Raw genomic sequence first — 57,113 nt, forward strand, 5'->3', positions numbered from 1 at the left:
TCCGCGCGCGCGAGTGGAAGGGCGATCTGGTCCTGCTTCACGAACTGGCCAAAGGACCGGCCGACCGCAGCTATGGTCTGGCGGTGGCCAAGCTGGCGGGTATCCCCAAACCGGTTCTCGCGCGGGCCAAGGCGGTGCTTGACAAGCTGGAGGCGGGCAAGGCGGAAACCGGAGGGCTGGCTGCCGGACTTGGTGATCTGCCGCTTTTTGCGGCAAGCCTTGCAGAAGTCGCAGAAAAATCCGATAGCTTGCGTGAGGCATTGGGCGCGCTTGACGTGGATGCACTGTCCCCGCGCGAGGCGCTGGACCAGCTCTACGCGCTGAAGGCGCAACTCGAACAGGAATGACGATATGAAAAAATGGATTTTGATATTGCTGGCTGTCGCGGTCATCGGTGGCGGTGCCTTGGTCTATTATGCTCGCAGCGCCAATGCGGAACCTCTCGAAATTGGAGCAACTGCGCCGGATTTTACCACCACCGGGGCGTTGGCCGGAGAAGAGTTCGAATTCTCGCTGGCCGATAAATTGAAAGACGGACCGGTCGTACTCTATTTCTTTCCCAAGGTATTCACCGAGGGCTGCACGATTGAGGCCAATATGTTCGCCGAGGCGACAGCCGAGTTTAATGCAGCGGGGGCTACCGTGATCGGTATGTCGGGTGACGATATTGACGGGCTTAAGAAATTTTCCGTATCCGAATGCCGCGACAAGTTCGCAGTGGCCCGGGCGGATGATCAGATCATCGCCGATTATCAGGTCCGCATGGCCCCCGGTCTCGCGATGACCAACCGGACCAGCTATGTCATCAGTCAGGATGGCAAGATCGTTTTCGTTCACAGTGCGATGAAGCCGCAGGGCCATGTCACGGGTACGCTCGAAAAAGTGAAAGAGCTGTCCAAAAGCTGATTAAACACTTGCTTTTGTCGTCCGTCTCGACAGAAAGACGTCCATGACCGATCACGCACCCGATCCCGCCATGCTTGCAAAAGCGGAAACGCTCACCGATGCCTTGCCTTATTTGCAGCGCTATGCGGGCAAGACCTTTGTCGTCAAATATGGCGGCCACGCCATGGGCGATGCCACGCTGGCGCGCAATTTTGCGCAGGATATCGTGCTGCTCAAGGCCGTCGGGATCAATCCGGTGGTCGTGCACGGCGGCGGGCCGCAAATCGGTGCAATGCTGGCACGGGTCGGGGTAGAGAGCGAATTTGTCGACGGCCTGCGGGTCACCACGAAGGAAACTGCGGAAATCGCCGAAATGGTGCTTTCCGGCGCGATCAACAAGGAACTGGTCAGCTGGATCGGACAGGCCGGCGGCAGCGCCATCGGCATTTCCGGCAAGGATGGCGGGTTCGTCAAAGCGTCGAAACTGCGGCGCACCGAGCGCGACCCGGACAGCAATATCGAACGGATTATCGATCTCGGCTATGTCGGCGAACCCAGAAAAGTGGATCGCAGCGTGGTCGACAGGATTTCCGCTGCCGGGATGATCCCGGTCATCGCGCCCATCGGCGTGGGTGACGATGGTGCAACCTATAATATCAACGCCGACACCATGGCCGGAGCAGTGGCCTCGGCCTTGCGCGCGGCGCGCCTGTTCCTGCTGACCGATGTCCCGGGCGTGTTGGATAAACAGGGCGAGCTGCTGACCGATCTCGACCCGACCAAGATCCAGGCCCTGGTCGACGAAGGCACTATTTCTGGCGGGATGATTCCAAAGCTTGAGACCTGTGTGCGGGCGGTACAGGAAGGCGTTGATGCAGCGGTTGTCCTTGATGGCCGAATTCCGCATGCGATGCTGCTCGAAATCTTCACCAGCAAGGGCGCGGGTACGCTGGTCAAGGATGATTTTCAGACGGTTGCATAATTGCTCTGCTGTCTTATATTGATGGTACAGTAAATTTCTGGCGCTATTGGCGACAAACCTCTAGCCGCTATCCCAGAATATCGATAAAGGGTCCGTCCATGGCATTCGCAATTCTTCAGATTATCGCAATCCTGCTCAACGTGGCTATCACCGTCATCATTGTGCAGGCCATCATGAGCTGGCTACTCGCTTTCAACGTGATCAACCTGCAAAATGATATTGTCCGCGCCATCTGGACCACGCTTGATGCCCTCACTGCACCAATTTATCGGCCGATCCGCAAGATCATGCCGGATTTCGGTCAGATTGACTTGACCCCGATGGTCGTCATCATCGGTATCATCATCCTGCAAGACGCTATTTTGCCACCTCTCGCGCAGGCCCTCCTGAGTTGACAACAGCGCAGATTATCGACGGCAAGGCGTTTGCCGCTAGCCTGCGTGAACGGATCAAGGCTGCGGTACCTGCCTTTCAAAAGCAAACCGGCCGCGCGCCCGGTCTGGCCGTGGTTCTGGTCGGCGAAGATCCTGCCAGCCAGGTCTATGTCGCCTCCAAGCACAAGGCGACCATTGCCGCCGGCATGGAAAGTTTCGAACACCGGCTACCCGCCGATGTCGCGCAGGAAGACCTGATAGCGCTGGTCGAGCAGCTGAACGCCGATGAGACCGTCGACGGAATATTGGTGCAATTGCCTCTGCCAGAAGGTCTCGACGAAAAAGCTGTGGTCATGGCGATCGATCCGGACAAGGATGTTGACGGTCTGCACGTTATCAACGCCGGCCGGCTGGCCAATGGCGAAGAAGCGCTGATCCCTTGCACCCCGCTCGGCAGCCTGATGCTGCTGAAAGATACGTTGGGCGATCTGAGCGGTCTTGATGCTGTCGTGGTCGGCCGCTCGATATTGGTCGGCAAGCCGATGGCGCAGCTGCTGCTCGGTGAAAATTGCACCGTTACCATGGCGCATAGCCGCACGCGCAACCTGCCCGATGTGGTCCGCCGCGCCGATATTGTTGTCGCCGCCGTTGGCCGCGCCGAGATGGTCAAGGGGGACTGGCTGAAAGACGGTGCCGTCGTGATCGATGTCGGTATCAACCGGCTCGCCCCGGAACCGGGCAAGGACAAGGGCCGTCTGGTCGGCGATGTCGCCACTGCCGAAGCGCTCGACCATGTCCGGGCGATTACCCCGGTCCCGGGAGGGGTTGGCCCGATGACCATTGCGGTGCTATTGCGCAATACGCTGGTCGCCGCATCCGCGCGCGCCGGACTGGAGAAACCGGAGGGTCTGTAATGCGCCTGTTTGCCGCTATCGGAATCGCGCTGATGCTTTCGAGCTGTGCCGGCGGTGGGGGACGCCCAAGCGATCGCGATCATTTTAATCGCGCTCGCGGCAAGCCGGTCGCCAATCCCAGCGCCATCGTCAAAGCAGAATTATCCTTTGCCCGTCTGGCACAGGAAAAGGGCCAGTGGTCCGCCTTTCGCGAAACGGCGGCTGATGATGCGATCATGTTCACGCCTGATCTGGTCAATGCGCAACAATGGCTGAAAGGCAAGGCCGATCCTTCACAAGCGGTCGATTGGCAGCCTCATAAAATATTCATGTCCTGCGACGGCAGCATGGGTGTTTCGACCGGCGCCTGGCAAAGTGCCAGCGGCGGAACCGGTCATTTCACCACCATCTGGCAGCAGCAGGATTTTGGCACACGCCGGCCCGATAAGGAGGTCGAGTGGAAATGGATATTCGATGATGGCCAGCCGCTGGCCACGCCGCTTGCAGAACCCGATTTTATCGAGACGGAAGTTGCCTCTTGCAAAGCTGGGATTCCGGATCGCTCTGCGCCAACGGGACAGACGGAGAAGGGCAAGACTGCGGCCTCGACTGACGGCAGCCTGATCTGGAGCGCGGCTTTTGCGGCAGATGGCGCACGCATTGTCTCTGTCGATCTGGCGGAAGATGACGGCGGTTTCCGGCGGGTTCATGAATATCGGGTTGCCGCGCCAACGAAATGATCGAACTTTTCATCTCTGCCTTCATCACCTTTTTTGTCGTGATTGATCCGCCCGGTTGCGCGCCCATCTATGCCAGCCTGACCAGCAGCGCGCCGCCGCGCGATCGCCGGGTGATGGCTATTCGCGCGATCATGGTCGCCGCGATCATTTTGCTGGTCTTTGCGCTGTTCGGCGAACAGATGCTTGGTGCGCTGGGAATCAGCCTCGACAGTTTCCGGATCGCCGGCGGCATCATGCTTTTCCTGATCGCTCTGGAAATGGTGTTCGAGAAACGCACCGAACGGCGCGAGGACCGGGCACAGGAAATTATCGAGCATCCCGAGATCGAGGATGTGTCGATCTTTCCCATGGCTATGCCAATGATCGCCGGACCGGGTTCAATTGCTGCGGTGATGCTGTTGACGTCCCAGCATGATGGCATTGACAACGCGCTTGTCATTCTCGCTGCGCTGGGCTCGGTACTGTTGTTGACATTGATCGGATTGCTTGCCGCAGGGCCGCTGATGCGAGTCCTCGGCAACAAGGTGGAAGCCGTCATTACCAGGGTACTCGGTGTGCTTCTGGGCGCGCTGGCGGTGCAATTTGTGGTCGACGGGCTGAACGCGAGTTTCTGAGCTATTTGCGGGCTTGTTCGTCGCTGATTACACCAGTTTGCGAAAGCAGCACGAAAACACGATCGGCCAGATCGGGATTGATGATCAGACGATTGAGCAATTGCTCGGCGCTTTCATCATTTTCCTTCCCATATAGTTCGACGAGCCGGTCCCATGATGTTTGAGATTCTTCGTTCCGGCTGTTGCTCGCATAAACCGCGGCCATCGCAATGTCATAATATGGACCGACACCGGTGCTCGACGGGACGATTTTTTCGGCAAATTCCAGAGCTTCCCTGTTCTTGCCTTCTTCCAGCAAACTCAGCACGAGCGCTGTTTCTGCAACGATGGAGCCACGGGGGTCCAACGCGATAGCGCGTCTCAGATATTTGGTCGCATCGGGATCGTTACAGCCAAACAGATAAGCGCCGGTCTGGGCCTGGACGGTTGCTTCATATGGGGCCAGTTCGACTGCTTTTTCTGCGAATTCCTTCCCGCGCGCGCAATTGCCGTTGAAGAAGCTGGACCTGGCGAGAGCGAAATTGGCTGATGCATCCTCTCTGCCAAGAACCATCGCGCGGCGTGCGAATTGAAACCCTGCCTTGGGATCGGGTTTTCTGCCGGTCGCCTCTTCCCGCAAATAAGCCATGAACGAGGCGGCGGCAAGAATCCGGCTGTCCAGAGGGTCGGCCGCCAGCGATTTTTCAATGCAGGATTCAACTACTGACAGCAAGTCGGGTTCGCGATGGGACCGATAATTCTCAAATCGAAGGAGACAGGCATAGCCGATCATTGCATCATCGGGCAGATGTTTGCGCTGGTCGGTAGAAATTACCCCGTAAATACTCGCTATACGTCCGGCAAGGGGGCCAAGCTTCTCGGGATAGTCATCGGGCGAATCTGGCAGGGTGACTATCGATGACCATATGTTCTCGTCCTGCATCAGTGACGTTAAAGAAAATTTGACTCTCGGTCCCGTCTGGCCCGCGACCAATTCGCTTTTGAACAAATAGGCATTCTCTCCGTCTGTTTCTTCGAACGCACCCCCTGGTCTGTCCGCGACCGCTAACCGCACCTGCGACGAACTGGCAAAGGCGTCTTCGAAAAAAAGCTCGAGTTCGTTGGTTTTCTCTTTGTCTGGTCCCATTTGTGCCCGTTGGGGGCGCTCGATATAAATTTTGGGAGGCAAAATATAGTCAGAGGCATTTGCTGTGCTGAAAATATCCTGTCTGTCGCTATTGAGAAACCAAAGCAGACCGACTGCACCGAGAAAGACCAAAGCGGCCAGTCCGTAGGTCGCGGGTCGATGGCTCAACCACCGTTTCAGGCCCTTTTCCGCTGGTAGCGAGAGAAAAAGGCCGTCGTCAATTGGTGTAGCGCTGCCCGTTTTTCCTTCCGCCGTGATACCACCCGTCTGCAACTCGACCGCATAATGACCGATGGGAATACGCAACCTTTCGGCAGTGCCGCGTGCGGCATAATAGGCGGCCAGCATCTTGCGCAGCCGGCCCACCTGAACACGAGGATAGCTGTCGGTCTGGACGTCAAAATCATCGGTACGTCCGAGCCCATCCACTGCGACCTGATAGGCTTTCGGTGGATTGTTCGGATTGGAAATTGCTTCTTCGACCAGATAGCGCAAGAGCTGCGACATGACGGGAGAGCGGATAAAATCTGGTGATTGCAGGAGAGTTTCGGTTTCCGCGCGGAGCATTTTTGCCCGCTGCTCCATGTCGTCTGATGTTTCCATTATCTTATCCTCTCAGACACTGAGGCGCGACCGATGTGAAGTGGACGCAAATCAGGTGTAAAAGTCGTTCAACATATGACCGTTTTTGATGGCCGACCCAGCCCTGGCGATCGCCGATGATCGGTATTTGGGCGGCCAGCAGTTGCCCCATGATCTTGCCGATCATTACCCGCTGTTCTGGTCGTACCGATCGCAGCCTTTCGCCGTTCATATCGGGTGCTGTTCCGATTTCGCCGACAACAGGTTTCCTGTTATGGTTCTGCGAACATAGGGGAAGGGCTGCTTCTCCATTTTTGTTCAGATTGTCGGAAGCCATTCTGGTCATCAAAAGGGCATAAGTCAGGGATGTCGATTTGGCAAAAAAGATCGACTCGATAAACTGTACCCGGGCGCAAGTTTCACTTGTAAAATCCATATTTTGGCGTGCTATCCTGGGGTTAAATCGAATGTTACCGCTACAAAAAGTTAATGAAAATATCCAATATTTCCCTTGGAATGGTAGGTTTTTGGCTCTTCAAAGAGGGGTAATATTAACTTGTTACCCCATTCTCGCCGGTTGACACGGGTTGAAACTCGAGACCGCCAGCCGCTTGGTTCATAACAGTCGTCGTTCGGCAGGAAGGCCTTGACAATGGTTGATTCGGAACAGTGGTACGACGGTTCTGGTCCCCCTGAATTCAAGTCCGCTTCTTTGAACAATCATTGGTGAAGTGAACGGGGTATTCTGGTCAATACTCAATTTGCCACAATGGTTTTTCTGGCCGATCCTAGAGAAGCGATCGAATGCGATCTGCTTCTTTAGACAGTCATTTTCGGGTCGATCCTCTTCTCCCGTAATTGGATTGACCCGAAAATGAAGGCGGCGTCCGAGACAAGTTTTCTAAAATTTGTCTCGTTGTGTCTGGTACGCCCGATGGTTCCGATACACCGTGTTTGGGTGATCGTGGAAGAGGATCGCGGGCGCATTGAGTAATGTAGTAAAGTAGTAAAGTAGTAAAGTAGAGTTTGAAAAAGTCATGTCGACACCGGAAAAGAAAAACCTGAGCCAGCGGGATAAAGAGTTGCTTCTGGGTAATCTTGTGACCTGGGGTTCCATCGGTACCGCATTTGTCTTGGCGATTTTGCTGGCTCCCGGCAGTATGGTCGAGGTTAACAGTGCTGGAGCCGGTCCGCTCGGGGAGGTTGTCGCACAAGCTGACCAGCAGGATTCTGGCACGGAAATGTTCAACTGATAGCAGCGCTATCTATGTCGTAGCCATTACGCCAAGCTATAATCTGCGCGCTTCTTCGATCAACATGACGGGAATGCCGTCCCGTATCGGATAGGCGAGGCCTGCAGCCTCGCTGATCAGCTCTTGGGCTTCGGGATCATGGACAAGGGCGGTCCGCGTCATCGGGCATATCAATATTTTCAGCAGTTCCGGATCAATGGACGCTTTTTCGTCCCTCATTGCCTCGCTCATTGCAGGGTAATCCGGTCATCGTCGCCATCTTGCCGGCCAAAAAACTGCAGCAGCTGGATGATCAGTTCCGCGCGATTGGCAAGGCCGTCCACTTCCAGCAAAGCCTGTTTCGATGCTGCATCAAATGGCGCAATTTGTGCGATACCATTGACGAAGGCCATATCGTCGAGCCGACCGATACTGTCCCAGTCAACCTGATAGCCCTGCAGCTCGGCAAATTTTCGCGACTCTATTTCGAGCGCAGCGCGCTCGGCGCTGGCCAGCACTTCGTCGATTTCCTGTTCGCCTTCTATCTCGGCCCGCACTTGTCGAAATGCGGTGGACGCGTCGATTTCCTCGATGATGCGGAAACGGGCCACGCCTTCCAGGACAACGTTGAAGCGGCCGTCGTCGAGCGCCTCGATATCGATGATCTTGCCGAGGCAGCCGATATCGAACAGAGCTGGGTGATTGCCCGCTTCCTTGGGTTGGATCATCCCGATCTGCCGGTCGCGTGCCATCGCATCGTTGATCAATGCGCGATAGCGATCCTCGAATATATGGAGCGGCAGATGCATGCCGGGAAAAAGCAACGCACCGGCCAACGGGAAAATTGAGAGTCTCTTGGTTTCGCTCATCCGAACAGCAACGCGCTAAGCTTGCGGCGGGTGGCGGCGACCCATTCGTCCTCGAGGCCAACCATTTCGAATAAAGACAGCAATTTTTGACGTGCCGCGCCGTCGTTCCACTCCTTGTCCGCCGCGATGATGGTCAGCAAATGCTCGGCGGCAGCGTCATGGTCGCCCATGGCGATAAGCGCGCTGGCAAGATCGAATCGCGCCTGATGGTCTTTGGCATCGGCGGCTACGGCGGCTTCGAGCGCTGCCAATGCGCCGGCATCAGGCTTGTCTTTGGCGAGTTGCAAAGTTGTCTGCGCCCGCTCGATTGCGGGGTCGTTACGCAACTCTTCCGGCAATCCGGCAAGTGCCGCTTCCGCCTGCTCTATATGGTCAGCCGCAACCAGCGCGCGAATCAGTCCGCCCACCGCCTCGACATTATCCGGTGCCATGTCGGCAATCTGCGCGAAAATCCCGGCAGCTCGCTCGGCATCGCCTTCACCCAGTACTTCCTCGCCCATCGCGAGCAAAGGCGCGATATCCTGTTCCGGCGCTGCTCCGCCGCCAACCGGCAGCTTTTCGAGCAACTGGTCCAGCGCTCCGGTCAGCTGACTTTCGGAACGGGCGCTGGTGAGATCGGCAACCGGCTTGCCCTGAAAAATCGCATAGACCGTCGGGATTGACTGAACCTGAAATTGCGCCGCGATAAATTTATTTTCGTCGACATTGATCTTTGCCAGAACAACGCCCCTGTCGGCATATTGTGCCGCGACCTTTTCCAGCAGCGGCGTCAGTGCCTTGCATGGGCCGCACCATTCTGCCCAGAAATCGAGAATGACGAGCTTGTCCATGCTCGGTGCCACCACCGTTTGCTGAAAAGCTTCCACCGCTTTTTGTTCTTCGACTGTCAGTCCTGCTGTTGCCACATCATGCTCCTGTTACGGCGCGGGCCAAAGGCCCGTAATCGCGCTCAAATCGTTCATCTTGTGCGCTTTATGTGGGGAGCAGCCCACCAATGCCAAGCATATTTTTGCATTTGTAGTGAACTAGGGGTTGATTGGGGCTTGCGGGGTATAAAAACCCATGCTAACCGCGCGCCTCAATCTGCTGATGACGATACCCATGTCACAGCCGCCGAGCGGGCGTAGCTCAGGGGTAGAGCACAACCTTGCCAAGGTTGGGGTCGAGAGTTCGAATCTCTTCGCCCGCTCCAGTTTTTCTGGACATTGATAAATTCGCAAACCGGTGCGAAAGGTCAAGCCCCGGGTTTCCCGTCGAGAGCGACCGAGAATGGTTTGGATTTTGGTTGCGACCGAAATGTTGACGGGTCTGCCGGCCTTGCTTTTTCTCTGCTCCAGAATCCCGATCACCAGTGCAAGGTCGCTCGGCTTGTCGACGTCAATCGCCGCTTCTGCGATCGGCAGTTCAACAGCGTGGGCGCGCAGGGACAGGCGATGGCAGGGCAATCCCAATTATGAACCTTGGACATTTGGCCCCGTGCTCGATGATATCGCAGATCTCGGGACGACATTGGCCGAAGTCGCGCCGCTACCGGTTTCATATCGACAGGCCCAGACCAGACCCGGGCCTTCGCTTATTCGTTCGATAGGAATGACCGCAAATCTCCAGCGCAGCGGGCGGCTGCTGACGCGATAGCCGAATTTCTGGACCTTCCGCAGCGGTCGAAACGGAAAATCACCAGTCTGGCGTTTCGATCGTCAGAAAATCCCTGATCTCCACGGAATTTGGTCCCAGAGTGATCGGATTTTTGACGCCCGGCAGGACACAGATGTCGAACAATTCAGTAATCGCACCATCGAAGCGCAGCCAATGGGCGGGCTCGCCATTGGACAGGGCCGCAATCTGGATGCCACACCAGGCTTCGCTCTCTTTTTCTTTTTCTTTCAGCCGGTCATCCAGCGCCAGTCCCTCGAAATGCCCCTGCCGGGGTTTCGACAGAGTTACAAAGGCATGATCATTGTGAAAGGCCAGTCCACGCAAGAAGCCGGGGAAGAAGGCCAGCGGCACAAAGTCACCGCCACCGGAATCGACCCAGCCCAGTTCGCCGGTTCCCGAGTTCAATATCCAGACCCGGCCATCATGAAAGCGTGGACTATGCGGCATCGACAGGCCCTCGGCGATGATCGCGTTATTTTCTACATCGATGATCACACCGCCGTCCTGCCGGTGATTGCGCCAGCCATTGGCGACGTTTGAGCGGGATATGGCGCTGACATATTTCGGCTGCCCATCTACCATCGCCAGACCATTGAGATGACAGCGGTCTTCCGCCACGATTTCACTGATAAAGGCCGGTTTCCAGACCGGTTTGAAACTATGCGTCAGACTGGGCTCGCACAGGCAATTGTGACGGGTATTGACGAAGACGATCCTGCCATTGGCCCGGATACCCAGTTCGTGAATATCGACATTGCCGGTGGTCTGCAGGTTGCGCGGCACATAGACTCTGTCATGTACCTGATTGGCCGTCTGGCCTGGACCGAGTACATTTTCCATTCGCACGATCTGGGTGAGCGTGCCCAGATAGACACGACTGGCGTCGCCGGCTACGCCCATTGCCTGCGGATAGACTGCTTCGTGCAGTGCGAGTTTGCTGTTCGGGCCGTGGCCGATCAGATAGAGCCGACCGGTCTGGTAAGAGGTGAAACCGATCGCGATATCCTGTGCGGCCAGAAACTCAGCCAGTCCTGATGAGAAACTTATATCAATTTGTCCCGCTTCGGCAGCAGCGGTCGGTGCGGCGGCCGTCGGTGTATTGCGGTTTTCCGGCGCTACGGTTTCTCTGTCAGGCGTGCCCCGCTTGTCGTCGTTCATATAATCGCTCCGGCTCGGCATGATGCCTTGCTCGGGGATATTTTCTTGGCACGGTCCCGGAGCATCAGAAATCCACCGCGATACCCTTATGCTCCCAGTCGCCATAGCGGGTCGGCCCGTTCTGCTCCGCAATCTCTTCCGCTTTTTCCAGCGGATCTGGTTGCGGTACCGGCTTGTTCCGGGAAAGATGCGCGGGCGGCTTGATATGTGCGGGCCGTTCACCGGGTTTTCTGTTATTTTCGGTCATGTTTTGCTCATCCGCCAAATTGAATCCTGATGTTTCAGTGCCTATATTGAAGATAGTAGGATCTTAATCAAGCGAGCGCGAGCGATGAACTTTATGAAAACAACCATGCTGCTGGCGGCGCTGACGGCGCTGTTCATGGTCCTGGGCTATTCGCTCGGGGGCAGTGGCGGTGCGATTTTTGCGCTTGTGATCGCCGCGGGCATGAACCTGTTCACCTACTGGAATGCCGACAAGATCGTCCTGAAAATGCACAAGGCGGTGGAGGTGGACGCGTCCAGCCATCCCGAATTTTACAATATGGTCAGAAACCTGGCACAGCGCGCGCAGCTGCCGATGCCAAAGGTCTATATTGTCGACCAGCCCCAGCCCAACGCCTTTGCCACCGGCCGCGATCCCGAGCACTCGGCGGTGGCCGCAACGACGGGTCTGCTCGAAATGCTCAGCCATGACGAGATCGAGGGCGTGATGGCCCATGAACTCGGCCATGTGAAAAACCGTGATACATTGATCATGACGATGGTCGCGACCATCGCCGGTGCCGTCTCGATGCTCGCCAATTTCGGCATGTTTTTTCGCGACCGCAACGCCGGGATTGCTGGCATCATGGCGGTGCTGATTGCACCCTTTGCCGCGATGATCGTGCAGATGGCGATCAGCCGCACCCGCGAATTTGGCGCCGATGCCGCCGCCGCGCAGATCAGTGGCAAGCCCCTGTCGCTGGCCTCCGCACTCGCCAAGATTTCCGGCCAGGCGCAGCGCATCCCCAACCCCGTGGCCGAGCGCAACCCGGCGGCGGCGCAGCTCTATATCGTGCCGGGCGGAGTCCGCCAGATGTTCTCCACCCACCCCGCCACCGAAGACCGGATCGCCGCGCTGGAGGCCATCGCGCACGGCGGCGGTTCCGGCGGCTGGTCCGACCGGCCCGACGAGGTCGGCGACATGAGCGGCCTGCGCAAACGGAGTGCGCTGGATCCGACAAGGTAGGGTTACTTCAAATGTGCTTCGGCTGGAGTCACTGCTTGTGGTGATCAGCCGAATTTTACGCGGATTATTGGACTGCGCTGAAGAAGGCGGACGTTCAAAATTTGTGCCCTGAAATTCATGCCCACTTTATCCCGAAAGCTAAATTTAGCTTTAGCTATTTTTGGTGACGCCAACTAGGTGGATAGCGGACATTGACTATACTGCACTTATTGATGATATAAACTGGATGCACCCGTTTCCAGAGGCCTCCGACCTCCAGTTCCTCGTCGGAACAGAACTCAACCAGATTTGCCTCGGAAAGTGGCAGATCCAATTGAATTTCGAATCAGCTCACATCGCCGTTGAGGGGAACCTTGAGCATATAGACAAGACGGGGACGGTTCGGAGGCACAACACCGATGAGAGTCGTCTCGATCCCATATTTTTGCACCATTTGATCGGTCAGAAAGTCCTGATGCTGGAAGTCGAACCATTTCGTCTTATACTTGCCTTCGATGGCGGCGACATCCTCCGCATTTTTAGCGATGAAGGGCCATACGAATGCGGCCAAATTTCCGATGAAAATGGACTGCAGACCATATTCTAATGCGCGAGTTCGGGGCGTAGCTGACCAGCAACTCCTGCATCCGGAATATTTGCTTTTCATCCCAACCCCATTCCATCCAAAAGCTTGATCAAAACGCCGGAAGGTCTATGCGGTCCAACAGAGCGAACCATCCGGGTTCTCCAAGCCAAATCATCGCGGAATAAAAATGAACCAGCCCAACAAAGCCATCCCCGGACTCGCGACGCGCCAGTCCGCCTTGCGCCTGCTCGACGCGGTCTGCCGGCGCGGCGAGACGCTGGATCAGGCGATGCCGGCCGCAACCGGAAAGCTGTCCAATCCGTCGGACAAGTCGCTGGCCCATAATATTGCCGCCAATGTGCTGCGCTGGATGGGCGCGCTCGATGCGATGATCGACAGCGCGACCCGCAACCGGCTGGCCGATGATGCCAAGGCGCGGATGGCGCTGCGCATCGCGCTGGCGCAGGTGCTGATCCTCGACACGCCGCAGCATGCCGCGATTTCTACCGCTCTGCCGCTGGTTCACGGTGGCCCGCGCCGGCTGGTGCACGGTGTCTTCTCGACCGTGATGCGCGGCGTCGAATCGGGTGAATTGAAATTGCCCGAATATCCCGAAATTCCGGGCGAAACGCTCGATCGCTGGACCAGTAACTGGGGCGAGGACGTCGCCAATGCCGCGAGTCAGGCATGGGCCAGGCCCGCGCCGCTCGACCTCAGTTTCAAGGCTGACAATGTCGGAACGCTGGATGGGACCCGGCTCGCCCCGAAACATCTCAGGATGCTTCCAAATCTTCCAGTTACCGGGTTGGACGGCTTTGATGAAGGCCAGTTCTGGGTACAGGATCTGGCCGCCTCGATTCCCGCACGGCTGCTCGGTGAGGGCGACGGGCGCACCGTCCTCGACCTTTGCGCAGCCCCCGGTGGCAAGACCATGCAGCTGGCCAGCGCCGGCTGGAAAACCGTCTCCGTCGATAACAGCGCCAAAAGAATGGAGCGGTTTCAGGACAATCTCGAACGCACCAAATTGCAGGCCGAAGAAGTGATTGCCGACCTGATGCAGTGGCAGCCTGAAGAACCCGCCGATGCTGTCCTGCTCGACGCGCCGTGCAGCGCCACCGGCATCTACCGCCGTCACCCCGATGTGCTGCACTGTATCGGCTCTCGCCAGATCGAGGATCGCGCGGAAGTGCAGCGCGCGCTGCTCGACCGCACCGCGGCCTGGGTGAAGCCCGGCGGGACCCTGGTCTATGCGGTCTGTTCGCTCGAGCCGGAAGAAGGCGAGGAGCAGATCGATGCCTTTCTTGAGCGCCACGAGGAATTTGCGATTGATCCGGTTCGTGCTGATGAATTGCCCACCGGCATAGCGCCGACCGACTCCGGCTGCGTCCGGACCTTGCCGGATATGCTTGCCGAACAGGGCCATGTCGACGGATTTTTCATCGCGCGATTGCGCCGGAAAAGCTGATTTCCCATATCTTGTGAACCTGTCCCCAAACTGTCCACAAGGGACTGTGGCAACAGCAGAATAGCGCCTTGCTTGCGCCGTTCAAAAATCCTACAGCCGGGCGCAGTTTCAAGGAATTGCCATGTCCGACAGCATCCGTATCGCCCCCTCCATCCTTTCCGCCGATTTTGCCCGCTTGGGCGAAGAGGTTCAGGCCATAGACAAGGCCGGTTGCGACTGGGTCCATGTCGACGTGATGGATGGCCATTTCGTCCCCAATATCACGATCGGGCCAGCGGTGGTCAAGGCGCTGCGGCCGCACAGCGCCAAGCCGTTTGATGTCCATCTGATGATCTCGCCGGTCGACCAGTTTCTCGAGGATTTTGCCGAGGCCGGTGCCGATATCATTTCCTTCCATCCGGAAGCCGGCCCGCATCCGCACCGCACGGTGCAGACCATCCAGTCGCTCGGCAAGCAGGCAGGCCTGGTGCTCAATCCGGGGACTCCGCTCGACATACTCGACTATCTGATCGACGATCTCGACCTGATTCTGGTGATGAGCGTCAACCCGGGCTTTGGCGGGCAGAGCTTCATCGACAGCCAGTTGCGCAAGATCGAGGCGATCCGGAAGCGGATTACCGCAACCGGCAAGGATATTCGTCTGGAAGTGGATGGCGGTATTGATCTGAATACAGCACCGAAAGCCATTGCCGCCGGTGCTGATACTCTGGTGGCGGGGACTGCGACCTTCCGGGGCGGACCGGATCACTATGCCGCCAATATCCGCGGCCTGAGGGGTGAATGAGCAGCGGACAATCCGACCGGCTTGAGTTGGGCGACGGTGACCCGGACGATCCGGCGACCCATGACGAGAATGATAGCATAGGCGAAGGCCGTAGTCTGACCCTGCGCCACGACCGGAACCGCGGTCAGTCGCTCGCCGAGCAGGCGACAATGCTTTATTACCGGATGACATGGCGGATGCCGATGCATAGGCTCCGCCTGTCCGGCAAATTGCCCCTGCGCCTGCTCGCCGTGCCGGTTGATCCGGTCGATGGTGACCGGACCCAGGGCATGGCGGTCCGTGCGGGATATTTCCTATTCCGCGGTCTCAAGAAAAAGCATGAAAATATCGATTTTGCCAACCTCAAACTGCCGCCGCAATTTGAAGATTATGTCCATCGCTTTCAGTGGCTGCGCGATCTCGATACCGCCGCGTCGCGCGATCAGGCGGTGCCGGTCGCGGAAAAGCTGATGAGTCAGTGGCTGGATGCCAATGGCGGGAATATTCGCCAGCCGGCATGGCGGCCCGATAATTGTGGCTGGCGGTTGCTGATCTGGGCCAGCCATGCACCACTGATCCTCTCTTCCCGAGACCTGATTTATCGTTCAAAGCTGCTCAACAATATCGCGCGCACCGCTCGCCATCTCGACCGGACGGCGGACAAGGCGGATAGCAGCCTCGGTCGGCTGGTGGCGTGGAGCGGCGTGGTTGCGGCCTCCTTGCTGCTCCCCGAAGGGCGGGTGCGCCAGATCGTCGGCGAAGCGGGACTGGAAAAGGCAATGGGCGAATTTTTCTTCGTCGATGGCGGCTCGGTTTCCCGGTCCCCGCTAACCCAGATGGATGCAGTAATCCTGCTGTCGATGTTGAAACAAGTCTATCTGGCGCGCAAGGAAGATCCACCGGCATTTCTCGAAGAAGCGCTTAACAAAGCGGTTCCGCCGCTGACTGCGCTCACCCATTTTGACGGGACGCTGGGTAACTGGCAGGGCAGCGGCGCCACTTCTGCCGAACAGGTGGCGCAAGTGGTAGAGGCCAGCGGCGTACGTGCCCGGCCACTGCGACAGGCCCGCGACTGGGGCTATCAGCGGGTGTCATCCGGTCGCTCGGTGCTCATCCTTGACGCCGCACCACCGCCGATTGCGCGGATGGCGGTTGCCGGTTGCGCGTCCACCCTGGCCTTTGAATTTTCCAATGGTGATTGCCGGATTATCAGCAATTGTGGCGGGGCAGGACTGGTCGGGGCAACAATACCGGCGACGCTTGCGCGGGGCCTGCGAACCACCGCCGCGCACAGCACATTGTGCATTGCCGACAGCAACAGCACCTCGATCCTGGCCGACGGCAAGCTCGGGCGCGGGGTTAGCGAAGTCGAGCTGTTCCGCCGCGATGTCGAAAATGCCACGAGGCTGGAGGCCAGTCATGACGGCTATGCCCGCCGCTTTGGCCTGATCCACAAACGCTTGCTGCTGATGCGGTCGGACGGTCTCGAACTGCGCGGCGAGGATATGCTGGTTCCCGATGGCAAGAAGCGCCGGCGCCGCAAGGATGATTTCGCCTATGCGTTGCGGTTCCATCTCGGTCCGGATATCGAAAGCGACCTGATTTCGGAAGGCAAGGGCGTGCTGCTGCGGCTGGAAGACGGTAATTTGTGGCAATTCCGCTCGACCAGCGGAGAAATTCAACTGGAGGAAAGCGTTTGGGTGGACGGCATGGGCATAGCCCATGAGGTCAAGCAGATGGTGATCAACGGAACAGTGGGCAGCGGCGGTGGAGCAACCGGCTGGCTGCTCAAACATATGGGGTAGAAATGACGGAAAATATCAAAATTAAACGCGCGCTTTTGTCGGTTTCGGACAAGAGCGGCCTGGCCGATCTCGGCAAGCAGCTGGCGGCCATGGGCGTCGCGCTGATCTCGACTGGCGGCACGGCCAGTGCGCTGCGTGAAGCCGGCCTTGAAGTTGCCGATATCAGCGATGTCACCAATTTCCCCGAAATGATGGATGGCCGGGTCAAGACCCTGCACCCCAAGGTTCACGGCGGCCTGCTGGCGCGCCGCGATGATGCCGGCCATGTCGCATCGATGGAAGAACATGATATTGCCGGAATCGATCTGGTGATCGTCAATCTCTATCCCTTTGCCCAGACCGTCGCCAAGGGTGCGGAGCGCCCCGAGATTATCGAGAATATCGACATCGGCGGCCCGTCGATGGTTCGCAGCGCGGCGAAGAATCACGATTTCGTCACCATCGTCACCGATCCGTCGGACTATGCGACATTGCTGGCCGAGCTGCAGCAGAATGACGGCGGCACATCTTTGGCCTTCCGCAAGAATATGGCCGCAAAAGCCTTTGCCGCGACCGCCCGTTATGACAGCATGATCGCCCAGTGGTTCGGTTTCGCCGATCAGGGCAAGATGTTCCCCGATACGCTGCCGATCACCATGAGCCGTCCGGTCGAACTGCGCTATGGCGAGAATCCGCATCAAAGCGCCGCGCTCTATCTGCCCGACGGCCCGTCCGCCAGAGGCATTGCGCAGGCCGAGCAGCTGCAGGGCAAGGCGCTCAGCTATAATAATTATAACGACGCCGACGCCGCGCTCGAACTGGTCAGCGAATTTCGCGATGGTCCGCCGACGGTGGTGATCGTCAAGCATGCCAATCCCTGCGGTGTCGCGAGCGCTGACAATATCCTCGATGCCTATAAGGCCGCTCTCGCTTGCGACAGCGTCTCGGCCTTCGGCGGTATCATCGCGGTCAACCGCCCGCTTGACGGTGCGGCGGCGGAAGCGATGACCGGTATTTTCACCGAAGTCGTCTGCGCACCCGATGCGGATGAGGAAGCCAGGGCGATTTTCGCCAAGAAGAAGAATCTCCGTTTGCTGCTCACCGGCGAACTGCCTGATCCAGCGCGCACGGGCATGAATATGAAAAATATTGCCGGGGGCTATCTGCTGCAAACCCGCGACAATGGCCAGATCGCCCAGGCTGATCTGAAATGCGTCACCAGGCGCCAGCCGAGCGAGCAGGAAATGGCCGATTGTCTGTTCGCCTGGACGGTCGCCAAACATGTCAAATCCAACGCCATTGTCTACGCCAAGGGCGGGTCAACAGCCGGTGTCGGCGCAGGCCAGATGAACCGCCTCGAATCGGCGCGCATCGCGGCGTGGAAAGCCAGGGATGCGGCGGAAAAAGCGGGCTGGAGCGAGGCCCGCACCATCGGGTCTGCGGTCGCCTCCGACGCCTTCTTCCCCTTCGCCGACGGCCTGCTGGCGGCAGTCGAGGCGGGCGCCACGGCCGTGATCCAGCCCGGCGGTTCAATCCGTGATGATGAAGTGATTGCAGCAGCGGACGAAGCGGGCCTGGCCATGCTGTTCACCGGCATGCGCCATTTTAGACATTAGGGCCCGGTGCCCCGGCGAAGGCCGGGGCCCATCTCCCGAACTATCGTCTGCACATTGGGGTGGCTAGTATCGTGCGCTGCAGGCTCGAGCGCTTTTGCACTCCAACCAAATATTATAAGCAAAATTTCACGAGATGGACCCCTGCCTGCGCAGGGGAGCAACTATTCCGGCGTTGACGCCTGTGCGTTCTGGCCGTCGCCTTCCGGTGCGGCGATGATGTCGCGGGTCACGCTGCCCTTGTCGACGGTGAAGGTTTCCGGATCACCAACCGAGGAACGAATTCCGGCGTCGGCGTCACCCGCCTGACCGACCACGGCCGATTCTGTCACGCTACGCGCTTGCGGACCGCCGAACAAAGCTTCCAGAGTCTGCTGCTGCAAACCGCCGGTTTGCGGACGAGGCTGGCCCGGCTGGGGCGGGGTCAGCGTGAAATCGGGCGGGATCACCAGCGGTGGCTGGCGTGATACGGCAAATTCATCGGGCCGTTCACGGTCAAACAGGCCGGTGGAACCACAGGCCGTCAGGCTGGCCAGCGAAACAAGGCTGATGGCGACGGTGGATTTACGCATGATATTATCCCTCAAAAATCTCTTGTGAAGCCTGATAGCGCGCTCCTGTCACAGGTCAACTTTCCTCAAGCTGAACGCTGTTTTTTGTCTCGTCCTTCTTTTCGCGGATAAGCAGCGCCCGCGCAAGCAGGATCACCACACCGATGCTGATACAGGCGTCGGCGAGGTTGAAAATCAGGAACGGACGGAAGTCACCGACATGCAGGTCGGCAAAATCCGCGACATAGCCGAGCCGCGCACGATCGACGATATTGCCCATCGCTCCGCCGAGGACCATGCTGAGTGCGATAATGTCCCATTTCGCGGTTTCGCGGTTCATCCAGACAAAGACGGCAACACCAATCAGGGCGGTCAGCGTGACCAGCGCCCAGCGCTGAAAATCGCTGGAGGCGGTGAGGAATCCCATCGAAACTCCGTAATTTTCCGCCCAGGTCAGATTGAAAAACGGGATCAGCTCGATCTGGCCTCTGGACGGCAGCTGGAGAGTTTCCATGATGACAAATTTCGATGCCTGATCGAGGGCGAAGATCATAAAGGCAATGATCAGACCGGCGCGCCGGTATTTCTTGATTTGTGCACTATCAGTCATATCAAATTCCGTTCGTGTCGAGCGTAGTCGAGGCACATGGGTAGGGCGCAACGCGTCTCTCGACGTCGCTCGAGACGAACCGAGAGGCGTTCACGCCAATACCTCCGCACAACGCTCACAAAGCGCGCCGTCTTCTTCCACCTCGGGAAGCAAACGCCAGCAGCGACCGCATTTGTGATTTTCGGTCTTGGTCACGCTAATGGCTTCGCCATCGGTGACATCCGCGACAATCGCCAGTTCGGCAAATTCTTCGGTGCTGATCGGCAGATCGGCCATCGGGAAGACAACCTCGGCTTCCAGACTGGAGCGAATGGTTTTCTCACGCCGCAATGGTTCGATGGCTTCGGTGACTTTTTCACGGGCATCGCGAATTTTCTGCCATTTCCCGGCGAGATCAGCGTCCGTCCAACCGGCATCAACCTCAGGCCATTCCTTCAGATGAATACTGTCTTCCTCATCCGGGAACCGGCTCTGCCAGATTTCCTCGGCGGTAAACACCAGCACTGGCGCAATATAGCGCGTCAATGCGTGGAACAATATATCCATCACCGTCCGGTAGGCCATGCGCTTGGGATCGTCCTGTGCATCGCAATAGAGGCAATCCTTGCGGATATCGAAGAAGAAGGCGCTCAGGTCTTCCTGCGCAAAGGCGTTCAATGTCCGCATATAGGGACCGAAGGCAAAATCATTCACATGGCTCTTCAGCTCCGCGTCCACTTCGGCAAGCCGGTGCAGGATATAGCGTTCCAGCTCCGGCATGTCGGCCACGGCAACCCGCTCGGCATCGGTGAAATCACCCAGCCCGCCGAGCATATAGCGGAACGTATTGCGCAATTTGCGGTAGCTGTCCGAAACCCCTTTCAGGATTTCATCGCCGATCCGGTGATCCTCGGTAAAATCGACGCTCGCCGCCCACAGCCGCAAGATATCCGCGCCCTGCACGTCGATGATCTTCTTCGGATCGAGCGTGTTGCCGAGCGACTTCGACATTTTCTTGCCGTTCTTGTCCAGCGTCATCCCGTGGGTCAGCACCGCCTTGTAGGGCGCGCGGCCTCTTGTGCCGCAGGACTCCAGCAGGCTCGACTGGAACCAGCCGCGATGCTGGTCGCTGCCTTCCAGATAGAGGTCCGCCGGGCTGCGCTGCTCCGGCCATTTGCCGCTTTCTAGGACAAAGGCATGGGTGCAGCCGCTGTCGAACCAGACATCGAGAATATCGGTGATCACTTCATAATCATCGAGCTGATGGTCGTTGCCGAGAAAATCCTGGTGATTGGCATTGAACCAGGCATCGGCTCCGCCGGTCTTGAACGCTGCGATGATCCGCGCGTTGACCGCCGGATCATTGAGATATTCGCCGCTCTTGCGGTTGACATAAAGCGCGATCGGCACGCCCCAGGCGCGCTGGCGCGACAGCACCCAGTCGGGGCGACCCTCGACCATCGATTCCAGACGGCGCCGCCCACGTTCCGGCACGAAGCGGACCTTGTTGCGGATCTCGTCGAGCGCGACATCGCGGAGGGTGGCCGAATCCGTTAGCCCTGAGCTTGTCGAAGGGCGCTTCTCGTCCGAGAGGCGTGGTTCGACAGGCTCACCACTAACGGCTTGGCCAACCTGTGTCTCGACTTCGCTCGACACGAACGGAGTTGTTGCGCCCCCATTCCCGTTCGCATCGAGCGAAGTCGAGATGCCCTGAGGAAGAGGTCTGTCCATCGGTACAAACCATTGCGGCGTGCAGCGGTAAATGATCTTCGCTTTCGAGCGCCAGCTGTGCGGATAGCTATGCTTGAAATCGGCGCTCGCCGAGAGCAGGGCACCCGCTTCGCGCAGGTCCGAACAGATCGGGCCTTCCGGACCGTTGAAATTCTTGTTGATCACCCCGCCGGCACGATCGTCGCCACGCGGCAGCCATTCCCAGTCGTCGCGATAGACGCCGTCGGCATCGACCGCGAACACCGGATTGATACCGTTTTTCTTGCACAGATCGAAATCATCCTCGCCGTGATCGGGCGCCATATGGACCAGACCGGTACCCGCATCGGTGGTGACGAAGCTTGAGCCATCGAGAAACGGCCGCGGCTTGGTGTAGAATTCGCTGTCCGGGAATTTGTCGGCCATCGGGTGTTTGGCGGTGGCACCGGCGAGTTGGGAGCCTTTGAAGCGCGCCAATTCTAGCGTCCGGTAGTGTGCTGTCACATCAATTTCTGTGTCTTGGAGTAAACGCGTTAAATGATCCGCGATACGTTGGTCAAAAGCCTCTTTGAGGGCAGCGGCAACAAGAAACTTACAATTAAACAACTTCCGACCGGGGTTGGCATCTGCAGCGGCACTCTGATCACCCCAGCCGACTATTCCAGTACTAACTGTTTCAATCAACACATATTCAACATCCGCCCCATAAGCCAACGCTTGATTAACCGGTATCGTCCAGGGCGTCGTCGTCCAGATTACGGCATGCGCGCCAACCAGTTCCGGCGCATTGGGCGCATCAACAATCTCGAACGCCACATCAATCTGCGTCGAGACAATATCCTCATATTCCACCTCGGCCTCGGCCAACGCAGTTTTCTCGACCGGCGACCACATCACCGGCTTGGCGCCGCGATAGAGCTGGCCGGCTTCGGCAAATTTCAGCAATTCGGTGACAATCGCCGCTTCGGCGTCATAGTCCATCGTCAGATAGGGCTTGTCCCACTCGCCCATCACGCCGAGCCGCTTGAATTCCTCGCGCTGCACACCCACCCATTGGTCGGCATAGGCGCGGCATTCGGCGCGGAATTCGCTGGCCGGAACCTCGTCCTTGTTGCGCTTTTTCTTGCGATATTGTTCCTCGATCTTCCACTCGATCGGCAGGCCGTGACAATCCCAGCCCGGTACATAAGGCGCGTCCTTGCCGAGCAGGCTCTGCGAGCGGACAACCAGATCCTTCAGCGTCTTGTTGAGGCTGTGGCCGATATGGATATTGCCATTGGCATAAGGCGGGCCATCGTGAAGGATGAATTTCTCGCGCCCGGCGCGGGCTGCGCGCAGCTTTTCATAGAGACCGATCTTCTGCCAGCGCTCCAGTATCGCCGGTTCCTTTTGGGCAAGGCCGGCTTTCATCGGGAAATCGGTTTTCGGCAGGAAAACCGTGTCTTTATAATCTGCTTTGGGATCGGTCATGATCGCGGGGATTAGGGGAGGTTGCGAGCGTGTGCAAGCATGGTTTTTGCAGTGCGATATGAGGAATTTTTTCCTCATCCGTTGGCCCTGAGCTTGTCGAAGGGCGCTTATGGTCTTGAGGGGGCGTTGGACAGGCTCAGGGCTAACGGCAGCCAGACTCACCACGAACCGATATACTCATGCCAACAACTCTTTCGCCTTGGTGCAATCCTTGTCCATCTGCACTTTGAGCGCCTCGAGATCGTCAAATTTCTCTTCGCCGCGCAGGAAATGGTGTAGCTCAACTTCAATGGTCTGGCCGTAGATTTCCTCGGCAAAATCGAAGAAATGGGGTTCGAGCAATTCCTTCGGCGGGTCGAACATCGGGCGGACGCCCAGGCTGGCCGCGCCGTTCAGCACCCGGCCATCGGGCAGGCGGCCCTTGACCGCGTAAATGCCATATTTCGGGCGCAGATAGTGGCCCATGTCTATATTGGCGGTGGGATAGCCAAATTCCCGTCCGTTCTTGTCACCGTGGATGACCTCGCCCTGAATCGCAAACGGACGGGTCAGCAGGCGGTTCGCTTCTTCGCAATCGCCGTCTTTCAGCGCCCTTCGGATGCGGCTCGAGGAGATGATATCGTCGCTGTCGCTGATCGCCCGCACCGCCTCGGTCTTCAGGTCGTGCGCCGCACCGACCTCGCGCAGCATATCGATATTGCCCTTGGCCCCCTTGCCAAAGGTGAAATCCGCGCCGGTAACCACGCCCGCCGCACCAAAGCGTTCGACCAGCAGCTTGGCGATAAAATCCTCTGCCGTGGTTGCCGCAAGCCCACCGTCAAATTCGAAAACCAGCATCGCGCTCGCCCCGGCGTCGGCGAACAGCCGCTGGCGCTGATCGAGACTGGTCAGGCGGAAGGGGGCGACATCGGGTTTGAAAAAACGTACCGGATGCGGATCAAAAGTCGCGATGATCGCCGGTCGGCCTTCTTCCCGCGCCCAGCGCAGCGCCTTGCCCGCGACCGCCTGGTGGCCGAAATGAAAGCCGTCAAAATTACCCAGCGCGATGATCGCACCGCGCAGGTCGCCTTCGATCCGGTCTTTTCCGTTTAGTCGTTGCATGGGATGTTCATTAGCTACAAATTGTCATTCCGGAAGCAGATTTCTTCCAAATCTATGATTTGGTTAGGAAATCTAGCTGTCCGGAATCCAGTGTCAGGCTGTTCAGACGAGAGGTGGATTCCGGGTTCCAAGATATGCTGATGAAAAACATACTGTTTTTCAAGCATTTCTAGGCCCCGGAATGACAATTTGGATGGATGGACCCTTGAAGGCTGATCAAGTTGCCGTCGTGCTAGTGGCTGGTTCAACCGCTTCTTGCGGAAGATCCTTCATCGGCACCAGCCCCGCCTTGATCACCCGCAGTGCGTTCAGCCCCATCACCGCCCGAATTTCCGCCTCGCTAAAGCCGGCGTCCATTAGCGCCTGGGTGATCTGGACAACGCCGCTGGTGTCAAAGCGCGTGGTCACCGCGCCGTCAAAATCGCTGCCCAGCGCGACATGCTCGATGCCGACCAGATCGCGGACATGTTTCGCTGCTTTGGCCACGGTCGCCGGATCGGTGTCGCACATTGCGCCGTCCCAGTAACCCAGGCCGATGACGCCGCCGGTTGCGGCAACACCCTTAATCTCTTCGTCGGTCAGGTTGCGATTGACTCCACACACCGCCTGCACGCCGCCATGGCTGGAAACCACCGGCCGCCGCGCCATTTTGAGAATGTCGGCTACGGTCGCGTGGCTCGAATGGGCGATATCGACGATCATGCCCATCGCCTCCATGTCGCGAACGATATTACGACCGAAATCGGTGAGACCGGCTTTTTCAATGCCATGCATTGATCCGGCCAGTTCATTGTCGAAAAAATGCACCAGCCCCGCCATCCGCATGCCGGAAGCATAAAGTTTTTTCAGATTGGCGCGCTTACCTTCCAGCGTCTGCAGACCCTCGGCGGAGAATAATACGCCTATCGGCTTGTCCTGCCCTGCGCGTGCGCTGGCGAGTCGATCAAGATGTGCCGGGGTGCGCACCGAATGCATCGCACTGCCGGATTGTTCGACGGCCCGGTCCAGTTTCTGCGCGTGATACAGCTGCCGTTCGAGCAGCGAGAACCAGGTTCGCACCGGCTGCAACTGAGCCATGGCCAGCAAGGTGATATTGTCCGTGTCGGCGCTGTTGCTGTCGTAATTCTGGCCTTTGGGTGTCTTGGTCACGCTGGAAAAAATCTGCAGGCCCACATTCCCCTTCTGCAACCGGTTGAGATCGATATGGCCATAGTCGGCGCTGTCCGTGATCTTGCGTTTCCAAAGCAAAGTGTCGCCGTGCAGATCGACGATCATCAGGCTGTCGTGCAGTTTCTGGGCGTCCGCGCGGATTTCGGGTAGCGGCTTGCCATCGACCATATTGGTCTGCTTCTCGAACCAGGCCGGACCGAAAATCAGAAATCCCGCAAGCGATATCCCGATCAGGCTGAGGAGCGTCAGCAATATTTTTTTCATGGTGTTTTTCGTATCAGGGTTACGAAGCTGTAGCCGGGCTGTCCGTTTTTCGCATCGTGATCCTCGCGCGCGGTTTCTTCCCAAAGGGCTTTGTCAAACGGCTTCATCTTGATGTCGCCTTTCGGTTTTATATGCACTTCGGTGAGTTCGATCCGGTCCGCCCTTTCCAGAACGGCCTTGTAAATTTCCGCTCCGCCAATCACCGCGATATGCGGAGCATTGGCCTTTTTCAGCGCTTGATCAACGGTGTGTACGATCTCCACCCCATCGGCTTCCCAATGCTTGTCCCGGGTCAGCACGATATGGCGCCGCCCGGGCAACATGCCGGGCAGGCTGTCAAATGTCTTGCGGCCCATGATCATCGGTTTGCCCATGGTCATGCGCTTGAAGCGCCGCTGATCTTCCGGCAGGCGCCAGGGTATGGTGTCGCCATCGCCGATCACGCCGTTGTCGGCGCGGGCGAGGAATAGGATGATTTCAGGATGGTTCATGCGCGAGGCCTAGCGCAGTTCCCGCAGACTGCAAATTAGAAATGCAATTTAGTGACATGGCCCATTTTGCGGCCCGGCCGGCTTTCGCCCTTGCCATAGAGATGCAGGTGGTTGGCACCGTCGGATAGCAACGCCTGCCAGTCACCGGCCTGGGCCCCGATCAGATTGTGCATCTCGACCTTTTTCGCGGTGAGTCCGGTGTCGCCCAGCGGCAGTCCGCAGATCGCCCGAATATGGTTTTCAAACTGGCTGGTGACCGCACCCTCGATGGACCAGTGGCCGCTGTTATGGACCCGGGGTGCCATTTCGTTAAACACCGGGCCATCCCCGGTGGCAAAAAATTCGCAGGTGAGAACGCCGACATAGTTCATCGATTCAGCCATTTTTGCGGCCAGTGCGCGGGCATCGTCCTGTTGCGCCGCTATCGCGTCCGGGGCGGGAGCTGTGGAGACGGCCAATATCCCGTCCACATGCACGTTATGCGGCGTATCCCAGAAGCGGACTTCGCCATCCTGTCCGCGCACCAATATCACCGAAAATTCATGGCTGAAGGTGACAAAGCCTTCTGCAACGCAGGGCTGCTGTCCGACCGCATCCCAATGTTCGTCAAGATCATCGCCTGGCTGAATCCGCGACTGGCCCTTGCCGTCATAGCCCATGCGGATGGTCTTGAGAATCGCCGGCGCACCAATTTCGGTTATCGCCTGCTCGAGCGATGCACGGTCGGTCACTTCGGCAAAGGGGGCAGTAGTGCCGCCATGATTCCGGGCGAAATTCTTTTCGGCAACACGGTTTTGCGCAATGTCCAGCGCGGCAATCGGCGGATGCAGTGGCGCGCAGCCCGCGATTGTGTGCAGCGGATCGACCGGCACATTCTCGAACTCGAAGCTGATCACGTCGCAACTCTCGGCGAAGCGGGTCAGGGATTCAATGTCGTCATCCTGCGCGCAGGTAAATTCTGCCGACACTTCGGCGGCAATGCTGTTCGGGTCCGGTGCATAGATATGGCAGCGATAGCCGAGCTGCGCCGCTGCCACGCTCAGCATCCGGCCGAGCTGGCCGCCGCCCAATATACCGATGGTGGATCCGGGAGGGAGCGTCTGCATATATTTCGGCTATTTCGGCTGGGCAGCGACGGCTTCGGTCTGCGCCGCACGCCATGCGTCCAGTCGTTCGGCCAGCGCCGGGTCCGAATTGGCGAGGATCGCCGCTGCCAGAAGTGCTGCATTTTTTGCGCCTGCTTCCCCGATGGCGAGAGTTCCCACCGGGATGCCCGCGGGCATTTGCGCGATCGAAAGCAGGCTGTCGATGCCGTTCAGTGCTTTCGACTGGATCGGAACGCCAAGCACCGGGATGCGGGTCATCGATGCCGCCATGCCGGGCAGATGCGCTGCGCCGCCTGCACCCGCAATAATGACCTGCAGGCCGCGATCCGCCGCCGTCGTTGCATAATCATAAAGCCGGCCAGGGGTCCGATGCGCCGAGACGATTTTCTGTTCATGGGCAATGCCCAGATCGGTCAAAAAATCGCTGGCAAGCTTCATCGTAGCCCAGTCCGACTGGCTGCCCATGATAATTCCAACAGGAGGTGATGCTTCGACCATTTTCGTCCCTGACAAATGCTGCGGAAGCAATGTGGCTTAGTCGGGAATTGGTGCGGACGCAATGACACATATTGCCCCAGGCGGATTTCGTGGTGCGGGCCGCTTTGTGACGGCTTGATTGTGGTGGCTGGAAATATAATCGAAAGTTGGGTAGTATCGACAATAAATAGTCCCGTTATTCCTGCAAATAGATGCAAATATAGTTATATCATAACAAAGGGCAGTGATTAATATGCAACAGCATCATGAGAGCAATGATCATGAATGCGTCAATTGCCGCCGACTTCAGCAGGAAATAATTGCGCTGAAAGAAGAGCTCGCCGAAATGAAACGTCATGCTTATCATGACGCGCTGACCGGCTTGTCGAACCGCCGGTTCTTCATTGAAAATGTAGAAAACCGGATTTCGCGGTGCATGCGATATGGTGACAAATGCGCCTTGCTGTTCCTCGATGTCGACAATTTGAAAGCGATCAATGACAAACATGGTCACGTGGCTGGCGATCTGGTGCTGGTGCGGTTGAGCGAAATATTGAAACGTCACACCCGGACATCGGATGTGGTGGCACGGATTGGCGGCGACGAATTTGGCCTGTTGCTCGACAATCTGGATCGCGACCAGGTGTTGGCCAAAATCGCCTTTTTCATGAAACGGTTCAGCACGGCCAATTGCACCCTGAACGGCAAGCAATTGCCGCTTGGCGCAGCCATTGGTTACTGCTTCGTCGGTCCGCAAGATACGGTGGAAGGACTAATGTCCCGCGCGGATGCCGCGATGTACCGCGCGAAAGACAAGTTCGAATAATCGTCGGGGACTATCGTTCGGAAAGATAATAGCGCTCGATCTCGCCCAGGTCATCATCCAGCTCATAGATGATAGGCTGGCCGGTCGGTATCTCCAGTCCGGTAATTTCGTCGTCCGGAATTTTCGAAAGATGCTTGACCAGCGCGCGGAGGCTATTGCCATGCGCCGAAATCAGGACTCTTTTGCCATTCTGCAATTCCGGAGCGATCCGGCTCTTCCAATAGGGCAAGACCCGCGCGATCGTGTCCTTCAGGCTTTCGGTCGCCGGCACTTCTATGCCCTTGTAGCGCGGGTCGCTGGACATTTGATAAGGACTGTCCGATGCCATTGGCGGTGGCGGCGTATCAAAGCTGCGGCGCCAGATATGGACCTGCTCGTCACCGTGTTTTTCGCGCGTTTCCTGCTTGTTGAGACCCGTCAGGCCGCCATAGTGGCGCTCGTTGAGCCGGTAATTTTTCTCCACCGGCAACCACAGGCGCCCCATTTCCTCCAGCGCGAGATTGAGAGTCTTGATCGCCCGGGTCTGGACGCTGGTGAAGCAGACATCCGGATCGATGCCCCGTTCCTTCATCAGCTGGCCGGCTGCCCTGGCTTCCTCAATGCCTTTTTCGGTAACATCGACATCCCACCAGCCGGTAAAGCGGTTTTCCAGATTCCATTGCGACTGGCCATGGCGAAGAAGGATGAGTTGCGGCATCGGTTGTCCTTATGCTTGTGTTTGCTGTCCTCTAGCGACGATGACTGGGGTCGCCAAGTCCGATTTCAGGGGAATATATGTCTCGGCGCGGAAAAGGCACCAGGCGAACTGACCGGACAAGGGCCTGGCCACGTCGGCATTTTCGGCCAGTCAGATAGCAGGCAACCGACCAGCCAACGAGAGTTTGTCAGGGCAGTAACATATAGAATCTGAGCCCGTTCATTATCCAGATGGCCCCGGCTGGACAGCATATGCTCTGCGCCGACCGACAGATAGGCGAAGGCGCGCGAATCATTCGCCGTGGCCTGCTAAAAACGGGCATTGTTTATGTGGTATTTTGACACCTACTCTTAGCCATAAGCGCCAATTTCCGCGCTTTTCTTGCCGGGGAGATTGTCGCATAATTGCAACATTCTCTCTGGAATCGGGCCGGATTTCCCCTCTCTGCTTGATTTAACGGCTCAATTAAACGAGTCCTCCATGCGTAGCTGTCGTAATAAAAGCCAGGTCCCCCAGGAAAAAGGCGACGACGACAGTGAGTTTAACGGGAGAAGATACATGAAAACCATCAATAAATTTCTCATGGCGGCACTGTGTACCACGGCCATGACCACCCCGGCTTTTGCGCAAGACCAAGCGCAGGAAGCGGAAACCTTCGACGATGATATTATCATCGTGACGGCAACCCGCCGGGCCGAAGATGTCCAGGACATTCCAATCGCCGTGACCGCGGTGAGCCCTGTTCAGCTTGAGCAGCAGGGCGTCGTCAATGTTCAGAATATCGGCAGCGTATCGCCAAGCTTCTCGACCTCCAACGCGCAAACGGCGTCAGGAACAGTTGTGCTTCGTATTCGCGGTGTGGGTACAACGTCCAACAATATCGGCTTTGAATCGGCCGTGGGTATCTTCGTAGATGGTGCCTATCAATCCCGCCCCGGTGTTGCGCTGGGCGAATTTGTCGATGTCGAACGCGTCGAAGTTCTTCGCGGTCCGCAGGGAACCCTGTTCGGACGTAACACCTCAGCCGGTGCCTTGAATATCACCAACAAGCGCCCCGATCTCAATGATTTTGGTGGCTTCGTGAACGCGACCTATGGCAATTTCGACCATTTGAGCGTGCAGGGCGCGATCAACGCTCCGATCATCGAAGATACACTGGCGCTGCGCGTGACTGGTGCTTATCGGAAGCGTGATGGTTTCGTGAATATCATCGACAGCGCCGGCAACAGCGTTGGCGATTCCAATAATGTTGATCAATATCTTCTGCGGGGCCAGCTTGGTTTCGAAAGCGAAAGCGGGATCCAGGCGCGCCTGATTGTCGATTATTCCAAGAGCGATGCCAGCTGCTGTGCGGCGATCGAACTCCTCCAGTCCGGTGTCGAAACCGCTGGTGTGTTCGGCGCTGTCGGACTGGGCGCGCGCGGCGGGATGGCGGCTCCCGACGTAGCGATCAACCCGTTCGACACGGTTGCGGCGCAGCGTGCGGTTGATAATCGTATTGCAACTTCTGATCAAAGAGCGAATCCATCCAACGATCAATGGGGCGTTACAGCCGAAGTTGACTTTCCGATCGGCGACAGCGCGGACCTGATTTATATCGGCTCCTATCGTGAGTTCCGCGCGGAAGAAGCATATGATTCCGATTTCTCCGGCCTCGATGTTTTTAACGTCCTTCCCGGCGGCGGAACAGCGATTGACACCATGACCCATGAATTGCGTGTGCAGGGTGAAGCCTTTGACGGCGCGCTGAACTGGCTTGTTGGCGGCTATTATTCTGATGAAGATATTTCGCAAACGGTCAACTTTGGCCTTGGCGTGGATTATGATCGTCTGGTTGGCGCTCTGCTTGGTGCCGGCACGGGGGGTGCGACATTGAACCCGCTCAGCCCGATCTTCCTTGGTGCAACACCGTTCCAGACGTTGACTGGTGTCGATCCGGCGACTGTGCGTGCGACCAACGCCTATACACAAAGCAGCAAGAGCTGGTCGATCTTCACGCATAACACGCTGGAAGTGGCCGAAGGACTGAAGCTGACCCTGGGTTTGCGTTATTCCGATGAAAGCAAGGATGGATCATTCTCGCAACCGGCAATCACCAACAACCTCTGCCCTGCAGTATTGGGCCAGATTGGTGCAGGCAATGTACCCGCCCCTCTGATCTCCAATATTTACGGCCTGGGTTGCTTCGCCTTTACGGCGCCGGCAATTGGCACCGATGCCATTCCTTTCCCGCTACCACGGCCTTTCGACACCAAGTTTAGCGACGAGGAGCTGATCTACACGGGCAAGATAAGCTATGAATTTGCTGCGCCGGTTACCGTTTATGCCAGCTTTACCCATGGTTATAAGTCTGGTGGTTTCAACTTGGACTCGACAGCGGCCTCCGGTGGTGCGGACCCCCGCTTTTTGTCGGAAGAGGTTGATGCCTATGAAGTGGGCTTGAAGGCAAAGTTCCTCGATAATGCGGTTACTCTGAATTTGGCCGGGTTCCACGAGAAGTTCTCGAACTTCCAGGTGCTGGAATTCACCGGTGCGCAATTCACGACGTTCAACGTGCCTATTGCAAAATCAACCGGGGTTGAACTGGAAACGGTTATCCGTCCCAGCAGCAATCTGACGATAAATGGCGGCCTGACCTATACGGATGCCAGATATCCGGACAATTGCGCCGGAACACAAACCTCTGCCAACGTGTTGAGCCTGTGTGGTCATTCGCTGACCAACGCTCCGAAATGGGTTGGCATCATGGGGGCAACCTATGACCGCGATCTGGGCACGAACATGAAGTTTTTCGTGAACGGCCAGATCCGCATGGAAAGTGATCGTCGGACCTCGACGCAGGCGATTGTCGTTCCGAGTGCGGCAGCGATTGCGGCAGCAGGCAGCGTTCAGGCAGCGGTCGATGTTGCTGCGCTTAACCCGTTTGATGTTCAGGACAGCAATGTAAAGATCAACATGCGCGCCGGTATCGCTGATATCGACGACGCATGGGGTATCGAGGCCTGGGTTACCAACCTGACCAACGAAGTGACCCGCGGTGTGACGTTCAACACCGTGCTTCGTTCGGGTTCACGCTCGGCCTTCATTCAGGAACCCCGCATGTATGGCCTGACCCTGCGCGGCAAATTCTAGGCGCGACCGAAATGGAGTGACATTTCGTCACCAGATAACAGGGGCCGGTTTTCCGGCCCCTTTTTATTGCGCGGTCGGGCCATTGGTGCAAAAGACCGGGATATGAAAAACTTTATCTTCCAGACCGTTCCCGTGCTCCACTTTGGCGAAGGCTGTCTCGCCGAACTTCCTGGGCAAATCGCGGCGTTGCGCGCATCCCGGCCGATGATTGTGACTGACAAGGGCATCGTCGGTGCCGGTCTGATCGCACCGGTTGAAAAAACATTGTCGGATGCTGGGCTGGCGGTTGAAATATTCGATGCGGTGGTCGCAGATCCGCCGGAAGCCATTGTCGAGCAGGCTATCGCTGCAGCGCAGGCAGCCGGCGTGGATATTGTCATCGGGCTGGGCGGCGGCAGTTCGCTCGATACTGCCAAGGTGGTGGCCGCTCTCTCCGTCGATGGCGCGCAGTCGCTCGCGGATGTTTACGGTGTCGGCGCGCTCGAACGAAAAGGCCTGCCGACGATCCTGATCCCGACCACGTCCGGCACCGGATCGGAAGTCACGGCCATCTCGATTCTGACCACCGGCAAAACCACCAAGGCGGGCATTGTCTCGCCGCATCTGGTTGCCGATGTCGCCTTGCTCGACCCGGCGCTGACTCTCGGGCTGCCCGCCGATGTGACCGCCGCGACCGGAATCGATGCGATGGTCCATGCGATCGAATCCTATACCAGCCGGAACGGCAAGAATCCGGTTTCCGATATGTTCGCTGTCGAGGCGCTGAAATTGCTCACCGCCCATATCGAGACCGCCTGTTCAGATGGGCAGAACATGCAAGCCCGCGAAGCGATGCTGCGCGGGTCGATGCTCGCCGGGCAGGCCTTTGCCAATAGCCCGGTCGGCGCGATCCACGCGCTCGCCTATCCGCTCGGCGGCATTTATCATATCCCGCACGGCCTCTCCAACGCCCTGGTCATGCCTTATGTGATGCAGTTTAATCTCGAGGCCGCCGCGCCGCTTTATGCGGAACTGGCCGATGCGCTCGACATCCCCCGTGGCGCACAGAATAGCGTCGAGGCAAGGGCGCAGCAGCTGATCGACTATCTCGAAGCGTTGGCGGTGAAAGTGAAAGCGCCGCGCAAGCTGCGAGAGATTGGAATCGCGCAGGACGCGACAAGCGAACTGGCGGAAGCGGCGATGCTGCAAACCCGCCTGCTGGTCAATAATCCCAAGGAAGTGACGCTGGCTGACGCGCAAAGGATTTACGATGCCGCCTGGTAAGCAATCAAGAGCCGCGCCACCGGTTCGGGCGGACTATCGCACCGGGTCCGCGATCACGACGCGCTGGAACGACAATGATCCTTATGGTCATGTCAATAATGCGATCTATTATTTCTGGTTCGACACAGCGGTAAACCGCTATCTGATAGAGCAGGGGGCGCTCGACATCACCGGCGGTGAAACCATTGGTCTGGTGGTGAATACCAGCTGCGATTATTTTGCGCCGATTGCCTTTCCCGATGCGGTGATGGCCCGCATCCGGGTCGACCGGCTCGGCAATAGCAGTGTCACCTACGGCGTAGGCCTGTTTCGCGGTGACGAGGACGTGGCTTCGGCCGCGGGCAGCTTCACCCATGTCTATGTTGATCGCGAAACCCGGCGCCCGGTTGCTCTTCCCGCCCTCTTGCGTTCGGCGCTGGAAGCGATAGAGGTTTAATCAGACGATTAAATCGCCAGGAGAGAAAAATGCTACGTCCCTTTGACAATGACGAGCGCCGCCAGTTTCGCGAAACCTGCCGCCGCTTTGCCGAGACCGAATTGCAGCCTTTTGCCAATGACTGGGATGAAGCGGGAGAAATCCCCTGGGAAATGCATGAAAAAGTCGGCGCGCTGGGGGTCTGGGGCTTTGGCGTCGATGAACAATATGGTGGCCTCGGCATGGATGATATATTCATGCGCGCAGCCTGGGGCGAGGAAGCGGCGCGCGCGCATAACGGCGGCACGCTGGCCGCGCTCGGCGGGCGATCGATCTCGATCGGACCGATCCACAAGCTGGCCTCGCAGGAGATCAAGGACCGCATCCTGAAAGACATCGTGCTCGGCAAAAAGGGTTCCAGCCTCGGCATTACCGAACCGGGCGGCGGGTCCGATGTTGCCAATATGCAGACGACCGCGCGGCAGGACGGCAATCACTGGGTGATCAACGGCGCCAAGACCTTCATCACCGGCGGCATGACTTCGGACTATTTTGTCGTCGGCGCGCGCACCGGCGGCGAAGGTCTGCATGGCATTTCGCTGTTTCTCGTCGATGCCGATGCGGAAGGCTTTTCCCGCACATCGCTCGACAAGAAAATGGGCTGGTGGGCATCGGACCAGGCCTCGCTCTATTTTGACGAGGTTCGCGTGCCGGCCGAAAATATGCTCGGCGAGGAAGGGCGCGGCTTCATCCAGATCATGCACAATTTCAATCACGAGCGGCTCGGCATGGTGGCGCAAAGTCTGGGCATGATGCGGGTCTTGCTCGAGGAGTCGATTGCCTATGCGCAGCAGCGCGAGACCTTCGGCAAGCCGATGATCAAGCATCAGGTCATCCGCCACAAAATCGCCGAGATGTCAGCGCGCGTCGACCGTCTCGATGGCTGGCTGAGCCAGATTTGCTGGCTCGCCGAACAGGGTGAAATGCCGGTCGCGCAGATTTGCAAAGCGAAGTTCAGCGCCACCAAGGATCTCGAATATTGCGCCAGCGAGGCCATGCAGATTCTCGGCGGTGCCGGTTATTTGCGCGGCAATCCGGTCGAACGATTCTACCGCGAGGTCAAGGTCATGGCGATCGGCGGCGGCTCGGAAGAAATCATGCGCGATCTCGCGGTCCGGCAAATGGGTCTCTGATCCCGCTTGCCATTTGCTCCGGCCAGGCGATAGCAAAGGCCGGACGATAGCAAAGGCCCGACGATAGCAAAGGAAAGCCCTGCGAATCGCCGGGTCTGATGGAAAACAGAAATGCCCGACTACGAACCGGCCCAGCCCGATCCCGATCATGACGTGCCGCTGTTGCCGGCAGGCTCGGTGCTGCTCGGTCTGTTGAGCTTCTCGATGATGGACGTGGTAATGAAGAGTCTGTCGATCGAACTCGGTGCCTATAATGCCCTCCTCTGGCGGGTGCTGGCCTCGCTGGCGATTGTCTCGGTCATTTTTTTCGCCCGCCGCCCGCGCATGCCGGGCCGGGCCGCGCGCAAGGTCCATCTTCAGCGCGGCATCATCATGGTCTTCATGTCCTATCTGTTTTTCTGGGGTCTCGCCCGGGTGCCGCTGGCCGAGGCCATTGCCCTGTCATTTATCGCCCCGATTATCGCGCTTTATCTCGCGGCGGTCTTTCTGGGCGAGACGATTCATCGCAACGCCATCCATGCCTCGGTGCTGGGTTTCAGCGGCGTGCTGGTGATTGCCTGGGGCCGTGCGAAGGGTGAATTTAGCGAAGAATCAATGCTCGGCATCGGCGCGATCCTGGCATCGGCGGTGCTCTATGCCGGCAATCTGGTAATCCAGCGGCGACAGGCCCTGCTCGCCGGTCCGATCGAGATCAGCTTCTCGCAAAATCTGATCGTCGGCGCGGCCTTTCTGCTGCTTGCCCCGTTTTTTGCGGTCGTTCCGGACCAGGAATCTTTGCCGCTGATCGGTGTCGGGGCGATATTGTCGGTGATCTCGGCGATCTTCATGGCCTGGGGCTATGCCCGGGCGGAAGCGCAGAATCTGATCAATCTCGAATATAGCGCCTTTGTCTGGGCGGCGATCTTTGGCTGGTTGTTCTTTCGCGAACCGATCACCCTGACGACGATCGCGGGCGCGCTGCTGATCGTCGCGGGATGTATATTGGCGAGCCGGCGGCAGAAAAAAGTCGCTCATATCGAAACCACGGTGGTCTGATCGCGATGGCGCTGCAAATCACCAACCGGCGCGCGCGCTGGCTCTGGCTGCAGGCACAGGGTCTCTCCGAAACCCCGACCGGTCCGCTTGACCTGCCGGAAATGATCCGCCGGCTCGGTTTCGTCCAGCTCGATACAATCCAGAATGTCACGCGCGCGCACCACCATATCCTGTGGAGCCGGAACCAGAATTATCGCGAACCGATGCTCGACCGGCTGCTCGGCGAGGACAGGGCGGTTTTCGAACATTTTACCCATGATGCCTCGGTGCTGCCGATGGAATTTTACCCGATGTGGCGCCGTCAGTTCCGGCGGCTGGGCGAGAAAGTGGCGGGCCACACCTCGTTCCGCAAAGCGGTTGCGCAAATCGGCGCGCAGGAGATCAAGGACCGGATCGATCAGGAAGGGCCGCTGTCCACCCAGGACTTTGACACGAAAGTCGAGGGCACAAAACAGATGTGGGACCGGCCGCCGCACAAGAGGGTGATGGACCAGCTCTGGTATGCGGGGGAACTGGCGACTTCTCATCGTCTCAATTTCACCAAATATTATGATCTCAGCGAACGGGTCATTCCCGCGCGCCATCGCGAAGCGGAGCATGATGACGCGGAGCAAATCGACTGGCTCTGCCGCAATGCGCTCGACCGGCTGGCCTTCGGGTCGCTTGGCGAAATCCAGCGCTTCTGGGACGCTGTTGACACAAAGGAAGCGCGGACCTGGGCGCAGTCCGTCAGCGATATGGTCGCCGTCAAACTGCAACGATATGACGGACAATGGGTGCAGGCGCTGGCCCCGCCTGATATTGAGAGTCGCCTTGCATCCGTCAGCGCACCGACCTCGCGGCTGCGGATCGTCAATCCTTTCGACCCGGTTGTCCGTGACCGGGGCCGGTTGCTGGCCTTGTTCGGCTTTCATTATCGTAACGAGATGTTCGTGCCCCCGGCTCAGCGCCAATGGGGCTATTATGTCTATCCGATACTCGAGCGTGACCGCTTTATCGGCCGTATTGAAATCAAGGCGGATCGAGGAAAGGGTCGCTTGCGCGTCACCCAATTCTGGCCCGAACCAGGGGTTGGCTGGTCTGGCGAACGCCGGGAAAAACTGGCAGCAGAACTGGCGCGGCTGGCGCGTCTGATCGGGGTCGGTGATATATTATGGGAATGCGCCCGCCCGTGAAGCGGCAGCGTAGCGCTATTTGACGATGCCGCGAAAATGCAGCTCGCCTGATGCACCCGGCTCTATCGCCGACGTCAGGGTCCAGCGAATATGGGTGACATCCGAAGGGAGGGCCGGGCGCTTCCTCTGCGATGCTTCTCCATCGGCGGTTGCCGGTACGGCTTCGATCACGCTCAGCGTTGATAATTTGCCGAAATTCTGTCCGCCATCGACCGAAACCACGGCCCAGTCTTCGACAACCTCGATTAAAGCCACGGCGGGATGGACCGGATTATTGAGGACAAATCCCGTCACGGCATTTTGCCCGATATTGCGGTAGGAATTGACGAACAACAGCTTGTCGCCGGGAACGACCTTGATGGTTGCCGGATCAAGCAGCTTGGTGACCATTTCGCCGGAAGCCGACGGTTCGGTCCGTTCCAGTAAAATCTTGCTTTCAATTTTTACAGTGGCCCGAGGGTCGGTTGCCGCCCCCTGAATGGAAGCCGAAAGCGGTGCTGCTTGGGCGGCCTGAGACGCCGACAATCCCGCCACCAACATAGCTGCGATCAGGGTCGCTTTAGTCAAAATCATACGCATATCTGGCATTTAGAGCATCCCTCCTGAATGATAGCTGACCGGACAAGAGTGGCCGGCCGGTAATGGTCTGGAAATATGGACTAACGCGGTTAACCAAAGAATAAAATCACCATGAAAGCAAGTGTTCAGTGATAGGGCGGGATATCGTACAAAAAGAAACGTTTGCCGGAAACGCGATCTTATTCGTTGGCGTCGTGATTCATCCGCCGCTAAAGAGTGGGTAATGGGTCTGACCGCATATCGTTGCTGCCTAGGCATGCTGGTTCTCTTGCAGATGGGTTTGCCCATCTCGTCAGGTCATGCCCAGGCGGAATTTCAGCCGATCGCTGGATCGTCGGATGAACCGGAACTCGACGCGCCGCTCGACCCGGATCAGCCGCTGACCGAATTTCCGGATTTCGGGGTCGAATGGCCCGATCTGGATCAGGTAGCGGAACCGCTATTGGATGACAGTGAAGATCCGGGCGCGCCGGCGGAGGAGACGACCGGGACAGCGGCAGAAGATCGCGTGGATCAGGAAGCACAGTCCGCCGAAGAGCAACTGGCGGAAGGACTGCCACTCAACGAGTATCGACCGACGGATGCACTGGCGGAAACCGCGTATCGGATCAGCTTCGAAGGCTTGCCGGAGACGATCGAAGACGCGTTTAACATCCGTTTCGATGGCCTGTCAGCTCTTGAGCAATATCGCGGCGATGATGCCAATTTCGCCCAGATTCGGCGCCGCGCGCAAAGCGATGCCGACCTGGTTGAACGGTTGCTGCGCATTCAAGGCTATTATGATGCCGTGGTGCAAACGCGCTTCAAGGCAGACGGTGCGGAACGGGTTGAAGTGATCATCAACGTACAGGCCGGGCCGCAATATCAGCTGGATGCAATCGCCTTGCCTGGTCTCGAAGCTGCGGTTGCACCAGATCCCGAGAAATTCAGGGAGAGCTTCGGGCTGAAATCGGGCGATATTGTCAACAGCGACCGGATCATGGATGCGATCGGCCGTCTCGATGGAGCAATGGCGGAAAATGGCTATGCTTTTGCCAAAACAGGCGCGCCGGAACTGGAAATAGATCATGCGGAACGGCTCGGCGATCTGGAAGTCCCGGTCACGCCAGGGGGGCGCTATAATTTCGGCTCGATTGTCATGGGAGAGACCGGGCTGTTCGATGCCGATCACGTCCAGATGATCGCCCGCTTCGATCCCGGCGACATCTATCAGGCGTCCGAGCTCGAAGATTTGCGGCGGGCGTTAATCGCGACCGGACTGGTTTCCACGCTGTCGATCGATCCGGTTGTCGGCCAGGACCCGGCTGCGGTCGATATCGCGGTCAACGTAACTCCGGCGCCGTTGCGAACCATTGCCGGCGAACTCGGCTATGGCACCGGAGAGGGTGCCCGGGCCGAGGTCAGCTGGGAACACAGGAATTTCTTTCCTCCGGAAGGCCTGATCCGGCTGACCGGCGTGCTCGCGACGCAGGAACAATCGGGCAGCATTGCTTATCGTCGGAATAATTACCGTCGGCGGGACAATGTCCTGAACGGGCGCACGGCCTTGAGCGTCGTCGATCAGCCTGCATATAAAGCGCAGACTTTTTCGGTCGCCGCGAATATCGAGCGATTGAGCAATCTCATTTACCAGAAGCGCTGGAGCTGGTCAGCCGGGGTTGAATTGATCGCATCGCGGGAAGAGGATGTGACCGGAACCGTCGACGCGACCGGTCGTGAAACATATTTTATCGGTTCGCTGCCGGGTTTGGTCACCTATGACGCGAGCGACGATTTGCTTGATCCGACCGGGGGCTTCCGATTGAGCGCGCGGGTTGCTCCAGAAGTGTCATTCCAGGGCGGCAGTTTCTTTTATGTTCGCAGCCAGGTGGATGGCAGCGCCTATTTTCCGGTGTCAGATAAAATTGTGCTGGCCGGACGCACCCGATTGGCTTCGATCATAGGTGCGGGCAACAACAGCATCGCTCCCTCGCGCCGGCTCTATTCTGGCGGTGGCGGTTCGGTGCGCGGCTATGGTTACCAGAGTATCGGACCGCGCGACGCCAATAATGACCCGGTGGGCGGGCGTTCGATGGTCGAATTCTCCCTGGAAGCGCGCATTCGTACAGGCATTTTTGGCGGCAATTTTGGTGTTGTGCCTTTTGTGGACGCAGGCAATGTCTACACCAGCAGCACCCCCGATATTTCAAATCTGCGTTACGGCGCCGGTGTGGGACTCCGCTATTATAGCGATTTCGGACCCATTCGGATCGACGTCGGCACGCCGATCAATCCGCAGCCCGGTGACACCCCGATCGCAGTCTATGTCTCGCTTGGTCAGGCTTTCTAGATGGTTGAGAGCACAGGAAATCCGCGTTTCAAGCTGATGACTTGGCGCTGGCCGATGCGCAGCCTGCTGGCCGTGGTTGCAGTCCTTGTCCTTGCCCTGGTCGGAGCCGCTATATGGCTGGATAGCGATTCTGGACATCGCTACATCATCAAGCAGGTCGAGGCGCTGGAACCCGAAAGTGGCTTGCGTATCGCTATCGCGAAAATAGACGGATCAATTTACGGCAAGGGAGAAGTGCAGGGGCTTCAGCTTAGCGATCCCAAGGGTCGTTTCTTTTCCGCCGGAACAGTGGCGGTCGACTGGAACCCGCTGGCCTGGATATTTAACGAACTGAATATTTCCGATGCGGTGATCAAAAAGGCGCGGTTCGACCGGTTGCCGGAATTGATCGATAGTGGTGAAGACAAGCCGCTTCTCCCGGGCTTTGATATATATATCGGGACTTTTCGGGCCGACAATCTTGTGCTTGGCAAGGCGATTGCAGGCACAGAGCAATTTGCCAACCTGTCCGGCTCGGCCGATATCAGGGCCGGTCGCGCCATGGTCCATCTCGACGCGGTCACGACCCGCAGCGGCGATAAATTGCTTCTTGCCCTGAATGCGGAGCCGGAACGCAAAAAGCTCGATATTGATGCCGAAATCATCGCTCCTGCTGGCGGCGTACTGGCTGGCGCTCTGGGATTGGAGCGCGATCTGAATATCACCCTCAAAGGTGATGGTGACTGGCGCAAATGGAACGGCGAGTTCAACGCGGTCGGCAATGAAGAACTTTTGGCGCAATTTACCGTCGAGGCCAAAGAAGGTCTGTTTGCATATGATGGGAAACTGACCGGATCACTGATGCCCGCCGGGATTGCGCAGAAACTGGCATCGCCCGATCTGACGTTGAAGGGAACGGCCAGTCTCGAGGACCGCCTTGCTGCACTGGATCTTGAGGCTCGCTCCGCCGCGCTGTCCTTCACCGCAAAGGGCGGGGTTGATCTTGGCCGGAACAGCCTCGATGCAATGCGGCTCGAAACCCGGTTGATCAATCCATCCGCGCTGGCGTCCAATATGAAGGCGCAGGATTTCGAATTAAAGGCCCTGCTGAACGGAAAATTCTCCGAACTGCGCTATCAATATCTGCTCACCGCGCCGCAACTCGCCTTTGGCAAGAGTCTGCTGACCAATGTACGCGGGGAGGGCAATGGCCAGCGCGATGCCGGTGGCTGGGATATACCCGTCGCGCTCTCGGTCGACCGGCTGATCGGCAATGGCGAATTGCTGCAGCAACTGCTCTCGGGTTTCACCGCAACTGCAAATCTGCGATTTGAAAAGGATCGGCTGTTTGCCGAGCGTGCCCGTGTTGCCACCCAGGCGGCGCAAGGTACATTGGATCTGGAAGTGCGTCCCTCAACCGGTGATTTCGCTATTGATATCGCTGCCAATGCTCCCGGTTTTGCGGTGCGGGGGGTTGGTATAGCCGATATTATCGCCGATATTAATCTCGGTCCCGCGCCATCCGGCTTGGCGCTCGACGGGCAGGTTGACGCGCGGCTCCGCCGGTTCGATATCGGCTTTCTCCGCGAACTGGCAGGCGGATTGCCGCGTGTTCAAACCGGACTTTCGCTCGGACCGAACGGACTATTGCAGTTTTCCAACCTCAATCTTGCGGCTCCCAAAATTGCGTTCAGAGGGTCCGGCAACCAGACCGGTGCCGCGACTTTTGCCTTCCGGGGTTCAGGCCGGCAAGAATCTTATGGGCGCTTTGATCTCAAACTCGACGGACCGCTGGACCGGCCCCAGATCGCCTTGCTGCTCGACAGTCCGCTACCCGCCGCCGGGCTCTCGGCGGTCAGCCTGAAACTCGCGCCGGTTGCAGCAGGATTTTCCTACACAGCATCCGGGGGGTCGACCCTGGGGCCATTCAGCAGCGACGGAACGATCCTCACCGTTGCAGGGCAGGATGCCGCCGTCCGTGTCGATCGCCTGCTGGTGTCCGATACGCTCGCGACCGGCGTGATCCGGCCGACCGCGCAGGGGCTGGCCGGAACACTCGACATTAGCGGCGGCGGTATCAACGGCGATGTCCTGTTCCAGCCCGGTGACGGGCGGCAGCTCATCCGCGCGAATCTCACCGCCGAAAATGCCCGGTTTGATGGCAAACCCCCGATCTTCATCCGGACCGGTGCGCTGAATGCGGATATTGTCCTCATCGATGGCCAGTCCAACATCGACGCGACGGTTCGTGCCCAGGGAATCAGCCGCGGCGAACTGATGGTCGGCCGGATCGCGGCCAATGCCAAGCTGACCGACGGCAGTGGCACGGCAACCTTCGCCGTCGCCGGGACCCGGGGCAGTACTTTCGAGTTTCAGGCAAAGGCCGATATTAGTCCGGATCGCTACCAGATTACCGGAAACGGGCAGTTTGAAGGTCGCCGTCTTCGCCTGTCGCGGGCGCTTGATGTCCGTCGGGTCAGTGATGGCTGGACGGTTTCCCCGACCACGATCAGCTATGGCAGCGGCAGCGTCCGGCTGTCCGGACGATGGGGCAGCGGGACGTCCCGGCTGGACCTGATCATGGCGAAAATGCCGCTATCGCTGATCGACATTGGCTATCCCGACCTCGGGCTCGGCGGCAGTGCCAGTGGCACGGTCAAGCTGGTTCAGTCGCGGTCGCAGATACCGGTCGGTGACGCCAAGCTGATGATCAAGGGCCTGACCCGGTCGGGATTGATCTTGACCTCCGAACCCGTCGATGTCGGCCTCAATATTGCAATTTCACAACGCAACGCGGCCGCCCGGGGGATTATAAAATCTCCGGCTGGCAAGACGGTCGGACGGTTCCAGGGGCGGATAACCGGGCTCGGCAATGGCAATTGGCAGACGGAGCTGATGCGCAAACCACTGTTCGCCCAGGCGCGCTTCAACGGCGGCGCGGAGAGCCTGTGGCGGCTGACCGGAGTCGAAACCTTTGATCTCACCGGCCCGGTGGCGGCCAGTGCCGATGTCAGCGGCACCCTTGCCAATCCGCAGATCCAGGGACTGGTCCGTACGAGCAGCGCGCGGCTCGAAAGCCCGCTGACCGGTACCGTTGTTTCCAATATCAAGGCGGTCGGCCGGTTTGACGGTTCGCGTCTGGTCTTGCCCAAGTTGACCGGCACAACCGCCAGCGGCGGCACGCTTAGCGGCAGCGGCAGCTTTAACTTTGCCGTCGAACCGGGTGAAGGCATTGGCATTGTGATGGACATCAACGCCCAACAGGCGGCTCTGATTGCCCGCGATGACTTTGCCGCTACGGTGACAGGCCCGATCAAGATACGCAGTTCCGTGGAAGGCGGTCTGATTTCGGGCGATGTGACCCTCAACCGCAGCTTCTTCCGCTTTGGCCAGGCCGCGGCCACTGCCAGCTTGCCGGATATCAAAACCCGCGAGATTAATCGTCGTGCCGACGAACGGCCGGTTAAGGTTCGCAGCCGACCCTGGCGGTTTGACCTCGCTGCGGATGCACCCAACCGGTTGCGGGTCGAGGGGCTGGGTCTGGATAGCGAATGGGCCGCCAACCTCAAGATTACCGGCCCGGTCGATAATTTTGCAATGGTTGGCAACGCCAATCTCGTCCGTGGCAACTATACTTTCGCCGGTCGCCGTTTCCGTCTCGAGCGGGGCCGCATCCGCTTTGTCGGCAACCAGCCGGTCAATCCGATATTGGATATTGAAGCAGAAGCCAATCTGACCGGCCTCAACGCCACGATCAACGTCACCGGTACCGGTAACCAGCCCGAAATCGCCTTCACCAGCATCCCGGCGCTGCCCGAAGACGAATTGCTCTCGCGGGTATTATTCGGGGCGTCGATTTCCGATCTGTCTGCCCCCGAAGCGGTCCAGCTCGCCGCTGCCGTAGCTTCGCTCAACAGCGGCGGCGGGCTTGATCCAATCAACCAGTTGCGCAAGGCAGTCGGTCTCGACCGTTTGCGAATTTTGCCGTCCGATACCGATACCGGATCGGGTACCTCGATCGCCGCCGGCAAATATATTACCCGTCGCGCCTATGTCGAGCTGATCTCCGACGGTCAGGGCTATAGCGCGACCAGTCTCGAATTCCAGATTACCCGCTGGCTGTCGATCCTGTCGACCATCTCGACCCTCGGCCGGCAGAGCGCCAATGTGCGGGTGAGCAAGGATTATTGAGCCGGGGTCGTTATACACGGAAATCGGTTGTTGCAGATGCCATAGCAGTTTGTCGGCTGGTCTCTCCCCGGCGTTGCCGTAACAGCGACCAGAGCCAATGTTCGCTTTCATTATGTCAGAGAATCCGACATCTCGGATGTGCCAGGTTAGATATCTCCTCTAAAATCATAGCGTTAGAATGGCGACTGTGTAATGTTGGGCGCATTGGGGAGGAGATTCATGTATAAAATTGAACTTACCGAGTCATATTTTCCGGCCCAGGGCGGACCGGAGCCAGATCCCATGACGATTGGCGATATGTTGCGACAATCGGTGGCGGCCGCGCCTGATCAGATCGCCCTGAAGGAGCTGACCTATGAAGGCGAGATCGCCCGCACTTGGACCTATGCCGGACTGCAGACCGATGCGGAGCGCCTGGCCCGCGCTCTTGCCAGCCGTCATGCCGAAGGCGCGCGCATCGCGGTCTATGCCAACAACCTGCCGGAGTGGGTACTGCTGGAACTGGCCTGTGGCCTCGCCGGCATCACACTGGTAACCGTCAATCCCGCCTATCAGAAACGCGAACTGAAATATGTTCTCGAACAATCGCGTTCCGAAGCAATTTATTATGTAGCTGACTTTCGGGGAAATCCGATGAAAGCGATCGCTGACGCTGTCTGCGACGAAATTCCCGCTATTACGCACCGTATTCTGCTAACGGACCATGAGGCCCTGTATGATGGCGAGGACAGCGGGGCGCTGCGCGATCCCAAGCCCGGCGATGCAGTGCAGATTCAATATACGTCGGGCACCACCGGTTTCCCGAAGGGCGCACTGCTGCACCACAACGGTCTGGTACGCAACGGCATTGACACGATGACCCGCGCCGGCCTGGAACAGGGCGATACTTTCGTCCACCAGATGCCACTCTTTCATACGACCGGCTGTGGCATCCTTGCTCTTGGCGGTTTCGGCACGGGCGGCACGATGCTCCTTGCCCCCCTGTTCGATCCGGAGATGATTGTCCGGGTGATTGAACGCGAACGGACGAGGTTCCTGCTCGGCGTGCCGACAATGCTGGTGGCGTTGATCGACGAAGTTCGTTGTTCGGGCCGGGATGTTTCGTCGACGCGACGGATCATGTCTGGCGGTTCGATGGTTGCGCCGCAGCTTTGCCGCGATGCCCAGGCGGTCTTCGGCGCGCCGATCCAGATCGTTTACGGCCAGACCGAAACCTCGCCGGTCCTGACACAAGCCTGGTACGATGACACGCTGGAGGACCTGACCGAGACAATCGGCCAGCCGGCCCGCCATACCGAAATTTCCATCCGCGATCCAAATGGCAACAAAGTCCTGCCGATAGGGAAACAGGGCGAAATTTGCGCGCGGGGATATAGTGTCATGCTGGGTTATAATGACAACCCGGAGGCCACTGCAGCGGCGATAGACAGCGAAGGCTGGCTGCACACCGGCGACCTCGGGCGGATGGATGCGCGCGGCTATGTCAAGATCACGGGCCGGGTAAAGGAGATGATCATTCGCGGCGGCGAGAATCTGTTCCCCGCCGAAATCGAGAATGCGATGCTCGAACATGAAGCCATTGACGAGGTTGCCGTTGTCGGAATTCCGGACGACAAGTGGGGTGAGGAAGTGGCGTGCTTTTTCCGTAGCAGTTCCGGTGAATCCTTGCTTCCCGGCGAACTGAAGAGCTTTGTCCGCGAACGCCTGTCACCGCAGAAAACACCTGCCTACTGGATCAGGCTGAACGACTGGCCGCTGACCGGTTCCGGGAAGATTCAGAAGTTCAAGCTGAAAGAAGGATTTGAAGCCGGCAAATATGAAATGTTGAGATAGCTGGCCTCGATGATTGCCGCGTTCGGCATTTTGCAGTCATAGGCAAACAGGCTACTCGATGACCGCAAACCATCTAATTGCCGTCCCGCCACGTCCCAGCAAATAGCTGCGTTCGGAACGCCCATCTGAGCAGAGGGTATCTGCATATTGAAAAAGCCCGGAGCAATTGCTTGCCCCGGGCTTGTTGTTTTCAATCTGCCCAGAAAGATCAGCTCGAATAATACATGTCGAATTCAACCGGGCTCGGTGTGGTTTCGAACCGGCTGACTTCTTCCCATTTCAGTTCGGCATAGGCGTCGATCTGGTCTTTGGTGAACACGTCGCCCTTGAGCAGGAACTCGTGATCGGCTTCGAGAGCCTCCAGCGCTTCACGGAGCGAACCACAGACGGTTGGCACTTCGGCCAGTTCCGCCGGTGGCAGATCATAAAGATTCTTGTCCATGGCTTCGCCGGGATGGATCTTGTTCTCGATGCCGTCGAGACCCGCCATCAGCAGCGCAGCGGCCGACAGATAGGGGTTGGCAAGCGGATCGGGGAAGCGGAATTCGACGCGCTTCGCCTTGTCACCCGCGCCATAAGGAATCCGGCAGGAAGCGGAACGGTTGCGGCTCGAATAGGCGAGCAGCACAGGCGCTTCAAAACCGGGCACCAGGCGCTTGTAGCTGTTGGTGGTCGGGTTGGAGAAGGCATTGACCGCCTTGGCATGTTTGATCACGCCACCGATATAATAGAGACACATGTCCGACAGGCCGGCATATTCGCTGCCCGCGAACAGCGGCTTGCCGTCTTTCCAGATCGACATATGCGTGTGCATACCGCTGCCGTTATCGTTCTTGATCGGCTTGGGCATGAAGGTTGCGGTTTTGCCATAGGCATGGGCGACCTGCTGCACGACATATTTGTAGACCTGGGTGCGATCCGCGGTTTGGGTCAGCGTACCGAAGGTAATGCCCAGCTCATGCTGCGCAGAAGCCACTTCGTGGTGGTGCTTGTCCATCGGCAGGCCCATTTCCAGCATGGTCGCAACCATTTCACCGCGAATGTCCATGCAGCTGTCGACCGGAGCAACCGGAAAATAGCCGCCCTTGGCGCGCGGCCGATGGCCCATATTGCCGACATCATAGTCGCGGCCGGTGTTGGTTGGCAGCTCGATATCGTCAATCTTGAATCCGCTGCGGTCATAGCCGTCTTCAAATTTGACATCATCGAACATGAAAAATTCGGGTTCCGGTCCGACATAGATGGTGTCACCAATGCCAGTGGATTTCAGATAGGCTTCGGCGCGGACAGCGGTCGAACGTGGATCGCGATTGTACAGCGATCCATCACCCGGTTCGACGATATTGCAGACCAGGATCATCATCGGGGTTGCGGAAAATGGGTCCATGTAGACCGCGTCGAGATCAGGACGCAGGATCATGTCGGATTCGTTGATAGCCTTCCAGCCCTCGATCGACGAACCGTCAAACATGAAGCCTTCTTCCAGTACATCTTCATCGACGACGTCGGCGCACATGGACAGATGCTGCCATTTGCCGCGTGGATCGGTGAAACGCACATCGACCCATTCGATTTCGTTTTCCTTGATCATCTTGATAATATCGGATGCAGAATTGCCCATGTTTTAGTCCCTTGGTTTTGGTTTGTTTGGATTGGTTGCGATAGAAAATCAGATAGCGTCGTTGTCGCGCTCGCCGGTACGGATGCGCAGCGCCGCTTCGACCGGAATGACAAAAATCTTGCCATCACCGATGCGGCCGGTTTGGGCCGCGGCGGAAATTGCTTCAACGGTGCGGTCGGCGAGGCTGTCCTCGACGACAACTTCAAGCTTCACCTTGGGGAGAAAATCAACGACATATTCCGCGCCGCGATACAGCTCGGTATGGCCTTTCTGCCGCCCAAAACCCTTGGCTTCGGTCACGGTGATCCCCGACACACCGACTTCGTGCAGCGCTTCTTTGACTTCATCAAGCTTGAATGGTTTGATTATGGCTTCAATCTTTTTCATTATTTACGTCCCCGTGTACCTCTTCTTCGGCCTATCCCCTTGCACAGGGGGAAAGCGCCTCGGCCGGACACAATTGCCCGATCATATTCAATTACCATGCCAGATTCGATTCGCGAACAGAATCACCGGAATGCTTGTGTACCTTGCTAATCCCTAATCGAACGACTGACAATGCCGCCCAAAAAACGGGCATTTACACTGATAAATGACCATTATTTAGGCAGTTTATTGCCGCATAATCAGCGCGGCGTCGGCGCGGTCATCTCGGGCAGGTTCGCCTTTGTCCAGTTGGACCGGTCCACGACATAATGGCGGATATTTTCCACCTGGGCCGAATTTAACTGTGATCCGAAGCCGACCATGCCAGCGTGCTTCAACGCCCCGCCGGTGACGACCGATGCCCAGGCTTCGGTGTCCGGCAGCACGCCGCTGATCCGAAGGTCGGGTGTGAACCCGTTGCCAATCGCGCTGTCACCGTGGCAGACGAGGCAATTGCGACCGTAAAGTCCCTTGCCGGCGGCAATCTGTTCGGGAGTGCCGGTCTGTACCGGCGGATCCCAGGCCACTTCGCCTTTTTCAGGCAGCGCTGGCAACGGGGTCTTTCCGCCCAGCTTCAGCACCACCAGCCGGGGGATATTCGGCAGCTGGCGGGTGACGCCACCGGCGACACCGGCGACCAGCGGAAAGGCACCGCCCTTGCTGGTCAGGAAGGCAACATATTGTTCGCCGTCGACCATATAGGTGGAGGGGGCGCTGACGATGCCGGATTGCATCGGCAGGCTCAGCAATTCCTTGCCCTTGTCCGCCGAATAGGCCTTGAAAAAGCCGGTGCTGGTGCCTTGAAACACCAGATTGCCGGCCGTCGTCATCGTGCCGCCATTCCAGGCAGCCGGATAATCCGCGCTCCATTCGACCTTGCCGGTTTTCGGGTTGAAGGCGACCAGCTTGCCGGTGGTTGCAGCAACCGCGGCCTTGTAGACATCCTTGTCGTCGGGCAGCTGGCCGATCGCCCAGCCTATGCCGACGTTGAAGCCCAGTCTTTCGCGTTTCTTGTCGATATCCGATACCGGCACTTCATAGCCCTGCGGAATTTGCTGCGCCGGGATATAGACCAGTCCGGTCTTCGGATTATAGCTCATCGGGTGCCAGTTATGCGCGCCCAGCGCGCCGGGGATGGCGATGAACGGCTTGCCGGTCTTGTAGAATCGCGCTTCGGGATTTTCGATCGGACGGCCGGTGGTCAGGTCATAGCCTTCGGCCCAGTTGATCCCTTCGACGAAGGGCTCGGCGCTGATCAACGTGCCGTCGAGCCGGTCGATAACAAAGAAAAACCCGTTTTTCGGCGCATGGTACAGGACCTTGCGCATCTGGCCGTTAATCTCGAGTTCCGCCTGGATGATATGCTGGGTCGCGGTATAGTCCCAGCTTTCTGCCGGCGTTTCCTGATAATGCCAGAGATATTTGCCGCTATCGGGATCGACCGCGACGATCGAGGAAAGGAACAGATTGTCACCCTCGCCGCCGGACCGCAGGCCGTGGTTCCACGGGTTGCCATTGCCGACGCCAAAGTACAGCTGGTCGAGATCCTCGTCATAGACGATGCTGTCCCAGACCGTGCCGCCGCCGCCGGAGACTTTCCATTCGCCGTCGCTCCAGGTCTTCGCCGCCGCCTTGGCAAAAATCTCGTCGCTCGCTGCGCCGTCCGCTTTGCCTTCGGGATTGGGCACCGTGTAGAAGCGCCATTTCAGCAAGCCGTCACGGACATTATAGGCGGAGACATAACCGCGCACCCCGAATTCCGCGCCACCATTGCCGATGATCACCATATTTTTCACCACGCGGGGGGCACCGGTGATAGTATAAGGTTTGCTGTTGTCGGTGGTCTGGGTTTCCCAAAGCCGTGCGCCGGTCACCGCATCCAGCGCGATCAGCCGACCGTCGATGGTGCCGAAAAACAATTTGCCGCGGGCAATCGCAACCCCGCGATTGACCACGTCGCAGCACGCATCAACGGCCTTTTCCCCGGACACTTCGGGATCATAGGACCATAGCTCCTCGCCGGTCTTGGCATCATAGGCAAAGACCTTGGACCAGGCGGTGGAGACATAAAGCTTGCCATCGACCACAAGCGGCGTCGCTTCCTGGCCGCGCGCGTCGGGGAGGTCCTGAAACCAGGCAATGCCGAGGGTGCCGACATTGCCGTCGTTGATCTGGTCGAGCGGGCTGTGGCGCTGCTCCTTGGCGTCAAAGCCGATATTGTTCCAGTCCGCATCGGTGACAACATCCACCGCATCGGGCGCGCTGGTCTGGCTTTGACAAGCCACCAGCATCAAAGGAGCCAATAACAATCCCAGTCTGCGCATCACCCGTCTCCCTGAACTGCCGGACGGTAGGCCGCCCGTGCGATTTAACTGACTAGCTAAATTGATGGCGACAGGTCAAGCGTTATGGGGAGGGGGGAGGTTTGGATTGCCGGCTGGGATCTGCCTGCGGCTTTATGGGAGTCGTCGTTCAATGTCCGCGACGCGCCCGATGGCCACCATGGCAAAGGCGCGCAGGCGGGTTAGCGCTGCTTCCTGGTCGTGGCCGCGTTGAAGTCCGGGGCCTTTTTCGCCACCCAGTTGACAAATTTGCACACCACCGGATCGGCGAGCAGCGCGTCGACGTCCATGGCGTGGCGCTGCAATTCGCTATTGGTGAAATGGGTGATGATGGTCTGCTGGCAGATCGGATGCATCGGCACAATATCGCGCCCGCCCCGGCTTTTCGGCACCGGATGATGCCAGACAATGGTCTTGCCGGTCGGCCGCCCGCAGAGCCAGCAATCCGGCACCTCCGCCGGAGTGTCGGTCTCCTCGGGCAGGTCCTTGTAGCCACCATGTTTCGAATGTTTGCGGGCCATGTTTTGGGGTCTCTGTTGGTGGGAGGTGAGGGGGTTGCCTAGGGGGATGGGGGCGGGATTGCTAGGTAAAGGTGGATGGCGATGCCCCCCGCGCGCCGTGTCCGCTCGGTAGTAACGGAACCGCCACGGGATACCCACTGGTTTCTTTCCTTTGCACGTCACGCCCTTTTTGGTAAGCAACTTGGTATGAAATTTGAGGTTGAGGGGCATATGGAGTATTCGGCTGGAGATGCACTCGATTCACCTAAAGAGAATGCCGAAGAAGATGGGCGGACATCTGACCGTAGCGATCCTCCCATGAACGAAAGGTCGAAAAAGCGGTTCCTCAAAGAAACAGCAAAAAATCCACCGAAGCCTCGATCGTTTTTGGCTAGTGTTGATGACGAGGACATTGCAATCTCTGAGCCTAAGCCCGCTAGGAAACGATCCACTAGATTGACAGCTGCGGCAGCTGCAAGGGATGGCTTTGGTGGCTTGGTTGAAATTTCCAACCCTATTCGACCTGCGTCGGATTTGATCCTTAATCGAACTAGCGGCGCAACTCTGCTTGGCGTGGCTAATGAGTTTAGAAGAAGCGACGAGATCCGCCGTCACGGTCTGCATGTGAGATCAAAGCTTTTGTTTTGTGGCCCACCTGGTTGCGGAAAAACGATGTGCGCGGAGGTCATGGCCTCGGAATTACACATGCCACTTGTAGTTGCGCGTCTTGATGCGATAATCGCGTCGCACTTGGGGGAGACAGCATCCAATCTCCGTAAGCTTTTCGATGCGGCTAAAACTCGTTCAATGGTGCTGTTCTTGGATGAATTTGATGCTCTTGCTAGAGCTCGAAGCGACGCGACGGAACATAGCGAGATAAGACGTGTCGTTAACAGCCTTTTGATGATGATTGACAAATTTGAAGGCAACAGCATCCTAATTGCTGCGACAAACCTCGAAGAGACGGTTGATCGCGCAATTTGGCGCAGATTTGATGAGGTAGTGGAATTTGAGCTTCCAACAAAATTCCAAATCGCTCGCTTGCTCAAAATCAAGACACGCAATTTTCCTGCATCATTCGATATAGCAAAGTTCGCAGAAGCATTCGAGGGCATGTCATTTGCTCAAGTTGAGCGCACCTGTCTGACAGCCATACGAACATCAATTCTCTCCAAGAGAGACACTATCCAAGAAAAATCTTTCAAGTCCGCACTCGAACATGAAAGACGTCGGGCAGATGTTGAAAGAAAAATCCTAAACTGATTAGATGTTTAGGCTTGGGAGTAGCTGTACGCGATGGCCGAACATGAGCATCTCAAATTAAAGCGCCTCGAGGGCGAGTTGCAGAGGCGCAAGCCGCACGGATTTGGCGGTGGGCCTGAGCGAACGCCGGGGGAGCACGGGCCAAAAATTGAATCAGACGTTGCTTCGGTGCTTGAGGCGCAAAGCCAACTACCCTCAGTAGAGGGTGTTGATCCGTCTTTGATTCTACGGGTGGAGCTTTCGGGTTTGATTGACGAAAAAACATGGGCTGCACTTGGCCTCGTGGTTTTGTCGGAAGACGCGGACAAAACATTACTTCTGTTTGCTACAGACAAGGAACTGACGGAATTCCGAGCGAGAATTCAAGCCTATCAGGGGGATATCCCTCCGACACAGAAGAATCCCAGATATGCTGGATTGATTGAAGCTATTGATGCTGTGGGCATCGCTGGTCCAGTAGATCGTATGGGGAAAAGCCTTTCATTTTTTGGATTGCAGCAGCCTTCCGATTTCGATGATGATGCTACCTATATTTTGGATATCGAGCTGTTTCATCCAGGCGCCAAAAGCGACTGTGATATTTTCGCTTATCGGTTGGAGCAATGTCTCAAAGCGAATGGAGGAGCGATCCTTAATACTTATGCCGGTGATAGACTTTTTCTATGCAGGGTTGAAGCGAGTGGCTCCGCGATCAAAGCAGTTTTGTCGCTACCAGAAGTGGCGAGTGTAGAGGCTCCCCCGCGACCGGACTTACAAACTAACGACATCGGCGGTTTCAGTCTTGATGATATATCAGCGGGGTCGCCGCCATCAAATACAGCTATCGTAATTGGTGTCATCGATAGCGGGGTCAACTTTGGCCACCCGCTATTGACTTATGCTGAGCGTGGAGCGTTCTCTCAAGATTCTAACTGGTCTCCGGCAGATGACGCCGGACACGGTACGTCGGTTGCGTCTCTGGCGGCATATGGTTTGGTCGAAGTTTGTGTTGAAAGCGGAAATTTCGACGATCCTTTTTATCTCGTCAGTGCTAAAGTAGTTGATGGAAACGGGGAGTTTCCAAAGGATGTGACGGTCCCTGAGGTTATGGAAGTGGCTATCCGACGATTGTACGGAGAGTTCGGTTGCCGCATCTTCAATGTATCGCTAGGCGATCCGCATTTAATCTACTCAGATGGTAAGGCGGGTATATGGGCTTCTACATTAGATGGCTTGGCAAGAGAACTCGATGTTCTGTTCGTAGTTTCGATGGGAAACCAGAGTGATCTATTTAACAAATACGGCGAGGACATTCTCAATCAATATCCCAACTATCTGTTAGATAGTTCATCTCGGCTGCTTGATCCGGCTACGGCAGCCAATGTTCTATCCATTGGCTCAATTGCCCATTCCAATGGCTTGGAAAAAGATGACGAAGAGTTTGTAGGCGTAAGGCCCATTTGCGAAGCGGATGCTCCAAGCCCATTTACCCGTTCTGGTCCGGGTATCCGCGGCATGATCAAGCCTGATCTTGTCGACTATGGCGGAAATGCAGTTTGGGATGGTCCCGTCAAGGCACTTGTCCACGGTGGTCAAAAGAGCTCTGCTGGAGTATGGGCGTTTCATAATAAAGCAATCACAAATCAGCTTTTCCGTTCGCGTTCGGGGACTTCCTTTTCCACACCGCTTATAGCCAATAAGGCTGCATCGCTTTTGGCTAATTACCCAGATGCACCCGCAAACTTTTTGAGGGCGATGCTTGCGCTGTCTGGTGAAACGACTCCCCAGTCCTCCCAACTTTTCGACTCACGTCCGAAACAAGATTTGTTGATGGTGTGTGGTAATGGCATACCCAATTTGAATCATGCTCTATCATCAGATGACAGCCGTGTAGTATTCTACACAGATGACCAATTAGACCTCGACTGTTTTGCAGTTTATGAATTGCCAATTCCTGAACTATTCCAGACAACTAATGGTCTTAGAGAAATCAAGGTCTCTCTGGCGTTCGATGCGCCGGTTAGGCGAACCAGAGCGGATTATCTCGGGGTGACGATGGGTTGGCGGCTATTGCGTGGCACCAGTGAAAAGGATGTTTTTGACAAGTTTCGTATCTGGGAAGAAGCCGAGGGCGACCCACCTGAGTTTCCGGCAAAAAATGTTTGTAAGACATTTCCGGGTTCGCAGCTTCGTGAAAAAGGCACGCTCCAATGCGCTTCTTTCACGGCTCAAACCAATATTTCGAATTACGGATCTAAGTACTACATTGCAGTTTGGTGTCGCAGACGCTGGGCGCCAGATGACATCAAGATGCAGCGCTTCTCCTTAGCCGTTCAATTGCGCCACGAAGCAGATATTGAATTGTACCAAAGCTTGACCGTACCCGCGAAACTAAAAGCATAGTCGCGCATGATGTCGTTGATCACGGCCTAAGGTCCTTTGCAGTTAATAAGGTATGGGTTGTCCGATGTTAGCTATCAAATAGACCTCGCAAGCTACCGTACCAAACCTAAGTGCCAAACCACCCCCTAATAAGGCGGCATATCCAACCCAGCCGCACTCTTCGTAAATATCTCGCAGCCGTCCTCGGTAATTCCGATACTATGCTCGAACTGCGCGGTCAGCGAGCGGTCGCGGGTCACCGCTGTCCAGCCGTCATCCAGCATCTTGCAGGCATATTTGCCGATATTGATCATCGGCTCGATGGTGAAGAACATGCCGGGGCGCAGCTCCGGGCCGGTGCCGGGGCGGCCGACGTGGACGACTTCGGGGGCGTCGTGGAACATCTGGCCGAGGCCGTGGCCGCAGAAATCGCGGACCACCGAATAGCGGTTGGCTTCGGCGTGGCTCTGGATCGCGTGGGCGACATCGCCCATCCGGTTGCCCGGTTTCGCCTGCTCGATGCCGAGCATCAGACATTCATAGGTGACCTGGACCAGCTTGTTCGCCTTGATCGGGGTCTTGCCGACCAGATACATGCGGCTGGTGTCGCCATGCCAGCCGTCGACGATCACGGTCACATCGATATTGACGATATCGCCCTCGCTGAGCTTCTTGTCGCCGGGGATGCCGTGGCAGACGACATGGTTGATCGAGGTGCAGCAGCTGTGGGTGAAGCCGCGATAGCCGAGCGTCGCCGGCACCGCGCCGGCGGCAAAAGCCTGCTGCCGGACCATGTCGTCGAGCGCGCCGGTGGTCACGCCGGGGACGACGTGCGGGACCAGCGAGTCGAGTATCTCGGCGGCCAGCCGACCGGCCTTGCGCATGCCGGCAAAACCTTCCGGCCCGTGCAGCTTGATCGCGCCGGTGCGGGATTGCGGGGTGGTGTCTTCTACGGTCATATAGTCTGTCATGCCGCCTATATAATCATCGCACCCCGATTTGGCGAGACCCCAAAAAATCTGCGGCTTTCGGCGGATATTAACCAAGTGGGGCTATGGGGTCGGTGATGAAATCGCAAAGAATTTCAGGAGTTTGATGCAAAATCGCGTGAAATATATGCTGATCGGCCTGTTCCTGCTGCTGGGCGGCGGCGAGATTTGGCACCGGCTGGAGATGCTGGTGACACCGGAGTGGCAGCCGGCAGGGCTGATCGGCTTTGTCGGCCTGTTCCTGCTGTGCGCGATGAGCCTGCTCGGCTTTGCCCTGTTCCAAAGCGCCTGGCTGCGCTGGCCGCTGGCGCTGTTGCTGGCGGCGGCATCGATGCTGGTCGACGGCTATCAATGGGCGGTGGGCGATTATATGCGCTATGAAAGCTTTCTCACCATGGTCCAGAGCGCGGGTGATATCGGCAGTGCCGCATCCCAGCAGGGCGCGGCGATGCTGCTGGCCGGGGGCAAGGCGGCGCTGCTGTTGCTCGGCATCGGGCTGAAACCGCAGGCGAGCCCCGCCCGGGTGGCGCGGGTGGCGCGGGCGGCAAAATGGATGGCGCTGCCGCTATTGCTGGGCCTGTCGCTGCTGCTCTATTTTCGCGGCGGGGAAGGGGCCAGCGGCCTGCCATCCTCGCATAGCGGGACCAGCTTCGCGCTGCTCTATGGCTATGATATGGCGACCACCGCCCGGGGCCCGCGCGAGCCCGTGGCAATCGCGCCGGAGGGGCCCGCGCGCACTTCCGATATCGTGCTGATCATCGACGAGAGTATCGCCGGCACCTATCTCGACATCAACAGCGCGAACGGCGTCTATTCGGGGCTCAAGCCGGCCGGCAGGGCGCGCGCTGACCAGCCCCCGGTCCACAATTTCGGGCTCGCTACCTCGATCACCCATTGCAGCGTCGGCAGCAATATCGCGCTGCGCTTCGGCGGGACGCGCGACAATTATCGCGAGACGATCCGCTCCGGCCCGTCGCTCTGGTCTTATGCCAAAGCGGCGGGGCTCGGCACCGTCTATCTCGATGCCCAGCGCACCGGCGGCCACTATCAGAATGCAATGGACGATCGAGAGCGCGCGCAGATTGATCACTGGCACCAGTTTGGCGACGTGCCGGTGGTCGACCGCGACCATCGGGTGGCGGACAGGCTGGCGGATTATCTGAATGACGACGAGGCGCAGCTGATCCTCGTCAACAAGGTTGGCGGCCATTTTCCGGTCAGCGACAAATTTCCGCTCAGCCACGCGCTTTACCAGCCGATATTGCAGCGCGGCCTGATGCCGGAAGTCACCGACATGGCGGGCCGCGACTCGCTCGACGGGCGCGCCAATAACTGGCGTCTCTATCGCAACAGCTACCGCAACACCCTGGTCTGGAGCGTCGGCGGCTTTTTCGACCGGCTGTTCGCGCGCACCGGAAACGGGGCGAAAATTGGCGAGGCGGCGATCCTCTATACATCCGACCATGGCCAGGGCTTTCACGAGCGCGGCGACGGCGGCGAGGC

At 57.8% G+C, this 57,113-nt stretch carries 50 protein-coding genes and 1 tRNA gene (2 of these 51 cut by a window edge); 28 read left to right on the forward strand and 23 right to left on the reverse strand.

Features of this window, described 5'->3' with window-relative positions:
• The 7 genes from mutS to ACN0WX_RS11890 all read left to right on the forward strand — a co-directional run.
• Positions 1-347 carry the 3' portion of a DNA mismatch repair protein MutS gene (mutS, locus tag ACN0WX_RS11860; protein ID WP_417622606.1) on the forward strand. 2,233 nt of this gene lie to the left of the window's left edge, so 347 of the gene's 2,580 nt are visible here — the last part of the coding sequence; its start codon lies off the left edge, out of view; it ends in the stop codon at positions 345-347.
• Positions 348-351: 4 nt separating this feature from the next.
• Positions 352-906 carry a peroxiredoxin gene (locus ACN0WX_RS11865; RefSeq protein ID WP_417622537.1) on the forward strand — a complete coding sequence of 185 codons (555 nt, stop codon included), beginning with the start codon at positions 352-354 and terminating at the stop codon, positions 904-906.
• Positions 907-949: 43 nt separating this feature from the next.
• Complete coding sequence (argB, locus tag ACN0WX_RS11870; protein WP_417622538.1) at positions 950-1,867, forward strand: acetylglutamate kinase; 918 nt, start codon at positions 950-952, stop codon at positions 1,865-1,867.
• Positions 1,868-1,965: 98 nt separating this feature from the next.
• On the forward strand, positions 1,966-2,262 hold the full coding sequence (locus tag ACN0WX_RS11875; protein ID WP_417622539.1) for a YggT family protein: 297 nt from the start codon (positions 1,966-1,968) through the stop codon (positions 2,260-2,262).
• Positions 2,259-3,155, forward strand: coding sequence for a bifunctional methylenetetrahydrofolate dehydrogenase/methenyltetrahydrofolate cyclohydrolase FolD (gene folD / locus ACN0WX_RS11880; RefSeq protein ID WP_417622540.1), 897 nt, complete (start codon positions 2,259-2,261; stop codon positions 3,153-3,155). Before ACN0WX_RS11875 ends, folD begins: the two co-directional genes overlap by 4 nt.
• Positions 3,155-3,874 carry a hypothetical protein gene (locus tag ACN0WX_RS11885; RefSeq protein ID WP_417622541.1) on the forward strand — a complete coding sequence of 240 codons (720 nt, stop codon included), beginning with the start codon at positions 3,155-3,157 and terminating at the stop codon, positions 3,872-3,874. The genes folD and ACN0WX_RS11885 overlap by 1 nt, the downstream gene beginning before the upstream one ends.
• Positions 3,871-4,488 carry a MarC family protein gene (locus tag ACN0WX_RS11890; RefSeq protein ID WP_417622542.1) on the forward strand — a complete coding sequence of 206 codons (618 nt, stop codon included), beginning with the start codon at positions 3,871-3,873 and terminating at the stop codon, positions 4,486-4,488. The genes ACN0WX_RS11885 and ACN0WX_RS11890 overlap by 4 nt, the downstream gene beginning before the upstream one ends.
• 1 nt (position 4,489) lies before the next feature.
• Here ACN0WX_RS11890 and ACN0WX_RS11895 read toward each other — a convergent pair whose 3' ends face one another.
• Together ACN0WX_RS11895 and ACN0WX_RS11900 are read right to left on the reverse strand one after the other, a co-directional pair.
• The gene (locus ACN0WX_RS11895; protein ID WP_417622543.1) at positions 4,490-6,217 is read right to left on the reverse strand and encodes a tetratricopeptide repeat protein; all 1,728 of its coding nucleotides are present in this window, start codon (positions 6,215-6,217) and stop codon (positions 4,490-4,492) included.
• 4 nt (positions 6,218-6,221) lie between these two features.
• Positions 6,222-6,632, reverse strand: a complete 411-nt coding sequence (locus ACN0WX_RS11900; protein ID WP_417622544.1) for a hypothetical protein — start codon at positions 6,630-6,632, stop codon at positions 6,222-6,224.
• A 601-nt stretch (positions 6,633-7,233) separates the two neighbouring features.
• Here ACN0WX_RS11900 and ACN0WX_RS11905 point away from each other — a divergent pair.
• Complete coding sequence (locus ACN0WX_RS11905; RefSeq protein ID WP_417622545.1) at positions 7,234-7,449, forward strand: hypothetical protein; 216 nt, start codon at positions 7,234-7,236, stop codon at positions 7,447-7,449.
• Positions 7,450-7,485: 36 nt separating this feature from the next.
• Here the strand turns inward: ACN0WX_RS11905 and ACN0WX_RS11910 are convergent, their stop codons facing one another.
• Genes ACN0WX_RS11910 through ACN0WX_RS11920 form a run of 3 tightly spaced genes read right to left on the reverse strand, consistent with a single transcriptional unit; the run spans position 7,486 to position 9,202 of the window.
• Positions 7,486-7,668, reverse strand: a complete 183-nt coding sequence (locus tag ACN0WX_RS11910) for a Trm112 family protein (RefSeq protein ID WP_417622546.1) — start codon at positions 7,666-7,668, stop codon at positions 7,486-7,488.
• Between the two features lie 8 nt (positions 7,669-7,676).
• On the reverse strand, positions 7,677-8,297 hold the full coding sequence (locus ACN0WX_RS11915; RefSeq protein WP_417622547.1) for an LON peptidase substrate-binding domain-containing protein: 621 nt from the start codon (positions 8,295-8,297) through the stop codon (positions 7,677-7,679).
• Positions 8,294-9,202, reverse strand: a complete 909-nt coding sequence (locus tag ACN0WX_RS11920; protein WP_417622548.1) for a tetratricopeptide repeat protein — start codon at positions 9,200-9,202, stop codon at positions 8,294-8,296. The genes ACN0WX_RS11915 and ACN0WX_RS11920 overlap by 4 nt, the downstream gene beginning before the upstream one ends.
• Before the next feature lie 212 nt (positions 9,203-9,414).
• Between ACN0WX_RS11920 and ACN0WX_RS11925 the strand changes: the two genes are divergently transcribed.
• Together ACN0WX_RS11925 and ACN0WX_RS11930 are read left to right on the forward strand one after the other, a co-directional pair.
• Positions 9,415-9,489: transfer RNA gene (locus ACN0WX_RS11925), tRNA-Gly, on the forward strand.
• Between the two features lie 77 nt (positions 9,490-9,566).
• Positions 9,567-9,932 (forward strand): hypothetical protein, encoded by a 366-nt coding sequence (locus ACN0WX_RS11930; protein ID WP_417622549.1) that lies wholly within the window; start codon positions 9,567-9,569, stop codon positions 9,930-9,932.
• A gap of 39 nt (positions 9,933-9,971) precedes the next feature.
• Here the strand turns inward: ACN0WX_RS11930 and ACN0WX_RS11935 are convergent, their stop codons facing one another.
• The gene (locus ACN0WX_RS11935) at positions 9,972-11,111 is read right to left on the reverse strand and encodes a TIGR03032 family protein (protein WP_417622550.1); all 1,140 of its coding nucleotides are present in this window, start codon (positions 11,109-11,111) and stop codon (positions 9,972-9,974) included.
• 64 nt (positions 11,112-11,175) lie between these two features.
• On the reverse strand, positions 11,176-11,358 hold the full coding sequence (locus tag ACN0WX_RS11940; RefSeq protein ID WP_417622551.1) for a DUF1674 domain-containing protein: 183 nt from the start codon (positions 11,356-11,358) through the stop codon (positions 11,176-11,178).
• An 84-nt stretch (positions 11,359-11,442) separates the two neighbouring features.
• On the opposite strand from ACN0WX_RS11940, the gene htpX reads away from it, so the two are divergent.
• Positions 11,443-12,342: a zinc metalloprotease HtpX gene (htpX, locus tag ACN0WX_RS11945; protein ID WP_417622552.1), complete on the forward strand. Its 900-nt coding sequence runs from the start codon at positions 11,443-11,445 to the stop codon at positions 12,340-12,342.
• 325 nt (positions 12,343-12,667) lie between these two features.
• On the opposite strand, the gene ACN0WX_RS11950 is transcribed toward htpX, so the two are convergent.
• A complete protein-coding gene (locus ACN0WX_RS11950; protein WP_417622553.1) occupies positions 12,668-12,988 on the reverse strand; it encodes a hypothetical protein in 321 nt (106 codons plus the stop codon).
• A 106-nt stretch (positions 12,989-13,094) separates the two neighbouring features.
• Here ACN0WX_RS11950 and ACN0WX_RS11955 point away from each other — a divergent pair, with 106 nt between their 5' ends.
• The 4 genes from ACN0WX_RS11955 (at position 13,095) to purH (ending at position 18,535) form a co-directional block, all read left to right on the forward strand.
• On the forward strand, positions 13,095-14,372 hold the full coding sequence (locus tag ACN0WX_RS11955; RefSeq protein WP_417622554.1) for an RsmB/NOP family class I SAM-dependent RNA methyltransferase: 1,278 nt from the start codon (positions 13,095-13,097) through the stop codon (positions 14,370-14,372).
• A 121-nt stretch (positions 14,373-14,493) separates the two neighbouring features.
• Positions 14,494-15,156: a ribulose-phosphate 3-epimerase gene (gene rpe, locus ACN0WX_RS11960; RefSeq protein ID WP_417622555.1), complete on the forward strand. Its 663-nt coding sequence runs from the start codon at positions 14,494-14,496 to the stop codon at positions 15,154-15,156.
• On the forward strand, positions 15,153-16,940 hold the full coding sequence (locus ACN0WX_RS11965) for a heparinase II/III family protein (RefSeq protein WP_417622556.1): 1,788 nt from the start codon (positions 15,153-15,155) through the stop codon (positions 16,938-16,940). Before rpe ends, ACN0WX_RS11965 begins: the two co-directional genes overlap by 4 nt.
• A gap of 2 nt (positions 16,941-16,942) precedes the next feature.
• Positions 16,943-18,535, forward strand: a complete 1,593-nt coding sequence (gene purH / locus ACN0WX_RS11970) for a bifunctional phosphoribosylaminoimidazolecarboxamide formyltransferase/IMP cyclohydrolase (RefSeq protein ID WP_417622557.1) — start codon at positions 16,943-16,945, stop codon at positions 18,533-18,535.
• A gap of 161 nt (positions 18,536-18,696) precedes the next feature.
• Here purH and ACN0WX_RS11975 read toward each other — a convergent pair whose 3' ends face one another.
• The 8 genes from ACN0WX_RS11975 to purE all read right to left on the reverse strand — a co-directional run bounded on the left by ACN0WX_RS11975 (position 18,697) and on the right by purE (position 27,482).
• Entirely contained in the window at positions 18,697-19,104 is a 408-nt protein-coding gene (locus tag ACN0WX_RS11975) for a DUF3035 domain-containing protein (protein WP_417622558.1), read from the reverse strand.
• A gap of 55 nt (positions 19,105-19,159) precedes the next feature.
• Complete coding sequence (lspA, locus tag ACN0WX_RS11980) at positions 19,160-19,693, reverse strand: signal peptidase II (RefSeq protein ID WP_417622559.1); 534 nt, start codon at positions 19,691-19,693, stop codon at positions 19,160-19,162.
• A 90-nt stretch (positions 19,694-19,783) separates the two neighbouring features.
• Positions 19,784-22,852 (reverse strand): isoleucine--tRNA ligase, encoded by a 3,069-nt coding sequence (locus tag ACN0WX_RS11985; protein ID WP_417622560.1) that lies wholly within the window; start codon positions 22,850-22,852, stop codon positions 19,784-19,786.
• Positions 22,853-23,029: 177 nt separating this feature from the next.
• A complete protein-coding gene (locus ACN0WX_RS11990; RefSeq protein WP_417622561.1) occupies positions 23,030-23,953 on the reverse strand; it encodes a bifunctional riboflavin kinase/FAD synthetase in 924 nt (307 codons plus the stop codon).
• A gap of 216 nt (positions 23,954-24,169) precedes the next feature.
• Positions 24,170-25,387 carry a dipeptidase gene (locus ACN0WX_RS11995; RefSeq protein WP_417622562.1) on the reverse strand — a complete coding sequence of 406 codons (1,218 nt, stop codon included), beginning with the start codon at positions 25,385-25,387 and terminating at the stop codon, positions 24,170-24,172.
• Positions 25,384-25,878, reverse strand: a complete 495-nt coding sequence (locus ACN0WX_RS12000; RefSeq protein WP_417622563.1) for a dihydrofolate reductase — start codon at positions 25,876-25,878, stop codon at positions 25,384-25,386. The genes ACN0WX_RS11995 and ACN0WX_RS12000 overlap by 4 nt, the downstream gene beginning before the upstream one ends.
• Before the next feature lie 35 nt (positions 25,879-25,913).
• Positions 25,914-26,984 carry a 5-(carboxyamino)imidazole ribonucleotide synthase gene (locus ACN0WX_RS12005; protein WP_417622564.1) on the reverse strand — a complete coding sequence of 357 codons (1,071 nt, stop codon included), beginning with the start codon at positions 26,982-26,984 and terminating at the stop codon, positions 25,914-25,916.
• A gap of 9 nt (positions 26,985-26,993) precedes the next feature.
• The gene (gene purE / locus ACN0WX_RS12010; RefSeq protein ID WP_417622565.1) at positions 26,994-27,482 is read right to left on the reverse strand and encodes a 5-(carboxyamino)imidazole ribonucleotide mutase; all 489 of its coding nucleotides are present in this window, start codon (positions 27,480-27,482) and stop codon (positions 26,994-26,996) included.
• 232 nt (positions 27,483-27,714) lie between these two features.
• Here purE and ACN0WX_RS12015 point away from each other — a divergent pair, with 232 nt between their 5' ends.
• Positions 27,715-28,287 carry a GGDEF domain-containing protein gene (locus tag ACN0WX_RS12015; RefSeq protein WP_417622566.1) on the forward strand — a complete coding sequence of 191 codons (573 nt, stop codon included), beginning with the start codon at positions 27,715-27,717 and terminating at the stop codon, positions 28,285-28,287.
• Between the two features lie 10 nt (positions 28,288-28,297).
• Here the strand turns inward: ACN0WX_RS12015 and gpmA are convergent, their stop codons facing one another.
• A complete protein-coding gene (gpmA, locus tag ACN0WX_RS12020; RefSeq protein ID WP_417622567.1) occupies positions 28,298-28,984 on the reverse strand; it encodes a 2,3-diphosphoglycerate-dependent phosphoglycerate mutase in 687 nt (228 codons plus the stop codon).
• Positions 28,985-29,542: 558 nt separating this feature from the next.
• Here gpmA and ACN0WX_RS12025 point away from each other — a divergent pair.
• The 6 genes from ACN0WX_RS12025 (at position 29,543) to ACN0WX_RS12050 (ending at position 37,197) form a co-directional block, all read left to right on the forward strand.
• Complete coding sequence (locus tag ACN0WX_RS12025; protein ID WP_417622568.1) at positions 29,543-32,116, forward strand: TonB-dependent receptor; 2,574 nt, start codon at positions 29,543-29,545, stop codon at positions 32,114-32,116.
• A gap of 102 nt (positions 32,117-32,218) precedes the next feature.
• Positions 32,219-33,379, forward strand: a complete 1,161-nt coding sequence (locus ACN0WX_RS12030; RefSeq protein ID WP_417622569.1) for an iron-containing alcohol dehydrogenase — start codon at positions 32,219-32,221, stop codon at positions 33,377-33,379.
• Positions 33,366-33,815, forward strand: a complete 450-nt coding sequence (locus tag ACN0WX_RS12035) for an acyl-CoA thioesterase (protein WP_417622570.1) — start codon at positions 33,366-33,368, stop codon at positions 33,813-33,815. Before ACN0WX_RS12030 ends, ACN0WX_RS12035 begins: the two co-directional genes overlap by 14 nt.
• A 29-nt stretch (positions 33,816-33,844) precedes the next feature.
• Positions 33,845-34,987, forward strand: coding sequence for an acyl-CoA dehydrogenase family protein (locus tag ACN0WX_RS12040; protein ID WP_417622571.1), 1,143 nt, complete (start codon positions 33,845-33,847; stop codon positions 34,985-34,987).
• Between the two features lie 111 nt (positions 34,988-35,098).
• Entirely contained in the window at positions 35,099-36,022 is a 924-nt protein-coding gene (locus ACN0WX_RS12045; RefSeq protein WP_417622572.1) for a DMT family transporter, read from the forward strand.
• Between the two features lie 5 nt (positions 36,023-36,027).
• The gene (locus ACN0WX_RS12050) at positions 36,028-37,197 is read left to right on the forward strand and encodes a winged helix-turn-helix domain-containing protein (protein WP_417622573.1); all 1,170 of its coding nucleotides are present in this window, start codon (positions 36,028-36,030) and stop codon (positions 37,195-37,197) included.
• A 15-nt stretch (positions 37,198-37,212) separates the two neighbouring features.
• On the opposite strand, the gene ACN0WX_RS12055 is transcribed toward ACN0WX_RS12050, so the two are convergent.
• Complete coding sequence (locus tag ACN0WX_RS12055) at positions 37,213-37,785, reverse strand: hypothetical protein (RefSeq protein WP_417622574.1); 573 nt, start codon at positions 37,783-37,785, stop codon at positions 37,213-37,215.
• 214 nt (positions 37,786-37,999) lie between these two features.
• Between ACN0WX_RS12055 and ACN0WX_RS12060 the strand changes: the two genes are divergently transcribed.
• From ACN0WX_RS12060 to ACN0WX_RS12070, 3 genes are all read left to right on the forward strand, one after another.
• Positions 38,000-40,105: an autotransporter assembly complex protein TamA gene (locus tag ACN0WX_RS12060; protein ID WP_417622575.1), complete on the forward strand. Its 2,106-nt coding sequence runs from the start codon at positions 38,000-38,002 to the stop codon at positions 40,103-40,105.
• Entirely contained in the window at positions 40,106-44,275 is a 4,170-nt protein-coding gene (locus ACN0WX_RS12065; protein WP_417622576.1) for a translocation/assembly module TamB domain-containing protein, read from the forward strand.
• A gap of 219 nt (positions 44,276-44,494) precedes the next feature.
• The gene (locus tag ACN0WX_RS12070; RefSeq protein WP_417622577.1) at positions 44,495-46,108 is read left to right on the forward strand and encodes a class I adenylate-forming enzyme family protein; all 1,614 of its coding nucleotides are present in this window, start codon (positions 44,495-44,497) and stop codon (positions 46,106-46,108) included.
• Between the two features lie 208 nt (positions 46,109-46,316).
• Here the strand turns inward: ACN0WX_RS12070 and glnA are convergent, their stop codons facing one another.
• The 4 genes from glnA to ACN0WX_RS12090 all read right to left on the reverse strand — a co-directional run bounded on the left by glnA (position 46,317) and on the right by ACN0WX_RS12090 (position 51,018).
• Entirely contained in the window at positions 46,317-47,729 is a 1,413-nt protein-coding gene (gene glnA / locus ACN0WX_RS12075; RefSeq protein WP_417622578.1) for a type I glutamate--ammonia ligase, read from the reverse strand.
• Positions 47,730-47,777: 48 nt separating this feature from the next.
• The gene (locus ACN0WX_RS12080) at positions 47,778-48,116 is read right to left on the reverse strand and encodes a P-II family nitrogen regulator (RefSeq protein ID WP_417593051.1); all 339 of its coding nucleotides are present in this window, start codon (positions 48,114-48,116) and stop codon (positions 47,778-47,780) included.
• A 239-nt stretch (positions 48,117-48,355) separates the two neighbouring features.
• A complete protein-coding gene (locus ACN0WX_RS12085) occupies positions 48,356-50,479 on the reverse strand; it encodes a PQQ-dependent dehydrogenase, methanol/ethanol family (protein WP_417622579.1) in 2,124 nt (707 codons plus the stop codon).
• Positions 50,480-50,679: 200 nt separating this feature from the next.
• Positions 50,680-51,018, reverse strand: coding sequence for a hypothetical protein (locus ACN0WX_RS12090; protein ID WP_417622580.1), 339 nt, complete (start codon positions 51,016-51,018; stop codon positions 50,680-50,682).
• A 186-nt stretch (positions 51,019-51,204) separates the two neighbouring features.
• On the opposite strand from ACN0WX_RS12090, the gene ACN0WX_RS12095 reads away from it, so the two are divergent.
• Both ACN0WX_RS12095 and ACN0WX_RS12100 read left to right on the forward strand, forming a co-directional pair.
• Positions 51,205-52,260, forward strand: a complete 1,056-nt coding sequence (locus ACN0WX_RS12095) for an AAA family ATPase (protein ID WP_417622581.1) — start codon at positions 51,205-51,207, stop codon at positions 52,258-52,260.
• Between the two features lie 33 nt (positions 52,261-52,293).
• Positions 52,294-54,642 (forward strand): S8 family peptidase, encoded by a 2,349-nt coding sequence (locus ACN0WX_RS12100; RefSeq protein ID WP_417622582.1) that lies wholly within the window; start codon positions 52,294-52,296, stop codon positions 54,640-54,642.
• Positions 54,643-54,767: 125 nt separating this feature from the next.
• Here the strand turns inward: ACN0WX_RS12100 and map are convergent, their stop codons facing one another.
• Positions 54,768-55,592, reverse strand: coding sequence for a type I methionyl aminopeptidase (map, locus tag ACN0WX_RS12105; RefSeq protein ID WP_417622583.1), 825 nt, complete (start codon positions 55,590-55,592; stop codon positions 54,768-54,770).
• Positions 55,593-55,716: 124 nt separating this feature from the next.
• On the opposite strand from map, the gene ACN0WX_RS12110 reads away from it, so the two are divergent.
• Positions 55,717-57,113 carry the 5' portion of a sulfatase-like hydrolase/transferase gene (locus ACN0WX_RS12110; protein ID WP_417622584.1) on the forward strand. Its footprint extends 346 nt past the window's final position, so 1,397 of the gene's 1,743 nt are visible here — the first part of the coding sequence; it begins with the start codon at positions 55,717-55,719; the stop codon falls past the right edge of the window.

The sequence above is a fragment of the Parasphingorhabdus sp. genome, assembly GCF_048269915.1.
In the GTDB taxonomy this organism is placed as follows: domain Bacteria; phylum Pseudomonadota; class Alphaproteobacteria; order Sphingomonadales; family Sphingomonadaceae; genus Parasphingorhabdus.

What these genes read in the sequence shown, in the direction of transcription:
- ACN0WX_RS11865 (WP_417622537.1), top strand. Translation starts at nt 352, where the DNA reads ATGAAAAAATGGATTTTGATATTGCTGGCTGTCGCGGTCATCGGTGGC.
- argB (WP_417622538.1), top strand. Translation starts at nt 950, where the DNA reads ATGACCGATCACGCACCCGATCCCGCCATGCTTGCAAAAGCGGAAACG.
- ACN0WX_RS11875 (WP_417622539.1), top strand. Translation starts at nt 1,966, where the DNA reads ATGGCATTCGCAATTCTTCAGATTATCGCAATCCTGCTCAACGTGGCT.
- ACN0WX_RS11885 (WP_417622541.1), top strand. Translation starts at nt 3,155, where the DNA reads ATGCGCCTGTTTGCCGCTATCGGAATCGCGCTGATGCTTTCGAGCTGT.
- ACN0WX_RS11890 (WP_417622542.1), top strand. Translation starts at nt 3,871, where the DNA reads ATGATCGAACTTTTCATCTCTGCCTTCATCACCTTTTTTGTCGTGATT.
- ACN0WX_RS11895 (WP_417622543.1), bottom strand. Translation starts at nt 6,217, where the DNA reads ATGGAAACATCAGACGACATGGAGCAGCGGGCAAAAATGCTCCGCGCG.
- ACN0WX_RS11900 (WP_417622544.1), bottom strand. Translation starts at nt 6,632, where the DNA reads ATGGATTTTACAAGTGAAACTTGCGCCCGGGTACAGTTTATCGAGTCG.
- ACN0WX_RS11905 (WP_417622545.1), top strand. Translation starts at nt 7,234, where the DNA reads ATGTCGACACCGGAAAAGAAAAACCTGAGCCAGCGGGATAAAGAGTTG.
- ACN0WX_RS11910 (WP_417622546.1), bottom strand. Translation starts at nt 7,668, where the DNA reads ATGAGGGACGAAAAAGCGTCCATTGATCCGGAACTGCTGAAAATATTG.
- ACN0WX_RS11915 (WP_417622547.1), bottom strand. Translation starts at nt 8,297, where the DNA reads ATGAGCGAAACCAAGAGACTCTCAATTTTCCCGTTGGCCGGTGCGTTG.
- ACN0WX_RS11930 (WP_417622549.1), top strand. Translation starts at nt 9,567, where the DNA reads ATGGTTTGGATTTTGGTTGCGACCGAAATGTTGACGGGTCTGCCGGCC.
- ACN0WX_RS11935 (WP_417622550.1), bottom strand. Translation starts at nt 11,111, where the DNA reads ATGAACGACGACAAGCGGGGCACGCCTGACAGAGAAACCGTAGCGCCG.
- ACN0WX_RS11940 (WP_417622551.1), bottom strand. Translation starts at nt 11,358, where the DNA reads ATGACCGAAAATAACAGAAAACCCGGTGAACGGCCCGCACATATCAAG.
- htpX (WP_417622552.1), top strand. Translation starts at nt 11,443, where the DNA reads ATGAACTTTATGAAAACAACCATGCTGCTGGCGGCGCTGACGGCGCTG.
- ACN0WX_RS11950 (WP_417622553.1), bottom strand. Translation starts at nt 12,988, where the DNA reads ATGAAAAGCAAATATTCCGGATGCAGGAGTTGCTGGTCAGCTACGCCC.
- ACN0WX_RS11955 (WP_417622554.1), top strand. Translation starts at nt 13,095, where the DNA reads ATGAACCAGCCCAACAAAGCCATCCCCGGACTCGCGACGCGCCAGTCC.
- rpe (WP_417622555.1), top strand. Translation starts at nt 14,494, where the DNA reads ATGTCCGACAGCATCCGTATCGCCCCCTCCATCCTTTCCGCCGATTTT.
- ACN0WX_RS11965 (WP_417622556.1), top strand. Translation starts at nt 15,153, where the DNA reads ATGAGCAGCGGACAATCCGACCGGCTTGAGTTGGGCGACGGTGACCCG.
- purH (WP_417622557.1), top strand. Translation starts at nt 16,943, where the DNA reads ATGACGGAAAATATCAAAATTAAACGCGCGCTTTTGTCGGTTTCGGAC.
- ACN0WX_RS11975 (WP_417622558.1), bottom strand. Translation starts at nt 19,104, where the DNA reads ATGCGTAAATCCACCGTCGCCATCAGCCTTGTTTCGCTGGCCAGCCTG.
- lspA (WP_417622559.1), bottom strand. Translation starts at nt 19,693, where the DNA reads ATGACTGATAGTGCACAAATCAAGAAATACCGGCGCGCCGGTCTGATC.
- ACN0WX_RS11985 (WP_417622560.1), bottom strand. Translation starts at nt 22,852, where the DNA reads ATGACCGATCCCAAAGCAGATTATAAAGACACGGTTTTCCTGCCGAAA.
- ACN0WX_RS11990 (WP_417622561.1), bottom strand. Translation starts at nt 23,953, where the DNA reads ATGCAACGACTAAACGGAAAAGACCGGATCGAAGGCGACCTGCGCGGT.
- ACN0WX_RS11995 (WP_417622562.1), bottom strand. Translation starts at nt 25,387, where the DNA reads ATGAAAAAAATATTGCTGACGCTCCTCAGCCTGATCGGGATATCGCTT.
- ACN0WX_RS12000 (WP_417622563.1), bottom strand. Translation starts at nt 25,878, where the DNA reads ATGAACCATCCTGAAATCATCCTATTCCTCGCCCGCGCCGACAACGGC.
- ACN0WX_RS12005 (WP_417622564.1), bottom strand. Translation starts at nt 26,984, where the DNA reads ATGCAGACGCTCCCTCCCGGATCCACCATCGGTATATTGGGCGGCGGC.
- purE (WP_417622565.1), bottom strand. Translation starts at nt 27,482, where the DNA reads ATGGTCGAAGCATCACCTCCTGTTGGAATTATCATGGGCAGCCAGTCG.
- ACN0WX_RS12015 (WP_417622566.1), top strand. Translation starts at nt 27,715, where the DNA reads ATGCAACAGCATCATGAGAGCAATGATCATGAATGCGTCAATTGCCGC.
- gpmA (WP_417622567.1), bottom strand. Translation starts at nt 28,984, where the DNA reads ATGCCGCAACTCATCCTTCTTCGCCATGGCCAGTCGCAATGGAATCTG.
- ACN0WX_RS12025 (WP_417622568.1), top strand. Translation starts at nt 29,543, where the DNA reads ATGAAAACCATCAATAAATTTCTCATGGCGGCACTGTGTACCACGGCC.
- ACN0WX_RS12030 (WP_417622569.1), top strand. Translation starts at nt 32,219, where the DNA reads ATGAAAAACTTTATCTTCCAGACCGTTCCCGTGCTCCACTTTGGCGAA.
- ACN0WX_RS12035 (WP_417622570.1), top strand. Translation starts at nt 33,366, where the DNA reads ATGCCGCCTGGTAAGCAATCAAGAGCCGCGCCACCGGTTCGGGCGGAC.
- ACN0WX_RS12040 (WP_417622571.1), top strand. Translation starts at nt 33,845, where the DNA reads ATGCTACGTCCCTTTGACAATGACGAGCGCCGCCAGTTTCGCGAAACC.
- ACN0WX_RS12045 (WP_417622572.1), top strand. Translation starts at nt 35,099, where the DNA reads ATGCCCGACTACGAACCGGCCCAGCCCGATCCCGATCATGACGTGCCG.
- ACN0WX_RS12050 (WP_417622573.1), top strand. Translation starts at nt 36,028, where the DNA reads ATGGCGCTGCAAATCACCAACCGGCGCGCGCGCTGGCTCTGGCTGCAG.
- ACN0WX_RS12055 (WP_417622574.1), bottom strand. Translation starts at nt 37,785, where the DNA reads ATGCCAGATATGCGTATGATTTTGACTAAAGCGACCCTGATCGCAGCT.
- ACN0WX_RS12060 (WP_417622575.1), top strand. Translation starts at nt 38,000, where the DNA reads ATGGGTCTGACCGCATATCGTTGCTGCCTAGGCATGCTGGTTCTCTTG.
- ACN0WX_RS12065 (WP_417622576.1), top strand. Translation starts at nt 40,106, where the DNA reads ATGGTTGAGAGCACAGGAAATCCGCGTTTCAAGCTGATGACTTGGCGC.
- ACN0WX_RS12070 (WP_417622577.1), top strand. Translation starts at nt 44,495, where the DNA reads ATGTATAAAATTGAACTTACCGAGTCATATTTTCCGGCCCAGGGCGGA.
- glnA (WP_417622578.1), bottom strand. Translation starts at nt 47,729, where the DNA reads ATGGGCAATTCTGCATCCGATATTATCAAGATGATCAAGGAAAACGAA.
- ACN0WX_RS12080 (WP_417593051.1), bottom strand. Translation starts at nt 48,116, where the DNA reads ATGAAAAAGATTGAAGCCATAATCAAACCATTCAAGCTTGATGAAGTC.
- ACN0WX_RS12085 (WP_417622579.1), bottom strand. Translation starts at nt 50,479, where the DNA reads ATGCGCAGACTGGGATTGTTATTGGCTCCTTTGATGCTGGTGGCTTGT.
- ACN0WX_RS12090 (WP_417622580.1), bottom strand. Translation starts at nt 51,018, where the DNA reads ATGGCCCGCAAACATTCGAAACATGGTGGCTACAAGGACCTGCCCGAG.
- ACN0WX_RS12095 (WP_417622581.1), top strand. Translation starts at nt 51,205, where the DNA reads ATGAAATTTGAGGTTGAGGGGCATATGGAGTATTCGGCTGGAGATGCA.
- ACN0WX_RS12100 (WP_417622582.1), top strand. Translation starts at nt 52,294, where the DNA reads ATGGCCGAACATGAGCATCTCAAATTAAAGCGCCTCGAGGGCGAGTTG.
- map (WP_417622583.1), bottom strand. Translation starts at nt 55,592, where the DNA reads ATGACAGACTATATGACCGTAGAAGACACCACCCCGCAATCCCGCACC.